59 protein-coding genes and 1 pseudogene (2 of these 60 running past the window's edge) are annotated in these 57,671 nt (G+C 35.8%); 11 read left to right on the forward strand and 49 right to left on the reverse strand.

Going from position 1 to position 57,671, the window contains the following annotated elements:
- Positions 1 to 401 carry the 5' portion of a HEAT repeat domain-containing protein gene (locus ACONDI_RS13405; RefSeq protein WP_241079052.1) on the reverse strand. The gene continues 1,204 nt to the left of window position 1, outside the view, so only the first 401 of its 1,605 coding nucleotides appear in the window; the start codon lies at positions 399 to 401; the stop codon falls past the left edge of the window.
- A gap of 188 nt (positions 402 to 589) precedes the next feature.
- Between ACONDI_RS13405 and ACONDI_RS13410 the strand changes: the two genes are divergently transcribed.
- On the forward strand, positions 590 to 1,537 hold the full coding sequence (locus ACONDI_RS13410) for a metal-dependent hydrolase (protein WP_241079053.1): 948 nt from the start codon (positions 590 to 592) through the stop codon (positions 1,535 to 1,537).
- A gap of 102 nt (positions 1,538 to 1,639) precedes the next feature.
- Here the strand turns inward: ACONDI_RS13410 and ACONDI_RS13415 are convergent, their stop codons facing one another.
- On the reverse strand, positions 1,640 to 2,707 hold the full coding sequence (locus ACONDI_RS13415; RefSeq protein WP_241079054.1) for a DUF3048 domain-containing protein: 1,068 nt from the start codon (positions 2,705 to 2,707) through the stop codon (positions 1,640 to 1,642).
- 169 nt (positions 2,708 to 2,876) lie between these two features.
- Here ACONDI_RS13415 and ACONDI_RS13420 point away from each other — a divergent pair, with 169 nt between their 5' ends.
- The gene (locus tag ACONDI_RS13420; RefSeq protein ID WP_241079055.1) at positions 2,877 to 3,101 is read left to right on the forward strand and encodes a sulfurtransferase TusA family protein; all 225 of its coding nucleotides are present in this window, start codon (positions 2,877 to 2,879) and stop codon (positions 3,099 to 3,101) included.
- A gap of 44 nt (positions 3,102 to 3,145) precedes the next feature.
- Here the strand turns inward: ACONDI_RS13420 and ACONDI_RS13425 are convergent, their stop codons facing one another.
- Positions 3,146 to 4,072, reverse strand: a complete 927-nt coding sequence (locus ACONDI_RS13425; protein WP_241079056.1) for a LysR family transcriptional regulator — start codon at positions 4,070 to 4,072, stop codon at positions 3,146 to 3,148.
- 46 nt (positions 4,073 to 4,118) lie between these two features.
- Between ACONDI_RS13425 and ACONDI_RS13430 the strand changes: the two genes are divergently transcribed.
- The 3 genes and pseudogenes from ACONDI_RS13430 to ACONDI_RS13440 form a co-directional block, all read left to right on the forward strand.
- A complete protein-coding gene (locus tag ACONDI_RS13430; protein ID WP_241079057.1) occupies positions 4,119 to 5,246 on the forward strand; it encodes a YeeE/YedE family protein in 1,128 nt (375 codons plus the stop codon).
- Positions 5,247 to 5,702: 456 nt separating this feature from the next.
- Entirely contained in the window at positions 5,703 to 5,930 is a 228-nt protein-coding gene (locus ACONDI_RS13435) for a hypothetical protein (protein WP_241079058.1), read from the forward strand.
- Between the two features lie 24 nt (positions 5,931 to 5,954).
- Positions 5,955 to 6,539 (forward strand): annotated as a pseudogene (locus tag ACONDI_RS13440) (C-GCAxxG-C-C family (seleno)protein); the annotation flags it as partial.
- A 193-nt stretch (positions 6,540 to 6,732) separates the two neighbouring features.
- Here the strand turns inward: ACONDI_RS13440 and thiI are convergent.
- Genes thiI through ACONDI_RS15720 form a run of 5 tightly spaced genes read right to left on the reverse strand, consistent with a single transcriptional unit; the run spans position 6,733 to position 12,102 of the window.
- Positions 6,733 to 7,938 (reverse strand): tRNA uracil 4-sulfurtransferase ThiI, encoded by a 1,206-nt coding sequence (gene thiI / locus ACONDI_RS13445; RefSeq protein ID WP_241079059.1) that lies wholly within the window; start codon positions 7,936 to 7,938, stop codon positions 6,733 to 6,735.
- A 5-nt stretch (positions 7,939 to 7,943) separates the two neighbouring features.
- The gene (locus ACONDI_RS13450) at positions 7,944 to 9,098 is read right to left on the reverse strand and encodes a cysteine desulfurase family protein (protein ID WP_241079060.1); all 1,155 of its coding nucleotides are present in this window, start codon (positions 9,096 to 9,098) and stop codon (positions 7,944 to 7,946) included.
- A 43-nt stretch (positions 9,099 to 9,141) separates the two neighbouring features.
- Positions 9,142 to 10,692 (reverse strand): murein biosynthesis integral membrane protein MurJ, encoded by a 1,551-nt coding sequence (murJ, locus tag ACONDI_RS13455; protein WP_241079061.1) that lies wholly within the window; start codon positions 10,690 to 10,692, stop codon positions 9,142 to 9,144.
- Positions 10,679 to 12,007, reverse strand: a complete 1,329-nt coding sequence (locus tag ACONDI_RS13460; protein WP_338086504.1) for a hypothetical protein — start codon at positions 12,005 to 12,007, stop codon at positions 10,679 to 10,681. Before ACONDI_RS13460 ends, murJ begins: the two co-directional genes overlap by 14 nt.
- On the reverse strand, positions 11,974 to 12,102 hold the full coding sequence (locus tag ACONDI_RS15720; RefSeq protein ID WP_277397780.1) for a hypothetical protein: 129 nt from the start codon (positions 12,100 to 12,102) through the stop codon (positions 11,974 to 11,976). Before ACONDI_RS15720 ends, ACONDI_RS13460 begins: the two co-directional genes overlap by 34 nt.
- A gap of 126 nt (positions 12,103 to 12,228) precedes the next feature.
- Here ACONDI_RS15720 and ACONDI_RS13465 point away from each other — a divergent pair, with 126 nt between their 5' ends.
- The 3 genes from ACONDI_RS13465 (at position 12,229) to ACONDI_RS13475 (ending at position 14,430) form a co-directional block, all read left to right on the forward strand.
- Positions 12,229 to 13,437: a hypothetical protein gene (locus ACONDI_RS13465; RefSeq protein WP_241079062.1), complete on the forward strand. Its 1,209-nt coding sequence runs from the start codon at positions 12,229 to 12,231 to the stop codon at positions 13,435 to 13,437.
- Positions 13,438 to 13,449: 12 nt separating this feature from the next.
- The gene (locus ACONDI_RS13470; RefSeq protein ID WP_241079063.1) at positions 13,450 to 13,761 is read left to right on the forward strand and encodes an EscU/YscU/HrcU family type III secretion system export apparatus switch protein; all 312 of its coding nucleotides are present in this window, start codon (positions 13,450 to 13,452) and stop codon (positions 13,759 to 13,761) included.
- Positions 13,762 to 13,827: 66 nt separating this feature from the next.
- Entirely contained in the window at positions 13,828 to 14,430 is a 603-nt protein-coding gene (locus tag ACONDI_RS13475; protein ID WP_241079064.1) for a stage II sporulation protein M, read from the forward strand.
- A 98-nt stretch (positions 14,431 to 14,528) separates the two neighbouring features.
- On the opposite strand, the gene ACONDI_RS13480 is transcribed toward ACONDI_RS13475, so the two are convergent.
- The 9 genes from ACONDI_RS13480 to ACONDI_RS13520 all read right to left on the reverse strand — a co-directional run bounded on the left by ACONDI_RS13480 (position 14,529) and on the right by ACONDI_RS13520 (position 26,514).
- On the reverse strand, positions 14,529 to 17,879 hold the full coding sequence (locus ACONDI_RS13480) for a stalk domain-containing protein (RefSeq protein ID WP_241079065.1): 3,351 nt from the start codon (positions 17,877 to 17,879) through the stop codon (positions 14,529 to 14,531).
- The gene (locus tag ACONDI_RS13485) at positions 17,876 to 18,790 is read right to left on the reverse strand and encodes a selenium metabolism-associated LysR family transcriptional regulator (RefSeq protein WP_241079066.1); all 915 of its coding nucleotides are present in this window, start codon (positions 18,788 to 18,790) and stop codon (positions 17,876 to 17,878) included. The genes ACONDI_RS13480 and ACONDI_RS13485 overlap by 4 nt, the downstream gene beginning before the upstream one ends.
- A gap of 152 nt (positions 18,791 to 18,942) precedes the next feature.
- A complete protein-coding gene (locus ACONDI_RS13490) occupies positions 18,943 to 19,893 on the reverse strand; it encodes an MraY family glycosyltransferase (RefSeq protein WP_241079067.1) in 951 nt (316 codons plus the stop codon).
- Between the two features lie 38 nt (positions 19,894 to 19,931).
- On the reverse strand, positions 19,932 to 20,867 hold the full coding sequence (locus ACONDI_RS13495; RefSeq protein ID WP_241079068.1) for an LCP family protein: 936 nt from the start codon (positions 20,865 to 20,867) through the stop codon (positions 19,932 to 19,934).
- A gap of 150 nt (positions 20,868 to 21,017) precedes the next feature.
- Positions 21,018 to 21,746, reverse strand: coding sequence for a WecB/TagA/CpsF family glycosyltransferase (locus ACONDI_RS13500; protein ID WP_241079069.1), 729 nt, complete (start codon positions 21,744 to 21,746; stop codon positions 21,018 to 21,020).
- Positions 21,739 to 22,857 (reverse strand): polysaccharide pyruvyl transferase CsaB, encoded by a 1,119-nt coding sequence (csaB, locus tag ACONDI_RS13505; RefSeq protein ID WP_241079070.1) that lies wholly within the window; start codon positions 22,855 to 22,857, stop codon positions 21,739 to 21,741. The genes ACONDI_RS13500 and csaB overlap by 8 nt, the downstream gene beginning before the upstream one ends.
- Positions 22,814 to 24,703 (reverse strand): DUF5693 family protein, encoded by a 1,890-nt coding sequence (locus ACONDI_RS13510; RefSeq protein ID WP_241079071.1) that lies wholly within the window; start codon positions 24,701 to 24,703, stop codon positions 22,814 to 22,816. Before ACONDI_RS13510 ends, csaB begins: the two co-directional genes overlap by 44 nt.
- Positions 24,704 to 24,817: 114 nt before the next feature.
- The gene (locus ACONDI_RS13515) at positions 24,818 to 25,363 is read right to left on the reverse strand and encodes a hypothetical protein (protein WP_241079072.1); all 546 of its coding nucleotides are present in this window, start codon (positions 25,361 to 25,363) and stop codon (positions 24,818 to 24,820) included.
- 86 nt (positions 25,364 to 25,449) lie between these two features.
- Entirely contained in the window at positions 25,450 to 26,514 is a 1,065-nt protein-coding gene (locus ACONDI_RS13520) for a PHP domain-containing protein (RefSeq protein WP_241079073.1), read from the reverse strand.
- Between the two features lie 259 nt (positions 26,515 to 26,773).
- Here ACONDI_RS13520 and ACONDI_RS13525 point away from each other — a divergent pair, with 259 nt between their 5' ends.
- Positions 26,774 to 28,627: an FAD-dependent oxidoreductase gene (locus tag ACONDI_RS13525; protein ID WP_241079074.1), complete on the forward strand. Its 1,854-nt coding sequence runs from the start codon at positions 26,774 to 26,776 to the stop codon at positions 28,625 to 28,627.
- A 93-nt stretch (positions 28,628 to 28,720) separates the two neighbouring features.
- Here the strand turns inward: ACONDI_RS13525 and ACONDI_RS13530 are convergent, their stop codons facing one another.
- From ACONDI_RS13530 to spoIID, 7 genes are all read right to left on the reverse strand, one after another.
- Positions 28,721 to 29,161 carry a rod-binding protein gene (locus ACONDI_RS13530; RefSeq protein ID WP_241079075.1) on the reverse strand — a complete coding sequence of 147 codons (441 nt, stop codon included), beginning with the start codon at positions 29,159 to 29,161 and terminating at the stop codon, positions 28,721 to 28,723.
- A 112-nt stretch (positions 29,162 to 29,273) separates the two neighbouring features.
- Positions 29,274 to 30,083 (reverse strand): flagellar basal-body rod protein FlgG, encoded by an 810-nt coding sequence (gene flgG / locus ACONDI_RS13535; protein WP_241079076.1) that lies wholly within the window; start codon positions 30,081 to 30,083, stop codon positions 29,274 to 29,276.
- Positions 30,084 to 30,105: 22 nt separating this feature from the next.
- Positions 30,106 to 30,909 carry a flagellar basal-body rod protein FlgF gene (gene flgF, locus ACONDI_RS13540; RefSeq protein WP_241079077.1) on the reverse strand — a complete coding sequence of 268 codons (804 nt, stop codon included), beginning with the start codon at positions 30,907 to 30,909 and terminating at the stop codon, positions 30,106 to 30,108.
- A 12-nt stretch (positions 30,910 to 30,921) separates the two neighbouring features.
- Positions 30,922 to 31,950 (reverse strand): rod shape-determining protein, encoded by a 1,029-nt coding sequence (gene mreB, locus ACONDI_RS13545; protein WP_241079078.1) that lies wholly within the window; start codon positions 31,948 to 31,950, stop codon positions 30,922 to 30,924.
- 255 nt (positions 31,951 to 32,205) lie between these two features.
- Positions 32,206 to 32,475: a sporulation transcriptional regulator SpoIIID gene (gene spoIIID, locus ACONDI_RS13550; RefSeq protein ID WP_277397781.1), complete on the reverse strand. Its 270-nt coding sequence runs from the start codon at positions 32,473 to 32,475 to the stop codon at positions 32,206 to 32,208.
- 88 nt (positions 32,476 to 32,563) lie between these two features.
- Positions 32,564 to 33,436 carry a M23 family metallopeptidase gene (locus ACONDI_RS13555; protein ID WP_241079079.1) on the reverse strand — a complete coding sequence of 291 codons (873 nt, stop codon included), beginning with the start codon at positions 33,434 to 33,436 and terminating at the stop codon, positions 32,564 to 32,566.
- A gap of 114 nt (positions 33,437 to 33,550) precedes the next feature.
- Positions 33,551 to 34,600 (reverse strand): stage II sporulation protein D, encoded by a 1,050-nt coding sequence (spoIID, locus tag ACONDI_RS13560; protein ID WP_241079080.1) that lies wholly within the window; start codon positions 34,598 to 34,600, stop codon positions 33,551 to 33,553.
- Positions 34,601 to 34,714: 114 nt separating this feature from the next.
- Here spoIID and ACONDI_RS13565 point away from each other — a divergent pair, with 114 nt between their 5' ends.
- Complete coding sequence (locus ACONDI_RS13565; RefSeq protein ID WP_241079081.1) at positions 34,715 to 34,978, forward strand: Smr/MutS family protein; 264 nt, start codon at positions 34,715 to 34,717, stop codon at positions 34,976 to 34,978.
- A gap of 89 nt (positions 34,979 to 35,067) precedes the next feature.
- On the opposite strand, the gene murA is transcribed toward ACONDI_RS13565, so the two are convergent.
- The 22 genes from murA to ACONDI_RS13670 form a co-directional block, all read right to left on the reverse strand.
- The gene (murA, locus tag ACONDI_RS13570; RefSeq protein WP_241079082.1) at positions 35,068 to 36,345 is read right to left on the reverse strand and encodes a UDP-N-acetylglucosamine 1-carboxyvinyltransferase; all 1,278 of its coding nucleotides are present in this window, start codon (positions 36,343 to 36,345) and stop codon (positions 35,068 to 35,070) included.
- A gap of 235 nt (positions 36,346 to 36,580) precedes the next feature.
- On the reverse strand, positions 36,581 to 37,288 hold the full coding sequence (locus ACONDI_RS13575) for a YwmB family TATA-box binding protein (RefSeq protein WP_241079083.1): 708 nt from the start codon (positions 37,286 to 37,288) through the stop codon (positions 36,581 to 36,583).
- A 70-nt stretch (positions 37,289 to 37,358) separates the two neighbouring features.
- The gene (locus ACONDI_RS13580) at positions 37,359 to 37,943 is read right to left on the reverse strand and encodes a YueI family protein (protein ID WP_277397858.1); all 585 of its coding nucleotides are present in this window, start codon (positions 37,941 to 37,943) and stop codon (positions 37,359 to 37,361) included.
- Between the two features lie 353 nt (positions 37,944 to 38,296).
- Positions 38,297 to 38,713 (reverse strand): F0F1 ATP synthase subunit epsilon, encoded by a 417-nt coding sequence (locus tag ACONDI_RS13585; protein ID WP_241079084.1) that lies wholly within the window; start codon positions 38,711 to 38,713, stop codon positions 38,297 to 38,299.
- A 42-nt stretch (positions 38,714 to 38,755) separates the two neighbouring features.
- Entirely contained in the window at positions 38,756 to 40,192 is a 1,437-nt protein-coding gene (gene atpD / locus ACONDI_RS13590; protein ID WP_241079085.1) for a F0F1 ATP synthase subunit beta, read from the reverse strand.
- An 18-nt stretch (positions 40,193 to 40,210) separates the two neighbouring features.
- Positions 40,211 to 41,092, reverse strand: a complete 882-nt coding sequence (gene atpG, locus ACONDI_RS13595; protein ID WP_241079086.1) for an ATP synthase F1 subunit gamma — start codon at positions 41,090 to 41,092, stop codon at positions 40,211 to 40,213.
- Positions 41,093 to 41,134: 42 nt separating this feature from the next.
- Complete coding sequence (gene atpA / locus ACONDI_RS13600) at positions 41,135 to 42,658, reverse strand: F0F1 ATP synthase subunit alpha (RefSeq protein WP_241079087.1); 1,524 nt, start codon at positions 42,656 to 42,658, stop codon at positions 41,135 to 41,137.
- A 7-nt stretch (positions 42,659 to 42,665) separates the two neighbouring features.
- Positions 42,666 to 43,211, reverse strand: coding sequence for an ATP synthase F1 subunit delta (atpH, locus tag ACONDI_RS13605; RefSeq protein ID WP_241079088.1), 546 nt, complete (start codon positions 43,209 to 43,211; stop codon positions 42,666 to 42,668).
- Positions 43,208 to 43,693, reverse strand: a complete 486-nt coding sequence (gene atpF / locus ACONDI_RS13610; RefSeq protein WP_241079089.1) for a F0F1 ATP synthase subunit B — start codon at positions 43,691 to 43,693, stop codon at positions 43,208 to 43,210. The genes atpH and atpF overlap by 4 nt, the downstream gene beginning before the upstream one ends.
- 59 nt (positions 43,694 to 43,752) lie before the next feature.
- Positions 43,753 to 44,013, reverse strand: coding sequence for an ATP synthase F0 subunit C (gene atpE / locus ACONDI_RS13615; RefSeq protein ID WP_241079090.1), 261 nt, complete (start codon positions 44,011 to 44,013; stop codon positions 43,753 to 43,755).
- Positions 44,014 to 44,125: 112 nt separating this feature from the next.
- The gene (locus tag ACONDI_RS13620) at positions 44,126 to 44,629 is read right to left on the reverse strand and encodes an ATP synthase Fo subunit C (RefSeq protein ID WP_241079091.1); all 504 of its coding nucleotides are present in this window, start codon (positions 44,627 to 44,629) and stop codon (positions 44,126 to 44,128) included.
- A 66-nt stretch (positions 44,630 to 44,695) separates the two neighbouring features.
- Positions 44,696 to 45,241 (reverse strand): ATP synthase F0 subunit C, encoded by a 546-nt coding sequence (gene atpE, locus ACONDI_RS13625; protein WP_241079092.1) that lies wholly within the window; start codon positions 45,239 to 45,241, stop codon positions 44,696 to 44,698.
- A 36-nt stretch (positions 45,242 to 45,277) separates the two neighbouring features.
- Positions 45,278 to 45,940 carry a F0F1 ATP synthase subunit A gene (gene atpB / locus ACONDI_RS13630; RefSeq protein ID WP_241079093.1) on the reverse strand — a complete coding sequence of 221 codons (663 nt, stop codon included), beginning with the start codon at positions 45,938 to 45,940 and terminating at the stop codon, positions 45,278 to 45,280.
- Positions 45,941 to 45,964: 24 nt separating this feature from the next.
- On the reverse strand, positions 45,965 to 46,360 hold the full coding sequence (locus tag ACONDI_RS13635; protein ID WP_241079094.1) for an ATP synthase subunit I: 396 nt from the start codon (positions 46,358 to 46,360) through the stop codon (positions 45,965 to 45,967).
- Between the two features lie 30 nt (positions 46,361 to 46,390).
- Positions 46,391 to 46,582 (reverse strand): AtpZ/AtpI family protein, encoded by a 192-nt coding sequence (locus ACONDI_RS15875; RefSeq protein WP_420848149.1) that lies wholly within the window; start codon positions 46,580 to 46,582, stop codon positions 46,391 to 46,393.
- Between the two features lie 327 nt (positions 46,583 to 46,909).
- Positions 46,910 to 48,133, reverse strand: coding sequence for an acetyl-CoA C-acetyltransferase (locus tag ACONDI_RS13640; RefSeq protein ID WP_420848150.1), 1,224 nt, complete (start codon positions 48,131 to 48,133; stop codon positions 46,910 to 46,912).
- A 77-nt stretch (positions 48,134 to 48,210) separates the two neighbouring features.
- Entirely contained in the window at positions 48,211 to 49,377 is a 1,167-nt protein-coding gene (wecB, locus tag ACONDI_RS13645; protein ID WP_277397782.1) for a non-hydrolyzing UDP-N-acetylglucosamine 2-epimerase, read from the reverse strand.
- A 125-nt stretch (positions 49,378 to 49,502) separates the two neighbouring features.
- The gene (locus ACONDI_RS13650) at positions 49,503 to 49,946 is read right to left on the reverse strand and encodes a deoxycytidylate deaminase (protein WP_277397783.1); all 444 of its coding nucleotides are present in this window, start codon (positions 49,944 to 49,946) and stop codon (positions 49,503 to 49,505) included.
- Between the two features lie 69 nt (positions 49,947 to 50,015).
- Positions 50,016 to 51,284 (reverse strand): serine hydroxymethyltransferase, encoded by a 1,269-nt coding sequence (locus ACONDI_RS13655; protein WP_277397859.1) that lies wholly within the window; start codon positions 51,282 to 51,284, stop codon positions 50,016 to 50,018.
- Positions 51,285 to 51,343: 59 nt separating this feature from the next.
- Complete coding sequence (gene rpiB, locus ACONDI_RS13660) at positions 51,344 to 51,808, reverse strand: ribose 5-phosphate isomerase B (RefSeq protein ID WP_241079097.1); 465 nt, start codon at positions 51,806 to 51,808, stop codon at positions 51,344 to 51,346.
- Positions 51,809 to 51,876: 68 nt separating this feature from the next.
- The gene (locus ACONDI_RS13665) at positions 51,877 to 52,356 is read right to left on the reverse strand and encodes a low molecular weight protein arginine phosphatase (protein ID WP_241079098.1); all 480 of its coding nucleotides are present in this window, start codon (positions 52,354 to 52,356) and stop codon (positions 51,877 to 51,879) included.
- Between the two features lie 68 nt (positions 52,357 to 52,424).
- Positions 52,425 to 53,507 (reverse strand): L-threonylcarbamoyladenylate synthase, encoded by a 1,083-nt coding sequence (locus ACONDI_RS13670; RefSeq protein ID WP_241079099.1) that lies wholly within the window; start codon positions 53,505 to 53,507, stop codon positions 52,425 to 52,427.
- 214 nt (positions 53,508 to 53,721) lie between these two features.
- On the opposite strand from ACONDI_RS13670, the gene larC reads away from it, so the two are divergent.
- On the forward strand, positions 53,722 to 54,948 hold the full coding sequence (gene larC, locus ACONDI_RS13675) for a nickel pincer cofactor biosynthesis protein LarC (protein ID WP_241079100.1): 1,227 nt from the start codon (positions 53,722 to 53,724) through the stop codon (positions 54,946 to 54,948).
- Positions 54,949 to 54,986: 38 nt separating this feature from the next.
- On the opposite strand, the gene ACONDI_RS13680 is transcribed toward larC, so the two are convergent.
- The 3 genes from ACONDI_RS13680 to spoIIR all read right to left on the reverse strand — a co-directional run.
- A complete protein-coding gene (locus ACONDI_RS13680) occupies positions 54,987 to 55,433 on the reverse strand; it encodes a Fur family transcriptional regulator (protein WP_241079101.1) in 447 nt (148 codons plus the stop codon).
- Between the two features lie 21 nt (positions 55,434 to 55,454).
- Positions 55,455 to 57,065 carry a Na/Pi cotransporter family protein gene (locus ACONDI_RS13685; protein WP_241079102.1) on the reverse strand — a complete coding sequence of 537 codons (1,611 nt, stop codon included), beginning with the start codon at positions 57,063 to 57,065 and terminating at the stop codon, positions 55,455 to 55,457.
- Positions 57,066 to 57,155: 90 nt separating this feature from the next.
- Positions 57,156 to 57,671, reverse strand: the 3' portion of a protein-coding gene (gene spoIIR, locus ACONDI_RS13690; protein WP_241079103.1) for a stage II sporulation protein R. Its footprint extends 207 nt past the window's final position; 516 of the gene's 723 nt are visible here — the last part of the coding sequence; the start codon falls outside the window, past its right edge — the gene reads right to left on this strand; it ends in the stop codon at positions 57,156 to 57,158.

Genomic DNA, 57,671 nt, shown 5'->3' on the forward strand with positions numbered 1-57,671 from the left:
GCATCTTTTAATGCTTTTTCCGGATCACTAAAAACTTCCTCATGGGGAAGTTCAGCTGGCTCTAACCCATAATAGTCCAGCACTTTTAGGATATAATTTTTATTTTTATCTGGAATTTTGGAATCAAAGGCAAGGCTTATGAGCTTTTCTCCTATATTTTCATCATCTACCTCTAAGAGCATGAGAAGCTGACTCAAAATTGAAGCCTCTTTTGTTTCGGCATCTTTTAGACGATCTAATATAACAGGAACTGCATGTCTTTCCATTCCAAAAATTTTTTTAATTATATTATCACGTTTCCTATAATTTTTTTTATTAGTAACAAGTTGATCCAAAAGCTTGCTCACTTCGTGCCTATATAAAAATGTATAATCAACGTTCTCCTGCACATTCTTTTCCATATAAAAGTCATCCTCCTCTAGGAAAGATACTAAGCTACAAAAAACAAATTCCCTTAGTAATTTAACTTTACTACAAGCCAGTAGACTATGTCAAATAATTTACAATATTTGGCCCCTCTATTATACTCTTGCCTGTGATAAAATTTTACTCGTAAACGTCTTACTAGCAGCCAGGAGGAATAAGTACTATGGATTTAATCACACATACAATTGTCGGTACTGCCACATACAGGGTCTTTACAGGCCAAGAACTGAGTTTTGAGGATCCCTTCTTAATTGCTACCATGGTAGGAGCCTCCCTCCCTGATATTGATATAGCAACCCATCTTTTTGGGGATGTGCCATACTTCAAATATCACCGCGGGGCAACTCATTCAATCCTTGGTACAATAATACTTTCACTGGTAGTAGGAGGCGGACTATCATTTATATTTGATGTATCTTTTTTTGCTCTTTTTTCTTTTACTCTTCTTGGATGTGCGACCCATGTGATGTTAGATACCCTTAACTCCTATGGTGCTAAACTATTTTGGCCCTTCTCTGATAAAAGGACAACTCTGAACCTTCTTGTATTCATTGAACCTTTTATGATAGCGTTACTATTAGCTGTTATTATGTTCAACAGTTTTATTGATGGTGGTAGAGCTATATTGTTATTTATATTAGTCTTACTTTATTTTCTATTTAGATATTTTTCAAAATTAATGCTAAAAAGAATGTTAACAAAAAAATTTCCAAGGCAGAGTTTTGATAAGGTGGTTATTGTCCCTGCCTTTGCAAGCATATTCCACTGGGATTATATCCTTGAAAACAATAAAGAAGTTATTCTTGGTAGAACCACATTAATGTTAAAGGATTTTGAGATCAAAAAAAGATTAAAAAAAGAAGCACCTTCTAAAATAGTCAAAAAAGCTCTTTTAACAAAAGTAGGCAAGTTTTTCGCTGATTTCACCCCTCATTATTATATCAAGCATGAAAAGATTAAGGACAAGCATTTAGTTAAATTTATTGATCTTAGGTATTTGGTCAAAGAAGGTTTTGTTAACTCTGCAGAGGTAATCATAAGTGAAAAGGGAAAGGTTATGGAAGCTTTCTTTCAGCCTTATTCTGAGAATCGAAAGATCCCAATCAATTGATAAATGATTGTTCGATAGGTAAGCAAATAGCAGAGGCAAGGTCAAAAAAAACAGGATGTTTTGGACCTTTCCTCTGCTGTATACAAAACATAACTTGTTAGGCTACTCCACTGTAACTTTGTCTTCTTCTACAACATTTATCCATGTCTGCCCCGGGTAGAGATTTATTTCATCACCATTTTCGTCGTAAAACTTGGTTTTGGCCTCTTCGCATTCTTTTTCCCAGGTTATTGGAATCATCTCACCTTTTGATATATACATGCCTTCGCCGTTTCCTACAAGATCTATGTCACGGCGTCCCTCATCATCTATTGTGCGAGAGTTAGCGTACTGGATAATTATATTAGACGCTTTTACTTCTTGATCATGTTCTCTGTCTAAGTGAGGTTCATTATCGACTTTTCTAAGATAAACCCCCTCATCCTCCTGATATTCATAATTAATAACATTAAAATTAGACCCATAATTTATTTGTACTTCACTAACTTCTTCACTGGAATTTGACATGCTTTCTTCATCTCTGAAGTCTAGTAACCCTTCTCTCTCTCCATCTTCACTATACCCCCTAGAATCTGCAGAATCAACTAACTGGGATATTTCTGTATAAACATTATATGGAGCGCCTCTATCATCACTTCTCCAAAAACCTGCATGACGAAACTCATTTAGGCTAGAAAGTCCAATTCTGTTTATTTCATTTAATGCAGCCTGATGACCGCCTACATGTACATAGTAAGAATCATTCTCTAAAGCTAATGTTATAAAATCCAATCTTGCAGAACGGACATTCCCTATATCCCCCGGAACATCTTTGTTAAATAAGGCAAGAAGCCTTGTATGAGAACCTTCTACTCTGAGCTCGTAAACAACACATGCTTCTGATATGCCTGAATGAGGTCTTTCATCTGACGAGTTTCCGTATGTAACAAGTATAGGTCGTGAAAGGACATCATATTCGTGGTCTTCTTCTGCTCCACAAAAGTGACATTCTATAGCATCTAAATTAACATCTTTATCCTCTTTTGGTTCTTCTTTTTCTACCTCTTTATCAGGCTCTTTTTCTTTATCTGTTTCTTCTTCACCCCCGCAGCCTGCTATAGACCATGTAAAAATTAATGCAAAAACAAACAAAGTAAATATTAAGTAAAGCCTATTTGAATATTTTGCCAATATTTAACACCTCCACAATTTAACCTACCTCTATTCTTATTCAACTTATTTTGTTAAAATCCTATTTAGAAAAAGATTTTTCTTTAGATTATTTTGCTAAAGGTTTTGGACCTTCTAATGAAGAATATATTAACTAATAATGGGGCAGGAGGGAGGGAGAGAGATCATCATGGATAAGTTTGTTGATGCCTTAGGTGAGATGTGCCCTATACCCATCATCAAAGCTGAAAAAGCATTAAGAAAGCTTGGGCCAAAAGACACAGTCGTATTAGAAACAGACCATAGCTGCTCAATTCAAAGTGTCACCAAGCATTTCGAAGAAAAATATAATTATTCCTGCAGTATAGAGGAAATAGATGTTGGTATATGGCACATCAAAATAACCAAAGCTTAAAAGCTATGGTTATTAAAAACTATAACATAATATAACTTAAAATGTTAACAAAAGCCTCTTTCATCTGAAATTAATAAATCAAAAAATTGTTTAGTAATTCCTTCTGATATGTCCTTAGGCTTATAAACCATTGTAAATGTATGCGGGAAATTAACATCTTGTAATTTTATAATTTTTAGGGTTTTGTGTCGAATCTCTTTCTTGATTGCCATCCTTGGCAAAAATGAAAGGCCCTTATCTGCAGATACAGCAGAAATAATAGATGAGATATTATTAATTTCAAGAACTACGTTCAAGTCTTTTAATGAAATATTTTGATCAGCTAAGTTTTTTTCTATGGTAGCCCTTATACCTGAACCCTTTTCTTTCAATATCAAGTTATATTTAGCCAGTTCTGAGACGGTGATGTGGTCCCTATCTATCCATGGTTCTTTATATGGAGCTACAAGTTCAATATAGTCATTTCCAAGGCGTTTTAAGGCCAAGCCTTCGTTCGTCAGTTTTTTTCTTAACTCGGAGCTAATTGGACCTTCTATAAGGCCCATTTGAACATTGCCATCTAGTACCTGGTTGATAACCTCAGGTGAGTTATAAACATCTAGATCAATTTCATTTTTGGGGTATTTTTCCTTAAAAATATAAATACTGCACGGCACAGCATAACCACCAATAGTATTTGATGCTGCTACTTTTAACGTCTCTTGGTTAGAGCTAGCTAGATCATTTATTTTTGATTCTATATTAGAAAGTATATTTAGAAGTCTTCCTCCTTCTAGGTATAATATTTCGCCGGCAGGAGTTAAGCTAACACCTTTTGTAGTTCGATTTAGAAGAGGAGTCTTAAAGTACTTCTCTAAATAATTAATCTGTGAACTAAGAGCAGGTTGACTGAGATGAAGCTCCCTAGAAGCTTTTGTAATGCTTCCTTCTTCAACAACGACCATAAAAGCTCTTATAGTTTCTAGGTTCATGGATGTTACCTCCTTAATAATAAAAAGTACAAAGGAGAGTTGTTTTTTGAAAACACTCAAGGAAAACAAAGCCACAAATTCTAAAAAAGCTCTAATTTATATTATAACAGCTATAATCTTTTATTTCATAGCAAAATATAATTATATTATATTTTTTGGCATTTTGCTTGGTTATACCATGCAAAAATCAAGGTTTTGTTTTACTGCTGCTTTTCGTGATTTATTTCTCATAGGAAACACCAGCTTGTTTCGTGGACTAATAATAATTCTATTCTTAAAAACTCCTCTCTTCGCATTAATATATCAATATTCTAGCAGCAGCTTCAACCTATCACCTGTTGGGCTATGGACTATAATTGGAGCAGTTTTGTTTAGCATGGGAATGGTTATTGCAGGCGCTTGTGTAACTGGTAGCATGGTTAGATTAGGAGAAGGCTACATTATGCAGCAATTTTCTTTACTTGGTATACTTCTTGGCTCGGTCTTTGGAGCATTTCATGTTTCTTTCTTTGAAAGAAAGTTTATGTTTGGTCCAGTTTTTATCCCAGAATACCTAAATTTAACTTTTGTTGTATTAATCCAACTTTTTATTTTGGCAGGGTTGTTTATAATCTCTCTTTGGCTAGAAAGAGGCAAAGAAGCTTTAAGTATTAGTGCTATCAAAAATTCACTAATATTTTCATTCCCAAAAGATCCATGTAAAAAATTCTGGCCTTATAATATGGGTGCGATATTTATTGTAGTTATCATGTCTATAATGTTCTTATTATACGGCACCCCCTGGGGCATTACTACCTCTTTAACCCATCTTGCCGGCGGTATAGCAGGACTTTTTGGAATTGACATCTCTAATTGGAGTTTTTTTGGTTATGAAAGTTTATTTGCCCATCCATTGATTCTTGTTAATTTAGGGATTATCCTAGGTTCATTTTTGAGTTCCTTTTCTTCATCTGAATTTAGAATTAGAAAGCCAAGATCGTATAAATTCATTATTTCAGGGTTAATGGGCGGAATATTAATGGGTTATGGTGCCAGGCTTGCTGAGGGCTGCAATATTGGTGCTCTAATAAGTGCTATACCTTCTTTTTCCCTTCATGGCTGGGTATTTATGTTTTCTTCATTTATTGGAGCTTATATAGGAAGTAAAATTTTACTATCCTATTTAATTGAATAATATTTACCAACACCATTTTACCAAACTTTCACACAATAATTCAAAAAAAAATGTTACAGAATTATTACAGACAATTCAATAGTGAAAACAATAACATTTTGTTATAACTCTTTCTTATTGTTATATAAGTTCTTTATTGAAGCATTTTTTTAACTGTGCTCCAGAACGCCTATACCACAGGGGTTTTGGAGCTTTTTGCATTAATTTAACCCTTTCAATACCTTCCGCGCTTGTTCTTGATACCCCTTTCACAACAATCATTTAGCGGTTATAATATAGATAAATGTTATAAAAGTTCAATTTTCTATCGAAAAATACTTTTGTTTGTAACATTTAGAAATTGGACTCCAATAAAAAGTTAGAACCAGTTAAGTTAATTGTTAATCAATAACCTTGCAGTAACCTTGTTAGAATTTTTTTTAAATACAAAAAATTAAGTTATGGGGGTGGATAGAGTTGAGTAAACTCAACAGAAAGAAGTTTCTTAAAACTGGCGGACTTTCGCTAGCAGCACTTGCTTTTGCACCAACAATTGGAGGTTGTGGTAAAGATACCCCAGCAGCTGATCCTGCTGACGAGAAGGAAATTGATGTTCCTGAGTATCCTTTTGAAGGTCTAGTTAAGATTGATGACCTTGACTATGTTAAGCAGCGTGCATGGGATGGATACAAAGAAGGTGGATGAGGCTACGGTGCTGCCGAAGGGACCTTCGGCATACTAGCAGAAGAAGTAGGATATCCGTTTGACCAGATTGCAACAAAAATGTTCTGGCCTTTTAGAGGAGGACTTAGCGGTTGGGGATCGATCTGTGGTGCAATACCACCAGCAGCAGCTTTCTTAGCAGCTATTGCTGAACCAGATGATCACATGGATCTAACCCAGGAGTTAATGGCATGGTATCAGCAGTTCCCATTCCCTGAGACTCAGCTTGGCGACACAGGGGAGCTACCACAGACACCTGTTAATTCTAGTCTATGTCACGTATCCATCACAAAGTGGATGGTTTATGCCAACAAAGAACATGGCATGGATATTGAAAGTAGAGGAGATGATAGAAGAGGAGATAGATGTGCTGGACTAACTGCTGACGTTGCTGCTTATACTATCGAAATGATGAATAAGTTTATCGATGGTGAGTTTGAAGTAGTACACACTCCTGCTGAAGTAAGAGATGACTGCATGGCTTGTCATGATGATACCGGTGGTAATCACGACTATGCTGCACATGGGCAAGAAGACTGCACTGAGTGTCACACTGATAAGTGGGAAGACTACACAGAAGATCATCCATAAAAAAAGTGCCACGAAAAAACTAAATATCGTGACACAAAACAAATAAACAAATATATAACATCTTACCCCATAACCGGAAGGTCCCCACACCTTCCGGTTATTATTTTGCCTATTCACATTATATTATAAAATAGCTTTAAGTAAAAGTGTATTAGGGAATCCCCTGTTTTTATGTCAGAAAAACCTGCCAAAATTATAACTTGAATTCAAGCTCTTCTTTTTCTTCGTAAGGCAAAAATATTTCCACATCCATCTCTTTTATAGATTCATTAATAAGCTCTTCTATGTTTAATCTTTCTTCTTCTTTTTGTAAAGCATTGATTTTGGGTCTTGTTTCTGGTTTTTTGGGTAAGAATAGAGTACAGCAGTCTTCATAAGGTCTTGTCGAAATAGAGAAAGTATCAATTTTTTTAGAAAGGTCTGTTATCTCCTGTTTGTCTAAGCAGGCAACGGGTCTAATCACAGGGATATCTACAACGTTACTTATTGCGTTGATACTTTCTAGGGTTTGGCTTGCCACCTGACCAACATTTTCTCCAGTTATTATTGCCTGGGCTTTTTCTTTTTTGGCTACTTCTTGTGCAATTCTATACATGTAACGACGCATAATCGTTACCCTCATCCTAGCATTTACTTTTTCTTGAATAGCTTTTTGGATTTGGGTGAAATAGTTTGTGTATAATTTGAATCTACCTCCATGTTTACAAATTTCCTTTGCTATATCTTTTACTTTTTCTACAGAACGTTCACTGGTAAAAGGTGGGCTTGTAAAATGAAGGCCAATAACCTCAATTCCCCTCTTCATTGCAAGATATCCTGCAACAGGGCTATCTATCCCTCCAGAAAGAAGAAGTATGCCTTTGTTTGTCACCCCTACAGGTAACCCTTTTGGGCCATCGATCGCCCTTGAATAAATAAATGCACCATTTTCCCTAATTTCCACATTTATTGTCACATCAGGATTTTTTACATCAACTTCTAAGTTATCCACATTGGTTAGAATATGTGTACCCAAAATCTGATTCATCTCCATAGAGTCTTTATGAAACTTTTTGTGGGATCTTTTACAATCAATTTTAAAGCTCATTCCTGGCTTGTAAGAATCTTTTAATACCTGCAAGGATATGTCTTTTATTTTTTCTACGTCTAGCGGTGCCAAGACCGCAGGACTTACTGACACAATCCCAAAAACCTTGCTAAGTCTATCTGACACTTCATCTGCATCTTCTTTGGTTCCTTTAAGTTCGACATATATTCGACCGTACGTTTTATTTATTTTTCTTTTATCCAACCCTTTTAAAGAGTTATTTATATTAGTGACTAACCTATCTTCGAATTCCGATCTGTTTTTTCCTTTTAGGCTAATTTCACCATATCTAACTAACATATAATCAAACATTTTATTCACTCCTTAGTAAACTTTTCAAGCTCCATGGCCACCTCAACAACTTTTTTTGAGGCCTGCTCTATCTCATCTAGACTATTAAAGTAGCTTAAACTAAATCTTATTACCCCCTCCTGGTAATCATCAGATAACCCTATTGATTCTAGTACAGGGCTTTTATCTTTTTTCCTAGAAGCACAGGCAGAACCTGTGGAAACATATACTCCTTTTTCTTCTAAGGCACGCAGCAAAACTTCCCCTTCAAAGTTTCTAAACCCAAGGCTAAGGATGTGGGAAGAACCTTCTCTAAGGCCTGGACCTATAAGTTTTGCTTCGTTATAATTCTCTAAGATGTTATTGCAAAGCTTTTCTTTTTTTTCGTACAAAGCATCTTCCTTTGATTTATAGTATTTATAGTTTAACTCCAGGGCTTTACCCAGCCCTAATATTCCAGGTACATTTTCGGTTCCACTTCTTAAGTTAAACTCCTGCCCACCACCAAACATAAGAGGTGTAAGGAAGGTACCTTTTCTTATATAAAGCCCACCAATCCCTTTTGGGGCATGAAACTTGTGCCCACTAAAGGAAAGAAGGTGTACCCCTAAGTCTTCTGGTATAACAGGTAGTTTCAGTAGACCTTGAACTGCATCTGTGTGAAAAAAAGCATGATGACCTTCCTGCTGTAATATCTCACCGATCTCTTTTAGGGGCTGTATGGTCCCTATTTCATTATTCACATACTGTATAGTTATCAGTATAGTATCATCACGAAGAGATTTTTTTAGTTCTTCTAAATTTACCCTTCCTGTTTCATCAACAGGGAGGTAAGTAATATCAAATCCTTCTTTTTCAAGCTGTCTAGCCGCATTTAATACAGATGGGTGTTCTACTTGTGAGGTTATTATATGCGTTCCCTCTTTTTGGTACCTTCTTGCCACACCAAAAATCGCTAAATTATTTGATTCTGTTCCCCCTGAGGTAAATATAATCTCACCGTCTTTAACTCCCATTAATTTTTTTAATAGGTCTCTTACTTCATCTATCTTTTTTTCTGCTCTGATACCGTAGCCATGAAGTGAACTTGGGTTGCCAAATTCTTCAGTTAAAGCTTTATAGACCACCTTGCCAATCTGTTCTTTTACAGGTGTAGTAGCACTATTGTCTAAATATATCATTATGTATCAAACTCCTTCATGCATTAGAATCCTTCATTAAGAGTTACTGTCTTTTCAGGTATCTAAAAATTAATCCTTGTAAATAGTTTAGCTCACTAGATCCTAGAAGTTTTGCCACGATACCATAGATCAAAAACCCGATTAAAGACATAAATCCAACTTTCCCTGTTATCCCAAAAAAAGTTTCAGGAAAAGCACCCTCTATTAAAAAAAGCCCAAAATATAGCCATGTCCCCATAAAGATTGCTGATGTAAGAATTTTTGAAAGGCTAATTATATACTCATAAAAACCAAAAGGACCAATGTTTCTTCTAAGTCCCCATAATAAGACAAGAGTACCTGAGAATACGGCAATACTTGTGGCAAGAGCAAGCCCTCCGTGACCTAAAGGCCCAATAAAAGTTAGATTTAGTATTATGTTGACAGCCACAGTAAATACAGTTACCAAAATAGGTGTTCTAGTATCCTGTTTTGAGTAAAAAGTTCTCTTTAATATTTCATTTAGAGAAATAGCTAGCATCCCAAAAGAATAAAAAAACAGTGCTATGGCCGTTCGATTTGTCGCATGTTCATCAAACTGACCCCGTTCAAATAAAAGAAAAATTACTTCTTCTCTAAAAAAAATTGTCAAAATCATTATAGGTAATATTATAAAAGTAATGGCCGACAGGCTTTGGCGTAGTAACCTTTTTAGATCATTATAATTATGTTGATTAGCAAATTTGCTCATGGATGGATACACCGCAGTTACTATTGCTAGTACAAAAATTCCGTGAGGAAGAATAAAAACTTTACTTGCAAAGTTTAGTGCCGAAACACTACCTTCCGCTAAGTTTGAAGCTAGCATCCTATCTATCATTTCATTAATCTGAATCACTGCATTTCCAAGCAGAATTGGAAGTACAAGGTAGAGGCTTTTTTTGATCTTTGGATGACTTATATCCATTCCTTTAAGTACAGGAACCCTTAGCTTATACAGCTTTGGTAGTAGCACCCAAAAGTTCATTGAAAATCCTATAAGCGTTCCCACTGTAACACCAACTATCCCAAAAGATGATCCTAGTGCAACAATAGAAAAGATTATAATTATATTTTGAAAGATTCCAACTGATGCAGGGGTATGAAAATCATTATTATAGTTAAGTATCCCTTTAGTAACGCCACCAGCACCTAAGAAAACTATCACAGGCATCATGATTCTAGTTAAAAGGATCGTAAGTTCTCTTATTTCACCAGTAAACCCAGGGGCCATTACACTAACAATAGCCGGTGCAAACATAACACCAATCAACGCTAAAAAAATAGAAATAAATAAAATTATCTTAAAAAATGTAGCTACAAAAGTGTCTCTTTCCCTATAATCATTATTCTCATCTAATTCTGAATACAAGGGTATAAATGTAGTAACTATAGCCGCTCCAACAGAGGCAAATAAAAGGTTTGGGATTAAAGTAGCAATAAGATAAGCATCTGTTTCAAAGCTTGCTCCAAAAACCCCGGCTAAAGCAACGTCCCTAAACAATCCAAAAACTTTACTAAATACCGAAAGTACTACTATTATAAATGCAGCTTTGAATGTATTACTCCCCTCCAATTCCTTCACACTCCTTAAGTTTACTTATGGCTTTTTGGCCGAGTTTTTTTATATCTTTTTCGCTTTTATCATTTTTGTCAGGAGGGGCTTTTGTCAGTTTAATCAAAAGATCTAAGTGTACTTCTTTTATAAACTCTTTTAACCACGGCCCCGGCTTTTTGTCTAAATATGATAGAATAAATTTACCATCTATCTCTTTTCTGATTAACTTAAGTTTTTCATTTAGATTTTCGCACATTTTCTTTCTTCTATAAAAATCTTCAGAATTAAAATATTGTTTACCTTTATAAGAGAGTTTGTCAAAAGAGAGTTTACCAAAAATTTGCCCAACAATAAAGAAAATCTCTTCTTCTTTTGTTTCTGGTGTTTTTTCTAGGTAAGATTTTGCCGTTTGATATAATAGGTCCTTATCAGATGAACCTCTTAAATAAAACTCTGTATATTTTTTATGTTTTTTTAATACCGGAAAATAACTGTTATAATCGTTTATAAACCTGCTAAATTCAGTCTTTTCTTTGTCTATATAAAGAGCATTCCACCAGATGAGCCATTTTAAAAAGGTTATATCTTCTTCTTTAATTAACTCATTTTTTAAAACATCTATCAACCCTGAAAGCTGGTTTTCAACTTTTAATAAATAATCTTCACTTATCCTTTGACCTTGATCTGATAGATTAAGATTATTAAAAGGGAAAATGATTGACCATATACCAAGCTTTGTCATTTTATTTAAAATAAGAAATTTATAAATATCTCCACTATTAGTTTCACTTTTAGCTTCATTATCTGCTATGCCATTTTCTAATATCACAAAAAGCTCTTGATAAATTCTTTCTGGCGAAACATTTTTTAGTTTATCTTTATGTTTTTCCATCAACCCATACAAACTATCAACAGGAGAAAACCCTCTGCTGATAAACCTAAAACCCCTTATTATCCTGACGGGATCATCCTCAAAGATTGATTTGTTACAAACAGGTCTTAATATTCTATCTTTAATATCACTTATTCCTTTATAGGGATCAATAAAATCTTCGTCTTTAACTTTATTTTTTAAAAAAAATTTTGTAGGCAAAGCCACAGCATTTATAGTAAAATCTCTATTAGATAGATCATTAATTAAACTATTACTTTCTATTTTGGACAAATCAAACTGAAATTTATTACTTTTGTCTAAAAAGTATATCCCCCGATAATAATCTCTTTCTTTATCAAGGCAAATAATTGTAGCTCCTTTTCTTTTGAAGCTACTTAATACCTCAAAAAAATCATCGGGGTGGATTAAAAAATCGTAATCTTTAACTTTTTTTTTAATATAATATCTCTATTAGCTCCACCGACAATATAACTTTTTTCGATAATAGGTATATCCTTAATCAATTCAGTTACTTTTTGATCTATCTTATACACCAACCTCACCCCATAAGTTAACAATATAAGAGTTCCTAAACTAAGAATTCCTTATAATATTTAACTATTTAATGTCTTTTAAGTCAACAGCTATTAAAAGAAAGCTATTAAAAGAGAGGTGTAAAAATGGAGATTAATCCAAATACCAACACCATACAGTTAAAAAACACCTCGTCTCTGATAAAAAACCTGTTTAGGCCAGGAAGTACTGTTAAAGCTTTTGTCAAAAAAACTTCTGGTGAAAATGTGATTATTAGTGTATCAAATAATACTTTTAGAGTAAAATCGATGGTTAATCTTGATGAAGGATCCTGGATTAAAGGAAAAGTTTTTTTGGATAAGAATGGTACTGTAAACCTTAAGCTTCTCGAAACATTAAGTCCTGAAGACCAGGTAAGATTACAGGCTGAAGATTTTGTAGCAAGAAACTCTCTAAATCAACTTCCTGGAGCAAAGAAGTTGGTAGAAGCTTTTTTGGGGCAAAATTTGAACCCAAGTGCGGATATGATAAAAAACCTTGCACCTCTAACAAAAAATCTATCAGAAAATCAGATAAAAGCTATCCTTTGGCTTTTGTCCAATAACTTGACCGCTAACGGACAAAATTTGGATGGCGCCCTCAATTATCTACAACTACAAGAAAATTTTGCTGGAAACTTGCAGGGCACACAGGGAACATGGTTGCAATATGACAGCGAACTTGCTAATATGTTGACTTTAAACCTTTTTGGCAGCGGCAGTGAAAAGAATTCCTTAAATTTTAATCAAATTAAAGATATCTTTAATATATTTGTTAGTGGAGATGGTGCCAATAAATTTCTTGAGGAGTATATTTCACTTTTAAGTAAAGGAAAGAGCAGCGAATTAGAACTACTTAGCCTAACCACTTTATTGCAAAAACTAAATATAAAAAGTTCCCATGAAAATTTACCATTCTTTTGGGGTGTTTTTTTCTTAAATTTCGCCGGAGGACAAAGGCCTGTAGAATTTTTGTTGTCTAGAAGATTTATTAAACACGATAAAAAATCTAAAGGAAAAGAATACAGTTCAGCATATAACCTGGGGCTATATCTACACCCTCCAAACCTTGGACAGATGGTTATCAGGTTCTTTTATACCCCGCCAGTTCTATCTCTAAAATTTAATTTAGATAATACTGATACATTAAATTTTTTAAAAAGTAATATAAACTTCCTAAAGAAAAGTGAAGGCTTTAAAAAAATTCAGTTAGCTAAAATAGAATTTGAAGAAACTGATATAGACACCGTGAAAAAGGCAAGAAAAATTTTAAACACTGCATATAACCCTTTTGGCGTTTTGGATATTAAAGCATAGGCAGGTGATATAATGACAGATAATAATAAACATAAAGATAATCATTCTAAAATAGAATACAATGGCCTTAAAAAAGCTATCGCCCTTGGTTATCATGATGAAGATGCTGCTCCAAAAGTACTCGCCTCAGGTAAAGGAAAGACTGCCGAAAAAATTTTAGAAATAGCAAAAGAAGAAGGAATTCATATTTATAAAGATGAGGACTTAGCAGAAAGCTTAAAGGACCTTGATATAGGTGAAAATATACCATTTGAGCTTTATCAGGCTGTAGCAGAAGTGCTTGCTTTTGTCTATAGGATGGATGAAGATAAATCTTATCCATAAGTTATCCCCAGGTTATCCCCTGGGGTATGTGGATAATCTTTGAAAAACTAACCGGGAGGGAAAGTATTGAAATATTTCTCACTAATCTTAGAAAATAAAAACTGGTTAATATTAGCTACAGTTGTTTTTTTTGGAGCTCTAATATTAGCTTCCATAGGTGCAGTAATATTACCTGATTTTACTTTAAATTTATTTTCACAGTTTTTCAGTGATATACAGGATATTGGGGATAAAATCTTTGATGCAAATCCTATATGGGGCACATGGCAGCTTTTCATAAATAACTTAAGAGCATCACTAGTATTTATTGTTGGCGGCTTTATCCTTGCAATACCAACATTTATTGGCCTAGCGCTAAATGGTGGGGCAATTGGCGCCCTTGGGGTGATATCCACATTAGATGGAATTAATCCACTTCTTTTTCTTTTGGCAATAATACCCCACGGCATTATCGAAATACCGGCAATATTAATTAGTGGTGGGCTGGGCTTGAGGTTAGGAAGTGAAATTATAAATCCCCGAGAAAATATGTCAAGGCTATATAATCTTAAGATTAATTTGCTGTTAGTTATTAAAACTCTTCCTATAATAGTTGTTTTACTTTTTATAGCAGCAATTATCGAAATCTTTATTACGCCAAATTTGTTAAATTTATTTGTTGATTTTTAAAATTGTTCTGGTGCAAAAAGTCTATTCACATAAATATAGTGTTCATAGGCTTTTTGCACCAGAATCAAAATTAAATTTGCATCTATTAGTGCCGAACGTTATTTTTGTATAATGAATATTTCTTTTGTGTCTTCATCGTAATTAACTTCAGCACCTAAAGATTCATTAATAAATCTAAGCGGTACCATTGTCCTGTCATTTTTTATTTCTGGTTCAACATCAAGTTCAAATTGTTCACCATTTAATTCAACTGTTTTGTCTCCTAAGTATAACTTAATTTGTTTATCATCATATAAAATCTCTACCTCTTCTGTATCTTCATCATATTTCACCTGAGAATCCAGTGATTCTGCTATAAACCTTACAGGAACCATGGTTCGATCGTTCTTTAGGTAGGGTGGGGAGTCTAGCTCCAAAAGTTCATCTTCTAAATAAAACTGATCTCTGTCTATCACAAAATATATAAGTTTTTCACCTTCAGATAAAAAGTCTTCTGGAGGCTCTAAGTCCTTAAATTTTTCTATATCAAAATCGTGTTCTTGATATTCAAAAGGTTCTTCTATATCCCATCCTTTATCACTTAAATCTATTTCTTCAATCTTAAATTCTTCTTCAAAATCTAAGACATCGCTGTACTCCTGTCTTACAACATCCCAGGACATAAATACATGTCTAGGCTCTAATTTGCCAAAGTACTCAAATTCTTCGTCACCTTCAAAAGTCGCTTCTACAGGAATCCAACCGTATCCTTCAAGGTAAAATTCCGCCCAGGCATGAAATTGTCCTTCGCTCTCGCCGGTTAAATAGTATCCCGATAGTCTTCTTGCAGGGATGTCACTAGCCCTAGCTAATGCAACAAATAGATCTGAGTAATCAGCACATACCCCCTCGCCATCTTCTAAGGCACGAGTAGCACCAACATTTCCTGGTGGAACATACTCCATATGATCCTGGACCCACCTAAATATTAGTTTAGCTTTTTCTAGAGGATTGTCTTCATCACCAACTATTTCCCGTGCCTGTTCTTCAATTCGTGATTCCTGAGGATCACTCATCAGGCTTGAAGAAGTGAAAGTTTGATAGAGCTCTGACTCTTCATCATAAGGTTCAGGCGAGATTTTATCTATATCAAACTCTATCCCAAAGCTAACAACAGTATTTTCAGCTCTTATCTCCCACTGTTCTCCAGGGGGTAACTGTTCGTTTTCAAATTTTATTTTTTCATTTCCAGGTAAGGTTTCCTGGCTATCTTGGAATTCGTTAGGCCATGGGTCTATATGACTATCATATAAGAATTGATATCTACCGTGCTCAACTACCGCCGGTGTCTTAAACATTAAATTAGATACTTTTTCATCAGCATTATTTTTTAAATTAAAGATTTCTTCTAATCTATAAACATTTGGGTCTTTTAATTCATAGTAGTCTTCTTTTTCCCATCCTAGATAGGGTATTTCATAAGAATCAAATTTGATCACGCCTTCTTTGGTTCCAAGGTAAAGGCTAGTTGGCTCTTTAAAGCTAACAGCCAAATCAGTAGAAGCTGATTGGAGCTGTTCCACTTCATTCCAGGTTTCCCCTTTTGTATTGGTGAAATAAACCCCGCTCTCCAAACCAACAAACAAATTACCTGGCATATCAGGCTTTTGCTTTAAAGTATGAACCGTAGGGAAAAATTTATCCTCTCCTCCAATTTGATAAGATATTCCTTCATTTTTTCTTGTTAAGGTTTGGCCTCCATCATCTGAATAAAATATTCCCTGGCTATAAGTACCTATCCAAAACTCGTCTTTGTCTAATGGATTTACCGAAATTTCTGTAGGGGCTATATCCTCATCTGTCCCATCTAATTGTTCAAAATTACCTCCGTTATCTTCGCTTTTATATAATTCATTATGGCTAGTAGCATATATCACCAGTTCATCTTTCGCGTAAGAGTACACAATATCTAGGTTAGAGGTATAAAGATCATAATCTCCAGCCTTTTCCCAGGTTTTGTCTTCTGAGAATACATAAATCCCGTTTTTTGTACCAGCCCAAATTTCTTTAGGGTTTAGTGGATTAACTGTCAAATCGATAATGCCACTATCTAAATCTTGTGTTGAGATTTCTTTCCAATCTTCTCCCCAATCAAAAGTATATTTAATTTTATCTTCTTCGATCACATGTAATACTTCGCCTTTATCTGGTATGTCATCAAAGATGTCATCAAAGTTAATATCTTTGTCTAAGAAATCTATATCATACCCATAACTTGTTAAAAACAGCTCTTCTGGCGAACCATCAAAAACTCTATCCCAATTGTCTCCTTTGTTCTCACTCATATAAAGACCATTTTCTGTTATTGCCATTAAGTGGTCTCTTTTTTTATTTGATGCTTTAATATCTGTTATATGTGCACTTATCCCATCATTAAGATAATCGTAATCACTTAACTCATCGTTTAACTTTATCACTCCATTGTTTGCTGTTGCAAGATAAATCTCCCCGCTTTGTGAGGGGTGATGGATTATCTGCAGTACTTCTAACTCTGGCAGATTATCAATAGGTGAAAGCCAGCTTTCACCAAGGTTATGCGATCGTAAAATACCCTGATCAGAAGTCCCTGCAAAGATTTGGCTTGGATTAGTTAAGTCTATCCATATATCTTCAACTTTTGAGCCCAAAGCTCCAGTTGAAGTCCACCTTGGACTTATATCTCCTGCATTACCTGTACGATATATCCCATAAGAAGTGCCCACAAAAATCAAATTATTGTCAAATGGATTTGCCTCTATGGCAAGGATACTTCCGGGTAAATCCTCTCCGATATTTCTCCAGTTCTCTCCTCTATTGGTAGTAATAAACAAGCCGTCATCTTCTGTTCCAACATAAATCTGACTAGAATCTTGCCTATATATTTTTACTTCTAAAGCCGGGCTAGGAGTCTGTTTTAGCTTATCAAATGACTCTCCACCATCTTCTGAAATATATATGCCATCATCTGTCCCTACAACTAGCATATCTCTATCAAAAGGCGAAAAATCCATGGCATACACTTCTTCTGTACCGAGTTCATCTATTAGATGCTCCCAGTTATCTCCTTGATCATACGACTTGTAGATTCCGTCTTCTCCACCAACAAAAACTACACCTCGCCTGTGTGGATGAAATTTTACTACGTTAAGTGAATCTTGAGAGAAACCATATCCGAACCAATTATTACCCTGGTTACTGCTTTTAAATAATCCCCATGGGGTTGTAGCAAACATTCTTTCAGAATTGTAAGGATCCACTTCTACTGAAGTAATTTTACCTCCGGCAGGCCCCGAGGTTTCTACCCATTGATTAATCTTCCAACCTTCTTCTTCACCTTTAACTTCACTAATATACAGACCAAAAAATAAAAAGGCAATCAATATGTAGGGTAATAAATTCTTTTTTTCAAAATAATAATTTTCATGTTTCACCTATAGCCCTCCAGCTTATCTTCATTTTCAATATAATCTAATAGTTTTTCACAAGTTGGAGACAAAACTCTTCCTTTGTGATAAATACTATAAAATTCACGCTTAAAATCAATACCTTTTATTTTGTATTTTAATAAACTGTCCTCTTCACTAAGACAATGCCTAGAAAGAATTGACACTCCAAATCCTTCCTTGACAAAGCTTTTTACACTTTCTATGCTGTCAACTTCTAAAATTATATTTAAGGAGTTTATGTCTTTTTTAAATTCTTTTTGTAGATAATCTTCAAAGGTTTTGAGGGTTGCAGAGCCTCCACGCCTTATTATAAAAGGCATGTCCACAATCTTTTCAAGTTGTATTTCGCTATTATTATCTGCAATATTTTTTAATTTTGAATTGTTAGGTGAAATCAAAATAAGTTCATCATCCTGGAAATAAATATTTTCTATCTTATCAGATGTATACTTTTTACCAACAAAGCCCAGGTCAGCTTCATAATTTAATATTTTGTCGTATACGTCATCCGAGTTGGAAATGGAAATTTCAAATTTAACTTCGGGGTATCTTACGTTGAATTTCTTTAATAAGGAGGGAAGTAAGTAGTTTCCAGGAGTTTGACTGGCAATAATTTTAACAGTTCCTTTAATTTGATCTTTGTATTCTTGAAAACTTTCCCTTGCTCTCTTCATTAAATCTAGTACATCTAAAGCATAAGGATAGAAATTTTCACCTGCAGGTGTCAAAACAACTTTCCTACCTCTCCTCTCAAATAAAGATAGACCTAAATCTTTCTCTAACTGAAAAATATGGGAGCTTACAGTTGGTTGAGTTAAAAAAAGTTCCTGTGCAGCCTTTGAAAAATTCCCCGTTCTACAAATGCTGACAAAAACTTCTAGCTGGCGAAAATCCAAAAGAACTCCTCCATTGAAATTACTTAAGATTTAAAAACAAAACTTTGTTCATATGACTTTTTGGCACCAGAATCATATACTATGTCTTATTATATAACAAATCGACAAAGATTTCCATATCTTTTGCTTTTTATTTGTAATAATACTTAAATTTAATAATAACCATTTGTAACAAACAGTATGGCACCTAACCCCAGTCCCGCACTTATGGCATAAATAAACAAAACCGTCTGTTTGTGGCTCAACCCTAATCTTAGCAACCTGTGATGCAAGTGATCACCATCTGCCTGAAAAATAGGTTTATGACATTTGAACCTGCGCACTATAGCAAAACATGTATCAAAAATTGGAACTCCTAAAATTAAAACTGGTATCATGAAAGTAATCAAAGTAACACTCTTTAAAAGACCCATTACCGATATACCTGCAACAACGAACCCTAAAAATAATGCACCACAATCCCCTAAAAAAATCTTCGCCGGGTGAAAATTATGAGGGAAAAATCCGATTACACCACCCAAAAGGGCAAGGCTTACCAAAGCAATTAAAGGCTGTCCAGTTTTTAGTGCTACAAGGGCAAAAATAAACAAAGCTATCCCCGTAACCCCTGAGGCAAGTCCATCAAGACCATCTATAAGGTTGACCGCATTACTAACTCCCACCAGCCAAAAGATAGTAACTGGTATGCTCAAAACACCTAAATATATTAACCCTTCAAAAGGTGCTGAAAGATAAATGACCTGGCTTCCAAAGGCTACAAAAATTAAAGCAGCTATAATCTGTCCTAACAGCTTATATATTGGTCTTATGTTATAAATATCATCTATTATACCTACAAACAAAATAACAAGTCCACCCATTATCAAACCCATTAATGATATAAGTTCATCAAATGGTAGGTAAATCAAAAGGCTAATAATAAACGCAAGAAATATTGCAACTCCACCTAACCGGGGCATTATTTTTTTATGTACTTTTCTTTCACTCGGTTCATCAACTGCACCTACTTTGAAAGATAAATATTTTACTAAAGGTGTTAAACAAAAACTAATAAGAACCCCCGTTAAAAAAACCTTTATTATTAGCAAGGTTGAGATCTCCATTTTTGATTACCTCCGTTACTAAAGAAATTAACGTTATATTATATCAATTCATCAATAGTTTCTCTAGCTTCATTTTTGTCAACTTCATAATACCACAAACCATTGATCACTTTACTCTCACCGTCTAAAACCTCTGTTGACATGTCATCCCAATTCACCTGAAAAAAGGATGTACTTAAAGATAATATTTCAGATATTTTGAAGTCCATCACCACATTATCTGCAACTTCATCAGCTAGTCTTCTTACTTTGAATACATTACCGGGTCTCATCACTTCATTAGCCATTTCTTTTAGAAATTTTTGCTGTCTCTGAACTCTTCCAATGTCCGCATCAGCACCTCCGCGCCACCTTACATAACCGAGTGCGTCTTTACCATCTAAAACTTGTTTCCCTTCATCTAAGTCCACTATAACTTCATCAAGCGCATCATCGTAGTAATACATATCCTGTTCAACATGCATCTGGACTCCACCAACAATATCAACCACATTTTGAAACCCATCAAAGTTTACTCTTACATAATTATGAATGTTTATATCCAAAAAGTCCTGCAAGGTTTCTTTAAGGTAGCTAGCTCCTCCATAAGCATAAGCGTGATTAATCCTCTCATAACCTCTTCCTGGTAGTTTTACCCTGGTATCCCTTGGTATAGATACAAGACCGACTTCTTTAGTACTGCTATCATATCTTGCAAGCATAATAGTATCTGACCTAGCATTTCCTTCGTCACTATCTACACCAATTAGAAGTACATTTAATACAGAATCATCAATAATGTCATCAACATCTTCTTCACCATTTAGGGAACCATTCTCCTTCTTGTCTTCAGCACTTGAACCATTTTTTTCATCTAATGGCTCATATATAATGCCATGCAAATCAAATACAGAATATGCTAAATAAAACAATAATAATACACCAATAACTGCTCCAAAAGCAGCTATATATTTATAGTTAAGAAATTTTTTCATATTTCACACTCCATCTTGTTTTTTAGACGAAAAATTTTATAATAAGTTACGGATAATACGGCAAAAAATTGCTGTTTCAGAATATATAATTCTAAATTTAGGGCTTGTTATCCTTTTTAAAAAATTTCCCTATAGTAGCACAACATTACATTATCCGTTTAATTTTTCTTTAATTACTTTCATAATAAATATTGGCAAAGCTCTTATTCGCCATATTCTTTTAGGCTCTTGAATCAGCCGATAAAGCCATTCTAAATAGAGTTTTTGCATTATAACTGGAGCTCTTTTCTTTTCTCCAACAAGAACATCAAAGCTGCCACCGACCCCTATCCCAAGCGAAAAGTTCAATTTATCTTGATTTTTGGCCAACCATCTCTCCTGTCTAGGCGAACCCATACCAACTAATAGGACGTCATATTCTTGTTCTTTCAACTCATCTATAATCTTTTTTTCTTCTTTTTCATCAAAATAACCGTGATGAGTTTTGATACTAATTCCTGGATAATCATTGATTAATTTTACTTCTACTTTTTTGGCAACTTCTTTAGAGCCGCCAAGGAAGTAAAACCTATATTCCCTTTGATTTCCTAATTCTAACAAGGATTTTACAAGATCTACGCCTGCAACCCTTTCTTTTAGACTATTATTCAGTATTTTTGAGGCTAGAATTACTCCTGCTCCATCAGGCACCACCAGGTCAGCATCTTTGATAATTTCTTTGAATTCAGGGTCTTTGTCAGCATAAAGAATTATTTCTGAGTTAGGGGTAACTACGGTTTTATTCATGCCGTTCTCTATAAAGTTTTTGCTTATATTTATGGCCTCTTTGTAATCAACATTATCTATCGGTACACCTAAGATTTGAACTTTATCAGTCATTTTCATCACCTATTAAGTTTATTGCCAGATCGATATTCTCTGCGGCTCTTTCTCTAATTAACTCTTTTTGATATTTTATTTCTTTTTTGATATAAGTTTTTTCTTGCAGATATCTTTCTATGTTTTCAAAGCTTGAATTATAATCTAAGCTATCAATATCGCTTATAGAATCAAGCTCTAGCTGCTCCAAAAAAGCATCTACTTTTGGGTCATAAGAAATACCTAACGGCAAAGTGTTTCCAATAGCAGAAAAAATAAGCGAGTGAAGCCTTACTCCAATCAAAATATCCATCTCAGAGATAATCCCTAAAACCTCTTCAGGAGTGTAATTATTTTTTATCATCTTAGCTTCTAAGTTATTTTCCTCTGCTTTTTTCATTGCATACTGGCTTATTTCCAAATCATCTAGGTGTTTAAAGGGAATAAATATGATATTATATTCTGGATAATTTTCTTTTATTTCTTTTAACAGCTTAATAAGTGAGTCTATATACTTATTATCTTTCCATGGCCTAATAGAAACTCCAAGACAAAAACCATTTTCAGTAAAAGAAGTTAAGGATTCATTTGATAAAATTTCTTCGATTTTAGACTTGTCATTGGGATATAACAGATAGGCAAGGTCTGCTGTATAATGGATATCTTTTTTTACTCCAAGACTTTCTAAAAATAACTTTGACTTTTCATCTCTTACAGAAATAGCATCAACTCTATTTAATGTATATTTTATTGCCTTTTTAAAAAACACACTATTAACAGGCCCAACGCCCTGTGCACAAAAGAATACAGGAACTCTAAGGATTTTTGCAAGGGCTATTATACCCAAATAATACGGGATTGTCTTTTTGCCTGTCACATCTTGTAGAAGGCTACCCCCACCACTGATTAATAGGTCTGCAGATTTTAGTTCCTTTATAATATTTTTTATATCAGTCTTAGACATAGCATCTATTTCATAAGCTGAAGAAGTTTTTGCTGGATTATTAGAGATTACGACAGGCTTAAAGTCCTTTATTCTTTTATTAAGCTCTTTTAGTAATACAGCAATCAGTGCCTCGTCACCTATGTTATCCGAGCCGTAATAACCTGAAAAGACGACTTTTGTAGTCATATTCCATCCACCTTCTATAAGCATATACAAGGCCTGTTCCAAGGATAAGGCCTAAAGCTGCTCCAAATATTTCTCTTGCAAAAGATACCATTATTGGTGTGTGAACATGGGCAAAACTGTTTATTGTATTTATTGGACCCATTAGTCCAATTAGAACCAACCAGATATATTTTTTGTCTTTTAGTGTCAGGTAAATCCCTATAAATAACAGAGGATAACCAAACAAAAATGATTTAAACCTGGGGCGGATTTGAAATATACTTTCAAGGTAGTTTCTTACTTCTATCTCAAAATCACTAACTGCGATCAGAGGGTCATTGCCCGCCCTGGTCAAAAACACTCCTACAACAGATATTACTAACAATCCAAGTATTATATGCTTTAATAAAATCGGGCTGTTAAACAATTTATAAAAACTTTTCATGAGTTTATCAATATTTTTATATTGGAGGTAAAATAAATATATAAATCCAATAACAAAAGGTAAAATAAGTGCTAGTCTCACACCTCTAAACATATTCACCTGTAATAAATAACTGCTATCTAAAAGTACTCCCTGTAAAGTCACGCCACCCAAAAGGGCTATAAGCATTGAAAAACCAAATAGTAAAAGGGTGTTTTTATAACTTTGGTCTCTAGAGTTAGAATTATATATATAATTTAACAGCCACACCGGCGTCAGTACAGCAATTGCAAAGGCAGCAAGGGCATATATTAAATTTATTTTTAATGTATAAGTTGTTAACAGTAATAGCATCCCTGCCACAAAAAGAGGTATAGGTAATTTTTTGTTGAAATTTCCTGAATAAAAGCTTATATAAGCGGTCAATGAAACCATAATTAAATATCTAAGCAGTGTCATCCCCCCTATAAACTCAAAAGGGGAGGAGCTGCCTAGATAATATCCACTGTCCTGCAGGTTAGCAGTTAAGTCATTTAAAAAGTGCAGGGTTTCTTCTCCTTCCTCAAAAGGCTTTAGGTACAATACCCTGACATTTCTCTCTTCTACAGCTCTTGTAAACTGTCTTAGGGCACCATCGATCTCAAGAGAGTCAAGGGTTGCATCCCTGGTGCTGTGAACTCTGACCATATTATTATAATTCATATTTTGTGCAAGCATATCACTGCCATCTTGAGTTGCCACAAAAGGTTCTATATACCCAAACTTAATCTGATTTTCCATAAGAAAACTAGCCAGAGCTTCAATTTCATCAGGATAGCCTACTATTTCTTCTCCAGAAAAAATTATCGTATCAAACTCAGGAAGTTCACTTTTTAACCGATTAAACTTGTCCAAAGAACTATCATCAGGTATCCTTGGTACAAAGCCAAGCCCACTTTCTTGTATATTATCTATTGCTTCTTTTGAGTATAGTATAGGTTCATCTATTAATTCTTCTCCTTCTTCGGAAATCATTATCACATTATCATAAAATTCTACTTCATCATTAAACTCAGGATCTTCACTAATTACATTGTATATCTGTGTCCTTAGTCCTTCGTTTTCTATTAATAAGTAAACATTATCTCTATTTATAGGAAAATCAACATTTTCAAATCCTGCCCCTGCAACTTCCTTGTAAAATGTCAGTTCATCACCCTGTATAGAAATTATCTCCCCATCGCTTTCTAGATCACTTAAACTTGACATATCCAAAGCTACAGAAGTAAGGCCAGAGTCTTTTAAACTGGGAAGCTTGTCAATTTGTTCTTCTGATTTTAAAGAATCATAATCCATTACCAAATCAACAGCTTTATTTTGACTTTCTATGCTGTGTTTAGTAAAACCAAGATAAAGCGCTATTATTAAACCTAGAAAAATCAGTATTTTAAAACCAGTTTTCATATAATGAGTACTCCTTTAGTAAGCTTTTCTAAGCAGCTGAAATTAGGCCTGTCTATATAATTTTAACCTACACCTTATCGTTATAGCAAGTAAAATAAAAGTAAATTAAAATCTCTAATCCCTCTCCTTTTCGTACTCTCCTCTAACCATTAAAATCATGTAGGTGTCTGCTTCTACCCCTCTTCCATCAGCCCTTGGCACTAGCAGATGATGATTGAGGGGTACATCATCACCCTCTCTAAGGTCAACCCCTTTAGTCAAATCAGATATCCCACCTGAGTCTGAGTCCATTATCACACCTTCACCTGTTCTAGAAATTATCTCTGCACTCTCCCCAGCGATCAATCTTTCGTCTTCTTCTAGTTCTACTATTTCAAACACATCAAAGCTCTTTCCTTCTTCTACTTCTTCGCCTTCTTCTCCATCTATATCAGGTTCTTCAGCTTCTTCTTTATCTAACTCTTCTCTATCAATATACTCACCTATCATCTCTTCAAAATTCTCTTCCAACTCTGGGATTAAAACTTCATCAATATAGCTTTTAGTTAGTAAAGGGTCATCCTCTGAACCAGGCTCACCGTATGTACCTCCTAGCACAACCTGCCAGGCAAATATAACCAGAATCACTGTTAGGCCTAAAACTGTGATCACTCTTTTCAAAATAGCTCCCTCCCGAACTTTGTTTAGGTTAATTTTACGTCAAAAAAAGCAAAAACTCAAGGAAACAGCCAATATTTAGCCGCCCATTATTTGACATAAAAGGGGTTGATTATAATCCAGTTTTTATGTTTTTTGTGAGATAAGTGCAAATTATAAGTTCCCTTTTTTAAGTATAATTTTTCCTCTACAGGTAATTTGAAAATTTGGATCCCTTCATAAGACTCAATTAATAGACTCGCTGACTTATCTTTCCTCCCACCATCAAACCCTACAAATAAATCATACCTTCCCTGGGGAACAAAATCTCCTGGAAGATAAATATTATCTTTGTTATCTTTGAGGTATACTAAAAGTCCATCACCTTTTTCTATTCTATCATAGCAAATGTATAAGTTTCCTTTTTTTATTGCTTTTAATAAAGCTTCTCTTGCATTTTTTACATCGTTATTTTTTTTAAACTCATGCAGGGGAGTATCTAAATAAATATAATTATTACCGCTGCTAAATAAATATTTATAGCTTAATATTTTAAACTTAAAAGGTCCCACCTTAAATATTGGAGCATGTGCGTCTGAGCCGATAATTCCTGTTACTTTTTTCTTTTTGGTAAGTTCCTTCCATTTTGCATAAGATTTTGGATTTGGAGATCTGATATAAGCCAGGTCATTGATAAAATTAGCATACACAGCATGTAATAAGGTTTTAGCACCGTCCCTCCATTCCGAAGAGTAATTCGATACTTCCATCCCATCGAACCCCTCAAGGTCAAAATCCGTCCAGGGAAAAGTACGTCCGTTATTAACAAGGGGCGAACCATTTTCGTAAGGATGTGCAATTATTCCAATGCCACCTTTTTCTTTTACTTCACTGATAATTTCTTTTGGGTTTTCTTCGTTATTTTGGATAACTTCATCTAACCCGAGTACCAAATAATGATTTTTGACTCGATTGACTTCTTGTCCTACCAAAACCAAAGTATCACCATAAAAGCCTTCAAGGCCCATTTCTTTTCCTCTTAAATGTTCATGATCATTTATCACTATAAAGTCTAGCCCGGCTTTATTCGCATCCTCTGCTATCTCCTCTATCGATGACGTACCATCGGAAAGGTTTGAGTGTATGTGTATGTTACCTCTAGCAATATATTTCAAAGTGTCACCTCTCCCACAAATAAGTTTTTTATCTTCGACGATTACATAGGTCAGCGTATAAATCTCTTCATGTTATCAGTATACCTTATAAGGACCAATCCGGCCATAGGCAAGCTCCTACTTGTAGTCTAGTTATGATAAACTATTTACAGCTTTTAAGGTTTACAAAAATAATTCAATTTATAAGAAGGAAATTAGCTAACTTTAACGTAATAAAATAATGCCATTAATTTTAGTAACATTACTGGAGGGAAAATGTTTGAGTAAAAAACACTATATACTAGTTGGAGCAATTTTTTTGTTGGCAATAATAATTCTAATAGCAGTATTTACCTTAAGAGGCCCAAATATAAGCTATAAAAATCCACCATCTCCTGACGGAATTAAAGAATTTGACGTTATTGTTTATGGCAGCGAACCTGAAGGAATCTCTGCTGCTGTGTCAGCAGCAAGAAGTGATCTAGATGTTTTACTGATTACCGAAGACGAAGAAGTCGGAGGATTGATGACCCTTGGACGCCTTAATTTTATCGACATGAATTATGATGATGATGGAACTTTGTTAACAAGGGGTTTGTTTAAGGAATTTTATGATGAAGTTGGCGGGAATGCTTTTGAAATAGATAACGCCATCAAAGTTTTTCGTAAAATGTTAAAAGAAGAAGATGTTTATCTAAAATCAAACATAAAGTTAGATGATGTAATCAAAGAAAACAGCGAGCTAATCGGTCTAACGGTTAATACAACTAATGATGATACTAAAGATTTTACCGCAAAAAGGATTATTGATGCCTCTGCGGATGCTGACCTTGCAGCTAAAGCAGGAGTACCTTACATTATAGCAGGAGAAGATATAAATCACGATGATCGCCCAATGGGCGTAACCCTGATTTTTGAATTAGAAAACGTGAATTGGCCAAAAATGTTTTTTTATCTTAATTCTAACAGGGTGCTTGGTCAGATTAACGAAGATTACAGAAGAGAATGGGGCTCAAGGTTTAATACCGCCTGGGGTTATACCAAAAAGGGGCATGCTTACGAACCTAACCATGAGGATATCATTATAAGAGGCCTAAATGTTGCAAGACAGCAAGATAACCGCAGCTTAATAAACTGCCTATTAATTGTTGATATCGACCCATTGTCCGAAGAAAGTAGAACCAAAGCAAAAAAAGCAGCCAAAGAAGAGCTTAAGGATTTAGTGCCTTATTTTAGAGAAAACCTACCAGGGTTTGAAAATGCAGAGCTAGCAGAAGTTGCTGATGAACTTTATGTTCGAGAAAGCAGGTATATAAAAGGAGAATATACTTTAACTATTAATGATGTACTTGGAAACAGAGATCACCACGACCGTGTTGCCATAGGTGGTTATCCTGTAGATATTCAACCAACCAGGCGCAGACGTACGGGGGTTGTCGTTGGAGCTCCTGATCGTTATAGTATTCCCTTTAGAAGCTTAGTACCAAAGGAAATTGATAATTTATTAGTAGTTGGCAGAAGTGCTTCCTTTTCTTCTTTGGCGGGAGGTAGTACCAGGGTTATACCTGTGGGGATGAGTACTGCTGAAGCTGCAGGGGTTGCATCTTATTATTCTATCGACAATGAAACTCCATTCAGAGACATAGCATATAACGAGGATATAATGAATAAAATCCAAGATGAACTTACAGCTAGAGGCGCTTATCTCGAATCTTTTGAAAGAGAAGATCCTCTGCAAGATCATCCTGCTTTTGAGAGTATAAAGACGCTTCGAAAGTTAGGGGTGCTTTATGGTGGCTATGAAAACAATTACAGACTAGATGAACCTATAACAAGAGGAAGATTCTCTAGTATTCTTAATACAATTATTAAAAACACTGATCTATATGAAGAGATTGGCAGTGTGAATATCTCTGAAGATGATAAGGTTTACTCCGAACTGGTTTTGGAAAAAGTATTAATGCCTTTGGGTAAGGAATATGAAAATATTGAGATCGCAATAGATATTTTAAATGAGAAAGATATTTTACCGTCAGATCTTAATGACAGGTTTGAAAAAGAAAGAGTCCCAAAATCTGAAGAAGTCTTCATCATACTGGCTAATTTATATGATTATTTAGAGGAGAAAAAATAAGCTAACAATATTTGTTACTACAAAGAAACCACCTCCCCTTTCTAGTAATTCTTCTAGAAGGGAAGATGGTTTCTTATTGAATTAAATATTTTATTATCCTTCATACTCAAATTTGTGTTCCTCATAAATCATATCTGCCAGTCCAACTCCACCTGTTTCTGCCGCCTTCTCTGTCAAGGCTTCATCTAACATATCTTCATATATGTCCATTTCAAAACTATCACCAAACAAGTCCGATCTCTCAACTGTATCTCGCATACCTTTCATCACCTGATTAAGGAAAAAAGCTTCAAACTTTATACTTGCTTCTTTTAATTCTTTGTTTTTTTGATCTATTGCTTCCTGATTTGCTTTTTCCTTTTCTTTGTCTGTTTTTTCACTGGTCGTTTTATCTTCTGATTTATCCTTTCCTATCGCCTTATTTAGCTCATCTGAGAACTTCTCGGCTTTATCAGCTTCTTTTTGCATGTTTGCCCCTTGTAAAGCACCTCTCGAAACAGAAGAAAAATCTGAGCCACTGATACTAAAGCCCATATTTAACACCAACCTTTTATTCAGAATATCTATTTCAAATTAATCTACACTCGAATTTTCCAGCAAAATTGTATATAACTACTACATTCTAAAATATTACCTATATATATTATTAGGTTCTTAAATTATTAGCGATCCCCATCATCTCATCAGAAGTTTGTATGGATTGGGAATTCACTTCATAAGCTCTTTGTGCTTTAATCATGTTTACCATTTCTTCTGCTACGTTAACATTAGAACTTTCTAAAAATCCCTGTCTCAAACTTCCCATTCCGTTCTCACCAGGAACACCCTCTTGTGCTTCACCTGAAGCTGTAGTTTCTCTAAAATTATTCTCTCCTCTAGCTTCTAGCCCTGATGGGTTAATAAAGCTTGCTAATTCTATCTGGGTAACTTCTTCTATATCGTCTGCTTCAGTCTCTACCATCACAGTACCATTTGATTCTATCATGATCTCTGAAATAGCATCTTCATCCTCTGCAATCTGGATCTCATCCCCTTCTGGGCCATCTAAAAGTCGTCTACCATCTGGAGTTACAAGATAGCCTTCCGCATCCAATTTGAAATCACCTGATCTTGTATACATCTCACCATCTTCTCCGTCCTGTATTACAAAAAATCCATTTCCTTCAATTGCTACATCTAAATCATTATTAGTTTCTTCTAGAGATCCCTGTTCAAAGTCTTTGAGTATTGAAGATACCCTTGAACCATGACCAACTTGAATACCTGTCGGAGTTGACCTGCCTTCTTCCATTGCCTGTCTTGGCCTTTCAAGGTTAGCATACAACAAGTCTTCAAACTCAGCCCTGCTCTTATTAAAACCTGAGTTATTTACGTTAGCGAGGTTATTTGACACAACGTCCATATTAGTCTGTTGACTGTTCATTCCAGAAGCACCGCTCCAAAGTGATCTAAACAACTTTTACACCTCCCGTATTAAGTTAACCAGTAGTTCTTCCAACTCTATTAACAGCCTGCTCTAAAGCTTCATCTTGTGTAGATAACGCCCTTTGATTTGCTTCATAAGCTCTTAAAGCATTAATCATACCTGCCATCTCTTCGGCTGAGCTAACATTTGATTCTTCCAAGTATCCTTGCAAGACTTCCAAGTCTTCATCTCCAATTATATCTTCAGCTTCTCCAGACACATCTGTTTCCATAAATAAATTTTCTCCTACCTTAAGCAGCCCCTGGGGATTCTCAAAATTATACAGCTCTAGCTGATATGAAGGCTCTTCTTCATCATCTACAAAAATCCTTCCTTCTTCATCTATATAAAACTCTTCATTGTCTTCAAAAACAATCTCGCCTTCTTCACTTAGCACAGGATAGCCCTGCTGCGTTACCAGTCTACCTTCATTGTCAACCGAGAAGCTGCCGTTTCGCGTATAATGAACTTCATCGCCCGGGCCTTCTACTGCAAAAAAGCCTTCTCCTTGTAGCGCCAAATCAAACGGATTATTGGTCTCTTTATAACTACCAGTCTCAAAATTTGTGACACTTTCTTCTAAAATTGTCCCTGTCCCTAAATGACCAATTATACTGCTAATCCCACTAGACAGGTCGGAAATGTCTTTTCCTTCTCTTTCTAGCCTGCTTATCAATATCTCTCTAAAATCACCTTTAACAGACATATCTTTTTTAAACCCAGTAGTATTTATATTGGCCAAATTATTAGACCTGATATCCTGTTCCTTTTGATTTACAAGCATACCTGAAGCAGAAGAATATATCCCTCTTAGCAACCTTAATCACCTCTATCTCTTAGTTAAAATTTTGTTGCTAATTAAGCTGTGCTCAAGCTGATCTAAGTACTCCAACGCCTTCCCTGTACCCTCGGCCACACTTCCTATTGGATCTTCAGGCAAATGAACCGGAGTTTTTACATTGTCCGCAAGTAGCCTATCAAAACCATAAAGCATAGAGCCTCCTCCTGTAATCACAATACCCTTGTCCATTATATCCGCAGACAACTCCGGTGGTGTAGTTTCCATTACTCTTCTTATACATGATATTATACTCTCTACAGGTGATTTAAGTGCCTCGTATATCTGCTCAGAACTTACTGTCACAGTTCTTGGAAGTCCTGACAATTGATCTCTGCCTCTAACTTCCATTTCTTCTGAGCGAAGGTCAAGATGAGCCGTACCGACTTCTTTCTTGATCATCTCCGCAGTCCTCTCACCGATATAGAGGTTAAGTTCATTTTTCATATGCTGTACTATTGCATCATCAAACTTATCTCCCCCTACTCTGAGGGATTCACTTGTTACTATGTCTCCTAAACTAAGTACTGCTACATCTGTTGTTCCTCCACCAATATCAACCACCATACTTCCGCTTGGTTCAAATATATCTAAATTTGCCCCTAAAGCTGCAGCCCTTGGCTCTTCAATTAAGAAGGTTTGCTTTGCCCCTGCTCTTGTGGCAGCTTCTAGGACAGCTCTCTGTTCAACAGATGTTATCCCTGCAGGAACACACACCATCACACGCGGTTTCATGAATTTTCTTTTTTTGAGGGCTCTTTGTATAAAATGCTTTAACATAGTTTCGGTTATGTTAAAGTCTGCTATAACTCCCTCTCTCATAGGTCTTATAGCAACAATATTTCCAGGTGTTCTTCCTATCATGTTGTAAGCATCCTTACCCACTGCAAGAACTTTTCCTGAGTCCTGTTCAACTGCAACAACTGAAGGTTCGTTTAATATTACCCCATTTCCTTTTTGAAAAATAAGTACAGTCGCCGTTCCAAGGTCTACTCCAATATCAGTATTAAAACCTAACATCCAAAAGCCTCCCCAAAAATTATCGTCTTAATAGCTATATCTAAATAGTTGTCCATCTAAAAGGCAGAAAAAAGAACAAAACACCACTATCCGAATTGATAAATGTTATCACGGACAATACTATCATATTACGTTCCATTATAACACATATTATAGCAAAATTTATCCTAGAAATTTTTGCTTTTAATACTTCTACATTAAACGGATAAAATCCTTTTAGTAACACAAATTAAAATAGTCATAATTTTTTGAATGTTAGTCTTGTGAAGAATCAGAAGTCTCCTTTGAGTACTTCTGTCTTGTTGCTTCTCCACCTCTAATATGTCTTTCTGCTTTGTTCTGGTTTAATATTTTTTTAATTTCGTTAGCTCTTTCTGGATTAATCTGGGGAAGCCTTTCTGTAATATCTTTATGGACGGTACTTTTGCTTACTCCAAAGTTTTTAGCAACCTCACGGACAGTGGATTTAGTATCCAGAATATATTGGCAAATTTCTAATACCCTTTCCTGAATGTAATCTTGCAATCCTTACGCCCCCTTTGGCTTTTCTGATAAATATTTATATGTTGTAAGTTTTTATATAATGACTTTTGCGAAGTAAAAGTTACAAGCATTATTCAAGTATTGCTTCAGGATCAAAGTTTTTCTCATCTGAATAAACTTCAAAATGCAGAAAACTTCCTCGGGCAGCATCTAACTTCGCATCTTCACCAACATACCCTATTACCTCTCCTTCACTTACATAGTCATCCTCATCTACAATCCCTTCCTCAAGATTGGAATAACTGCTAAAGAAAGTCTCGTGAGAGATGATTACCATAACCCCAAATTCCTCTTGTTTTTTTATTTGTTTTACCTCACCATCTGAAAAAGATAATACCTCTGTACCTCTTGGGGCACGTATATCGATACCCTTGTGAACCTTATACTGATTATTGATTTGATATATTTCATTATGCTCTGTAATTATCTCTCCTTCTACTGGCCATATCCCTGTTGGAATCTGCTCGATAGATTTGGCAACAACTTCCTGTTCCTCTTCTTCCTTTACATCAGCTTCTTTTTGGTCATGTGAATCATACTCTTCCTTTGTTTCTTGTAACTCATCATCTTCTTTTGTTTCTTTATCCAATTTTTCTCCTGAATCTTCTTCCCTTACTTCTTCTCTATCTTCTTTCTTGTTAGGTTCTTTTTTATCTACTTCCAAATCCAATTTATCCTCTTCAGGTTCAAAGATCGATATTTCTCTTTTGTCATCTTCAATCTCTTCCTCATCAAAGGTAATTTCATCATTAGTAAATTGACCTGGTCTGTATCCAAAATTAATAATTCCAATTGAAATTGCTAAAACAATTATGTAGGTTGTAATAATAAGTCTTCTTTTAGAAGTATTCTTGATTTTTGTCTTTAATGAATAAAACTTTCTTTTAAGCTGGCTTAGGAAATTTAGAATTTTTTCTTTTGCAGCTAAAATTAACTTTTTCATCAAATCACCTCCTAAATAAATTTTTCCCCCTGCTCGTCCATAATATGCTTATTTTCCAAGAGAAATTAAAAATGCCCTTATTTGTTTTATCTTTACAAATAAGGGCTAAGACTTCTAATTTATTCCTTTTATATTTATGTCTTGAAAATAGTAATCCAATATCTCTCGATAATTTGCACCTTCTTTTGCTTTCCCATCAGCACCGTACTGGCAAAGCCCCACACCATGCCCGAAGCCTCTAGTTTCTAATGCCCAGGTATTATAATCTTCTTTTGTCAATTCAAAGTTAGCAGAATTCAAATTTAGCATGTGCCTTATGTCCCGACCGGAAACTTTTTGATCGCCAATTCTTGCTTCCATAACCCTGCCTGTGCTAGATCTGCTAAGAACTTCGATAGGTACTTCATTACCTGCAATTACAGTGTCTACGTTATCAACTTGGCTTGAAAATAGCTTTGCAATTTCGTCTTCTGAAAATTTTTCTGTTTCATTGTACCGATCAGAATGTTCACAGTAGCCACAGTCCACCGACTCGATATAAGGCTTATCATTATCCCAAACTTTACTTGACGATTCTGTATGCCCACCACAAGTTGAATGATACGGTGCCTCTTTTACAGGGTTACCATTGTACGTTAGGATTTTACCTCTGGTTCCCTCCACGCTATCAACAACTTTATCCCAGAGTCTTTCTCCATCTTCTCCCCAAGAAGTAACAGCTTCTTCTCTCTCTACCCAATCCTGACAGTGATCCGGGTCAGTACAAACATCTGCGCTACTATTGTTACATCCACTTCCTCCAAACTCTTCAAGCCTTGAAATAGTATAGCTTCTAGCCGTTACTGCCTGTGCTTTAAGAGCTTCGATGTCAAAGCTTGGCGGCATCTCAGCCGCAACTACTCCGACTAAATAATCTTCCAACTCTTTTTCTACATTTTTTTCTTTATTGTGGTTGTATACTATTATAGTGTCTATTTCTTTTGTTTCGGCTTTTTCAACTAAAGGAGGTATTTCCTTCTTTTCTTCTAGCTCCACCTTTGGCTTTTCATGTTCTTTTTCATCTGTAATCAAAACTTCTGAAGCAACTACAAAAGTTAAGAGTATAACTCCCGTTGGAATGAGAATTTTCTTCAACAGAGCTTTGTAATAAAAATTTTTTCTCAAATCCTCCACCCTTTACGATTCTTTTTGTTAGACATTATAATCTATGTAGAATTTTATTTATTATGTCATTTGAATGGAGTTTTTTAGCTCTAACTTAGAAAGGGGAGAATCAATATGTCAAAGCGTAAAATCACTTTAGATCTACATCCTATTTTCAATAAAGGGGATAAAATAGATGAAGCTTTATATAATGCTTTTGATGAAGCTATAAAAACCAAGGCTAAAGAATTAGAAATTATATGTGGAAAAGGAAGTGGCCAATTAAAAAAGAGGATACTTCGTTTTCTTGATCAAAAAGAGATTAAGTCTCAGTATCACAGGCTAAAAAAGGATCCTAAAAATTATGGTCGTGTGTTTGTATACTTTAAATGGAAGTAAAAATCCGGATAATGGACCAATATGATATGATCCACTATCCGGATTAAATTTAATTCTGTAAAGTTTTGATTTTACCATCACTTCTTATCTTAGAGTACTTTTTTTATATTTTCATGGTCTTTCCATATTTCTGCTCCAAGCTTTGATAGCTTATCCATAAAACCGTAATATCCACGTTCTAAATGATACATATCGTGTACCTGGGTGGTTCCTTCAGCTACTAGACCTGCAAGGACCAAGCTTGCTCCTGCTCGCAAATCAGTAGCTTTAATGGGTGCACCAAGTAACGAGGATGCACCGTTAATAATTGCGCTGTTGCCCTGAACAATTATATTTGCATTCATTCTTTTCAATTCTTCTACATGCCTGAATCTATTCTCGAATACTGTTTCTGTTACGATACTCTCTCCAGGCACTGTTGACAGTAAAGATACCATTTGAGGCTGCATATCTGTAGGATAGCCAGGATAAGGAAGAGTCTTTAGTTTCACAGGTTTTAATTGCCTTCCTTTGGATTTAATTCTTACATTTCCATCTGATTCTGTAACCGACACTCCCATTTCTTCCATTTTTCTCATAACTGGCTTTACATGCTCTGATATTACATTTTCTATTAATACATCCCCACGTGATATAGCTGCTGCAGCCATGAAGGTTCCCGCTTCTATTCTATCAGGAATCACAGTATGTTCAGTACCACTTAATTCTTTAACTCCCTCTATTTTTATGGTATCAGTACCTGCCCCTACAACTTTAGCCCCTAATTTATTTAAAAAGTTTGCCAGGTCAACAACTTCAGGCTCTTCGGCAGCATTTTCTATGACTGTTTCTCCTTTTGCCCTTGTTGCAGCCATCATTAAGTTTTCTGTAGCCCCTACACTTGGAAAGTCTAAGTAAACTCTATCACCAATTAGATCATCACAAGTTGCTTCCACAAAGCCGTGGTTAAATTTTATATCTGCACCAAGTGCAGCAAATCCTTTCAAATGTAAATCTATTGGACGACTCCCTATCGCGCAGCCACCGGGAAGTGGGATGCGAGCTTTTTTCATTCTAGCTAAAAGCGGTCCTATTACCAAAAATGATGCTCTCATTTGTCTTACAAGTTCATCTGATGCTTCAACTTCTGTTAATTCTGAACTATCAACATCTATTTCTCCATTTTCACCAAACTCCACTGAACATCCCAGTTGCTTTAAGACCTCGCAGATGGTTAATACATCTTTTAACGGTGGAACTTCTTTGATAGTATTTTTTGATTCAGCTAATAGAGTAGCTGCTAAAATTGGAAGTGAGGCGTTTTTGGCACCACCTATTCTAACTTTTCCTTCCAAAGTTTTGGCACCAGCTATATTAATTTTTCCCAATGTTTCATTCCTCCCATTCCTAGATCATTTACAAACCATGTTATTTTTCTAAATAATAAATGTATTTTCAGACAAGCATATAAAATGCCGAATAATAGGGATTTGCCTCTACCTACGTCCTATTTTGAACTTTCGACTTCTATAATAAATTATCCTTCTTATTTACAAAAAATAATAGGTGTCAATTTTTACATAGGCCTTTTGAATTATAAAAGCTAAATCAAATTACCTAATATTAAAAAGTTTTATCCATCACAGGAAAGGCAATTATCAGCTTATATCTATTATTTTCATTGTCATAATCTGAATTGTCTTTCATGACAATAATCTGTAAGTTTATTTTTCTATCTTCTAATTTTATATATTCATTAATATTTTGTTTATATCCAGTAACACTTGTATAGTCTTCTTTTTCAATCAAGTTAGTATTACTTAACCCGAAATGTTCGGTGAGATTTTTTGCTACACATTTTGTTTTGCACTCATTATCCTTAACGTTAATATAACCTTTCACATTATAAGAATATATGCTATTTATTTTATATCGTGACAAAGTTAGTTCGATATTTTTTAGGTCTTTATGAAGGTTTTTTCTTTTAGAAAGTAATTTATCATTAAGAGATATCTCAATCCTATCTCTATTTTGTACATCAAAGTTAAATCTATCTCTATCTAGCTCACTGTTTTCAATAATAATTTTATACAAATTATTGTTGATGAAAGAATTGTTATCAGCCGAAATATAAATATAAGACTTTTCAAATGTAAAATCATTAGTACTCACTAATTTATATAATGCATCATTCAATGTTTTTATGTCAGCGATTTTATTTTCTACTTTATCCATCCTTGCAATATTAACATTAAAAGTTTGTGTTGAAAACAAAAAAATAAAAATAAGCAAAAATAACTTGTTATTTAAATTCATTGTGAAATTTTTCAATTTTATCCCCTCCCATATAACTCTTCATAGTACATTGTTGACATTTCTGGAGGGGATGTATTCAATGTTTTTATTTTTCGCAAGACTCACATTTTTTACCCATTAATTTGTCTATTAAACCCAGCCTTTTATAGTTTAAGGCCTCTTCTGGAGCTTTTTCTTCAATAAGCTGAAAACAGTCATCACAAATAGTTTCACCCACTGCATCAATTAAACTCTGAGAGAGCCCCTGTTTTTTCAACCTTTTTTCCCTTGTTTCGACCATTATCTCATTAACTTCTACAGCTTCATCACTGGCAACAATTAAACCAATCGGCCCCTTATATGAGTTTGAGTGCACAGTATTAAAGGAGATTCCATTTTCCCTTGCAGCATTAATATAGTCTCTTGCATACTCTAAATCTACTTTTCTACTAACTTTCAATATTTTTGCTTTTGGGTGATTCATGGCATCTATAATCTCATCGTATGTCCCTTCTTCATGAATTTGCTCAAAAGTTAGTGCTTTAATCACTCTCTCTCTAAACTCACCCAGATAACGATTTTTTTCATCTCTCTTTAACTCGGGCGTGCCATGTATACCTACTGTTAATACCTGCTTTAACTTTGACTTTTTGCTGAATGTTTTTTTTGAAGAGGAATCTGAAGATGAAATGGTTTTTTACCCCCTAAAATAAACATCTTAATCTTGATTCCGGTGCAAAAAGTCTATTCACAAAAGTAAAGTGTTTTTAATTGATACATCTAAAACTCGTCAGCGGTCGAAATAAGGCTTCCAAATCTATGAACTCATCCTAAGTTCGATTAGCTAATGACATCGGCGTCATTAGACCTTATTTCTCCCGCCTCCTCGTCAAGATGTATTATAATTAAAAACAAAACTTTGCTCATATGACTTTTTGCACCAGAATCAATCTTTTAAACTGCATTCAGTCTAGTTTTAGAAAACAAAACTGGCCTTTTCCACATAATAACAAAGTTCCTAGGAAAAGGCCAGTTTTTTTGAGTTTATTTTCCTGAAAATTTCTCAGCTGTCCGTATTCTGGTAAGAGCACGGTTTAAAGCAGCTGTAGCTCTTGCTTCATCTATTTTTTCATTCTTGCTATTTAAGCGGTCTTCTGCTCGTTTTTTTGCTTCTTCTGCTCTTTCTTTGTCTATTTCTTCAGCTAATTCAGCTCTTTCGCATAGTATGGTCACTTTTTTAGGTGCCACTTCTAAATATCCAGACCCGCTTATAGCCACGGCTTGAGTTTGTTTTTCTTTTTTAAAAGTCAATGGAGAAATTTGTAGCTTCGTCACCAATGGCCTGTGATCAAAGAAGACATTAAAGCGACCTTCAACAGAGTTCGCCGAAATAACTTCTACATCATCTGAAAAAACCACTCTTTCAGGCGTGACTATTTCTAACTTGAATTCTTGTGCCATTTCAACACTCCCCTACACTTAAACTTCCGGGCTTATTAAAAGTTATTTGGCAATTTGTTTGCCTTTTTCGACAGCTTCTTCAATTGTTCCTACCATATAAAATGCATCTTCTGGCAAATCATCATGCTTTCCTTCTAATATCTCTTGAAAGCCTCGCACAGTTTCTTTAACAGGTACATATTTACCTTCCATACCTGTAAACTCAGCAGCAACAAAGAAAGGCTGACTTAAAAATCTTTGCATCTTCCTTGCTCTAGCAACTGTCAACTTATCCTCATCTGAAAGTTCATCCATACCAAGTATTGCAATAATGTCCTGTAGTTCTTTGTATCTCTGTAATACCTGCTGAACATTCCTTGCAACGTCATAGTGATCCTGGCCAAGCACCTGTGGATCTAGAATCCTTGATGCAGATACAAGTGGATCAACCGCAGGGTATATTCCCTGTTCTGCAATTGAACGCTCAAGATACGTACTAGCGTCTAAGTGGGCAAAAGTTGTTGCCGGCGCAGGGTCAGTAGGGTCGTCAGCCGGTACATAAATAGCTTGTATTGAAGTGATTGAACCTTTCTTTGTTGAGGTAATTCTCTCCTGCAGCTCTCCCATATCAGACTGAAGTGTTGGCTGATAACCAACAGCTGACGGCATCCTACCAAGAAGGGCAGAAACTTCCTGACCTGCCTGGGTAAATCTAAAGATGTTATCAATAAACAATAGAACATCCTGACCCTGGGTATCTCTAAAGTACTCGGCCATAGTAAGACCTGTAAGGCCAACCCTTTGCCTAGCACCAGGAGGTTCATTCATCTGTCCAAATACAAGGGCAGTCTTATCAATAACACCTGATTCTTTCATCTCAAGCCATAGGTCGTTACCTTCCCTAGTTCTTTCTCCGACTCCAGCGAATACAGAGTAACCACCGTGCTCATAGGCAATATTTCTGATAAGTTCCATAATCAAAACAGTTTTACCAACACCGGCACCACCAAAGAGACCGATTTTTCCACCCCTAGAATAAGGGTTTAGTAGATCCAAAACCTTGATACCTGTCTCTAATATCTCGGTAGAGGTATCCTGCTCGTCAAATTTTGGCGGCTCTCTGTGAATTGGGTATTCTTCGTCACCTTCTACTTCTTCGCCACCATCAATTGTATTTCCAAGTACATTAAACAATCTTCCAAGAGTCGGTTCTCCAACAGGTATACTTATTGGTTTACCAATATCACGTGCCTCCATCCCTCTTACCATACCATCAGTAGAACTCATAGCAACGCATCTTACTATATCATCACCTAAATGCTGTACAGCTTCTAGAGTTATATCAATTACCTGTGTTGCTTTATCCTGTTCAACAATCTCGCCTTTTTCATTTAATCCAGATTCTATTTTTACGGAGTTATAAATATTTGGAAGTTCCCCCTGAGGGAATTCGATATCAACAACCGGACCAATAATTTGCTGGACTTTGCCAACACTCATCCATTAATACCTCCCTTTCTATTCTAGGGCTTCAGCCCCATTAACTATTTCTAATATTTCCTGAGTAATGCTAGCCTGCCTAGCTCTATTATAAGTTTTTGTTAAGTCTTCAATCATTTCATCAGCATTATTCGTTGCATTACCCATTGCAGTCATTCTTGCTCCATGTTCAGATGTTTTAGATTCTAATAGCGCTAGCAAAACAATATTTTCCACATATCTCTCAAGAAATTCCCCTAGAATAGCCTCTATTGAAGGTTCAAATGCATAAAGTTGCTCTTCAATATCTAGCTCTTCTTCCGTGTCCTTTTCAGTGATTATAACATCTTTCTCCATGGGCAAAAGCTTTCGTGCTACAGGAACTTGAGTCAAGGCGTTCTGAAACTCATTATAAACGATGATTAACTCGTTTATCTCGCCATTAAAAAACAATTCCATAGCTGGCTCTGCAATCTTTTTTGCTTCTTCTATCGTTGGATTATCAGGCATATCTAGATACTCGGATACCACTTCATAATTACGTTTTTTATAAAAGTCTCGGACTCTTTTTCCTACCGAAATTATCCGCGGCGAACTAACCCCTTCTTTTTCCATATGCTCATTAGCTTCTCTTACAACATTTACGTTGTAACCGCCACAAAGGCCCCTATCTGCAGCTACTATTAAGTAGCATGGTTCCCCCGTATCATTTTTTTCCATTAGTGGATGACTTTCCCCGTGAAGCTGGTTTATAACTCTTAAAATTGACTTTCTCATCGCATCTTCATAGGGCCTTGCTCTCTCTAATCTATCCTGTGCTCTTCTAAGTTTTGCAGCTGCAACCATTTCCATAGCGCGTGTAATTTTCTGGGTATTTTCAACACTTGATATTCTCCGCTTTATCTCTCTTGTACTCTGCAAACCCGAATCACCACCCTCCTACAAAGGACTCCTTAACTTTATCTACATCATTTCCGGATCTTTTTTGAAGGCTTCTTTAGCTTCTTCTACTACTTTGGCTAGTTTATCTAAAAACTCATCAGATAGCTTTTCGCCTTTTCTGATCTCTTCTTTGATATCCCTATTGTTGTTAGAAATATATTCTAGCATGTATTTTTCAAAGGTTAAAATCTTCTCTACTTCTAAGTCATCTAGATAACCATAAGTTGCAGTAAAGATCATAATAATTTGATCTTCCACTGCCATTGGTTGATATTGATCCTGCTTAAGAATTTCAACAGTTCTTTTACCTCTTTCAAGTCGTTCTTGTGTCGCTTTGTCAAGGTCAGTCCCAAACTGCGCAAATGCTTCTAGTTCCCGGTACTGCGCAAGGTCCAGGCGAAGACTACCGGACACCTGCTTCATAGCTCCAAGCTGTGCTGAGCCACCAACTCTCGAAACAGAAAGTCCAGCGTTAATGGCTGGTCTCTGTCCAGCATAAAATAGGTCACTCTCTAGATAAATTTGGCCATCAGTAATTGAAATAACGTTAGTTGGAATATAAGCAGAGATGTCCCCTGCCTGAGTCTCAATGATTGGCAGCGCAGTAAGGGAACCCCCGCCAAACTCATCAGAAAACTTAGCCGCTCTTTCTAGTAACCTGGAGTGTAGGTAGAAAACATCACCAGGATAAGCCTCTCTTCCTGGAGGGCGTCTCAAAAGAAGCGAAAGCTCTCTGTAACTTGCTGCGTGTTTTGTTAAGTCGTCATACGCACACATTGCGTGCTTACCATTATCTCTAAAATATTCGCCAATACTACACCCAGCATAAGGAGCAAGGTATAATAACGGAGCTGGCTCACTGGCTGTTGCCGCTACAATGATGGTGTGGTCCAATGCACCATGTTTTTCTAAGGTATCTGCAACTTGTGCAACAGTCGAGTTTTTCTGTCCGATAGCAACATATACACAAATAACATCTGAGTCTTTCTGGTTAATTATCGTATCTATTACGATGGCACTCTTTCCTGTACCTCTGTCCCCGATTATAAGCTCCCTCTGGCCTCTTCCAATAGGTATCATTGAGTCTACAGGCTTTATTCCAGTTTGGAGAGGCTCTTCAACAGGTTGACGTTCGATAACCCCAGGTGCTTTAACCTCAACTGGTCTTGATTCTTTTGCCTCAATCGGTCCTTTACCATCAAGAGGTTCACCTAGAGGATTAACAACCCTTCCTAATAGTTCTTCTCCTACAGGCACCTCAACGATCCTTCCGGTCCTCTTAACTTCATCACCTTCGTTAATCTTTAGATAATCACCAAGGATAACACAACCAACGTTATCTGTCTCCAGGTTCAATACCATGCCATATATTCCACCAGGAAATTCAACAAGCTCACCAAACATAGCATTGTCTAGGCCATGAATCCTGGCAATACCGTCACCAACGTAAAGCACCGTGCCTACATCAAAAACATCTACCTGCTTTTCATATTGTTCAATTTTCTCTTTTAACACATCACTTATCTCATCAGGACGTATGCTCATAAAACTATCACCCCGTTTTCCCTAGACTAGTCTTTTCAAGATTACCTCTAAGCTGATTAAGCTGGCCAGAAATGCTGTAGTCATAAACCCTATCGCCAACTTTTATAATTATACCACCGATAATTCTATTATCCACTACATTTTCTAGCTCAACTTCTTTATTTGTCAAGTTTGACAATTGTTCTTTTAATCTTTCTTTTTCATCTTCAGTTAATTCGTAAGCAGTCTTTACTTTACAAAGGACTTTGTTCCTTTCCTGCCTTACTTTGTCCATAAAGTCAAAATAAATGAAAAGCAGTTCATTCTCTCTATTCTTATCCACCAAAAGTTTTAGAAAGTTTTTAAGCTCTATTGGCTGCTGTTTCATTATACTTTGAATAAAATCTTTTTTCTCCGTATTTGTTACAATAGGATTTTCAAAAAACTTTTTGAAGTTTTTATCTTCGCTGTAAAAACTCATTAAATCAGTAAAACCTTCTTCTAAAGTATCCAGAATTTTCTTTTCCTTACCGACTTTAAACAACGCTGTAGCATATCTGTCTCCTACACTCATGATACTTCGCCTACCTCAGAAACATATTTTTCTACTAGCTCTCGATGCTTCTTATCATCTAATTTTTCTTCAATGATTCTCTCTGCTACCTGGATAGTCATATCAGCCACTTCATCCTTAATTGTTGAAATTGCTTTATTTCTTTCCATCTGAATTTCTTCTTTTGCTTTTTCAATCATCATATCAGCTTCTTTTCTTGCATCTTGTTTTGCCTCAGAAATTAACTCATCTCCTCTTGATCTTGCTTCTTTTATTATCTGCTGGGCTTCACTTGTAGCATTCTCAAGTTTTTCTTCATATTCTGCCCTTAGCTTTTCAGCCTCTTCTTTTTTCTGTTCTGCTTCTTCCAAGTTATTTTTAATTTCCTGTCTTCTGTTTTCTAAAAAATCCCCCATTGGTTTAAATAAATAACGTTTTAACAGGTAAAATAAAATCAATATGTTTACAAGCATTAGGAAAAACTCGTAACCTATGTCAACCAAGGTGCGTAGGCCCCCTTTCTATCTAATTATTCTGTCCGAACATTTTTTTGACCGCAGTCTTATAGCATCCCAAGAAGTGGGTTTGCAAATAACAAAATGAGCGCTATAACTAGACCGTAGATACCTGTAGTCTCTGCTACCGCTGCACCTAAAAGCATAGTCCTTATTATATCTCCTTGAGCTTCAGGCTGCCTACCAACGGCTTCCGCACCTTTACCTGCCGCAAATCCCTGTCCTATTCCTGCACCTATACCTGCAATCATTGAAAGTCCAGCGCCAATAGCGCTTGCTGCTAATACTAAAGATTGACCATCAACCATAATAAAAGCTCCTCCTTTTTAGCATAATTTTTTTCGTATAAATTAATAACTTAATGTAAATAATTAAACTTTTTATTAAAATTAATCCCACCCAATCACTTATTTAAACAAACTAATTAAGTAAAGGGTTAGCAAATAATAATACCAAGGCAATTACCAGGGCATAAATCCCTGTCGTCTGTCCAACTGCCTGACCAAGAAGCATAACTCTAACAATGCCGTTCTGGTGCTTTGGTCGTGCACCTGTAGCTTCTGTGCCTTTCCCAGCTGCAAATCCTTGTCCTATACCAGGGCCTACCCCCGCAATCATAGAAAAACCTGCACCAAGGGTAGAGGCAATTATTACTAGGCCAATACCTTCTGCTCCAAGTAGTGGGTTTGCAAATAATAATATCAATGCCACTACAAGGGAAAATATTCCTGATGTTTCTGCTACAGCAGCGCCTAACAGCATAACAAGGGTTATATGCCTACCTTTATTTTTATTTTTACCAACTGCTTCGGCACCTTTGCCAGCAGCAAAACCCTGGCCTACGCCAACTCCAATACCTGCAATCATTGCTAGTCCTGCTCCTATCGCACTAGCTGCCAGGACCACTTCATGTACTTCTAACAATTCGGATACGCCTCCTTTCCGGCCAAACTAACCGGCTTTTACTTCATTAAATCCTAACTTTAGGTCTTATAGTATAGCTACAAGTGGGTTAGCGAAAAGAAGTACCAATGCTATAACAAGTGCATATATTCCTGTGGTCTGACCAACTGCCTGACCAAGTAACATAGTTCTTACAATAGTGCCCTGTCTTTCTGGATGATCACCAGTAGTCTCAGCTCCTTTGCCCGCTGCAAAACCCTGTCCTATGCCCGGGCCTATCCCAGTTATCATCGAAATTCCTGCACCAAGGGTAGAGGCAGCTAACACCAGCCCTGCTCCTTCCATAGTAAGGAGAGGATTTGCAAACAGCAATACCAGTGCAACTACCAAAGAAAATATCCCTGATGTCTCTGCTACAGCAGAGCCCAACAACATTACTACTGTGACCTGGCGACCACGCTCTCTATGACGCCCTACAGCTTCCGCCCCTTTACCTGCTGCAAAACCCTGTCCTATACCAGGACCTAAACCGGCAATCATGGCAAATCCAGCACCTAAAGCACTAGCTGCTAGTATAAGCTCTCGGGGGTCAAATTGGCCTAGCCATTCAAAGAACGCATTAATTAATTCCAACTACAACCCTCCTTTATCAAAACAAGTAGTAACACTCTACTCCATAGCAATTGAAATATACGTCATCGTTAACATAACAAAAATAAAGGTCTGAATCACTCCTGCAAAAATATCAAAATACATATGAGGCACAACGGGGATAATTATTGGAGCAAAGCTATATAACAAATACATAATAATTATAGCTCCAAGCATGTTCCCAAACAAACGGAATGCAAGAGAAAAGGGTTGTGCCAATTCACTTATAATATTTAAAGGCAACAAAAATGGCAAAGGCTCAAGAAATCCCCTCATATATCCCCCAACACCTTTTGATTTGATTCCTGAAGCGTGGATTAGGATAAAGGTTATAAATGCTAGCGAGAAAGTCGTGTTTAAATCAGCAGTAGGCTGACGCACTCCAATCAAGCCTGTTAAGTTAGCAATTAAAATATAAAGTGTTATTGTGCCAACATATGGTAGGTAGCTTCTATTTTCCTTCCCCATGGTACTATCGACTAGCCATTCAACACCTTCATATACAAGTTCCATTATGTTTTGAAAATTTGTTTCTGGTACTTTCTGCAATTGCCTGGTGGTCAAAATAGCCAAAACCACAAGTATAACCATTATCACCCAGGTAGTTGTTACTGTTTCTGTAATTTGATAACCAGCTACCTCAAACATCACGGCTGGATCAAAATCTGTGCCATTCTCCAATATTTTAACCTCCTTTCCATGAAATTATTTTTGGGGCGGTAATAAATTTTTCCTTCTAAGGTAATCAATTGCCAGGTCATTCCACAGGATAACTACCTTAGGGATCATCAAACCTAAAACAGCAGTTAAAATATGCATATCATCTCGCTGCATAGCAACATATAGGGCAATAAATATCACCGCATATCTTAGCATATAATTAAAGATTGCATAAATACGGGCTTTGTTAGGTGAAAATCTCACGGCTTTTTCCAGAGTTTTAGATAACAATAACCAGCTTAACATCCCAAGTATTGAGCCATACACCCATCCCAACAAAAGCGGCCCAAAGTCAACAAGGGTAAATATTATTGTTCCTATGAAGAACACAAACAATGAATGTCGTATAACTTTAATTTTAAGATTTACTAGCTTATCCACTTTTAAAACCCCTAACCCTTGAAAAATTAATTATTTCATCAAGAGGCGAAAAGCATTATAAAAACCAACAATCACCCCCAGCACTGCTAATACTACTGGAATGGGTTGCCAAAAGTCAAGTTGTGTAACTAGATACCTCCCAAGCAGTATACCCCCTAGAATAGGAGTGATCATAACAATGCCTACTTGCCCCAGAAGGGCTAAATACTTAAGGTTTCTCAATCTATAATTTCACCTACTTTAAAACCACCAAATAAAATATGTAACATACAGCATTAATTTTAACTAAACTTTTAGTAGTTTTCAAATAAATCGAAAAATCTTTTAAAAGTTTCAAGCTACCAACTTTAAATTTCATAAGGGGTTTGTTCGACATGATATATTTTATTCCTTTTTTCATGAAGAATATCATAAGAATAAAAAGGTTTGGCGTTTTTCGAATATTCTAAATTTGCTAAATTATCAAAATATTTAACTCTGGACAGGGTTAACAATATTTATAGCGTGCATTTATCTTCGTAAAACTTTATAAATGCACGCTATTATAGTTTACAAAGTTTTTACAATAGTCGCTTCTCCCTGGCCTCCACCAATACAGAGAGATGCCAGACCATAACCTCCACCGTTATCCTGTAATGCATGTAAAAGCGTTACAAAAATCCTCGCTCCACTTGCCCCGATAGGATGGCCTATGGCTATCGCTCCACCACGTAAGTTAACTTTTTCAGGGTCAGGGTTTAGTTCTTTCATCACTGCTAAAGCCTGGGCTGCAAAAGCCTCGTTTAACTCCAGCACGTTAATATCAGAAAGCTCTAAGTCTGCGGCTTTTAAAGCTTTACCAACAGAAGGAACTGGTCCAAGGCCCATATGTTTTGGCTCTACTCCTCCAGAACCAAAAGAAACAATTTTTGCAATTGGTTCAAGGCCTAGCTCATCAACTTTTTCTTTAGATGCTAAAATGACAACTGCAGCTCCGTCATTAATTCCTGAAGCGTTCCCAGCTGTAACAGTTCCTTCTTTCTTAAATGCAGGCGGAAGTTTTCCTAGTTTGTCTTTTGTTACATCTTTTCTGGGAAACTCATCAGTATCAAAATAACTAACATTTCCTTTTTTGTCTTTTAATTCAACCGGAAAAGTCTCTTTCTCAAACAGTCCTTTTTCAATTGCTTCGGTAGCTTTTTGTTGACTTTTAGCAGAAAACTCATCCTGTTCTTCTCTTGAGATGTTATACTTCTCAGCCAAATTCTCTGCTGTAACGCCCATATGATAATCTTCCATAGCGCACCATAAACCTTCATTTATCATAGAGTCTTTTGCTTTACCATGTCCCATTCTTTGACCCCAGCGCATACCATCCAAAACGTAAGGTGCTCTAGACATATTTTCCATACCACCAGCTACAACCAAATCCTTATGCCCTATCATTATTGATTGAGCAGCAAGGTTTATAGTATGTAACCCGGAGCCACAAACTTTGTTTAAGGTTGTCGCCGGTGATTCTACTGGAATATCAGCATCTATAGCGGCTTTTCTAGCAGGATTTTGTCCAAGCCCAGCCTGCAGTACACAGCCAAGTACAGTTTCTTCAACTTCACTAGAGGATACACCAGCATCTTTCAAAGCTTCTCTGATAGCAAGTTCTCCTAATCTAGTTGCTGGAACTGAAGACAAACTCTGACCGTAAGCTCCTACTGGTGTTCTTTTCGCTCCTACTATATAAACTTCCTGAGGCACAATTATTCCCTCCTTTAAGATCCCTCTTAGTACTCTCATTAGAAACTCTCAAGAAAATGTATTCTTTTTTTAATTAAATATTCCTTCCTAAAACACAAAAATGTTTAGAAAATTCTTTACAACCATTCAGGCGGCTCTTTATTAGTAATCTCAAAATAAAATTTTATTGCCTCTATAATTCGCTTAGACGCCTTCCCGTCCCCATATGGGTTTTCAACTTTACTTATCCTTTCATAATACTCTCTATCGTTAATCAGTTTTTCAGTAGTTGATAGTATTTTTTCTTTATCTGTGCCAGCAAGAATTACTGTCCCAGCTTTCAGGGCTTCTGGACGTTCAGTTTTTTCACGTAAAACAACTACAGGAACACCAAGAGAAGGTGCTTCCTCTTGAATACCTCCTGAGTCTGTTAATATTAAATAGCTTTTGTTTAAAAGGTTGTGAAAATCTCTCATGTCTAGAGGGCTTATGAGAAAAACCCTTGGTAGATTTTTCAAAACTCTATCTACAGTTTCTTTCACAGCAGGGTTTGGATGTACAGGAAAAACAACTACAAAATCTTCATACTTGTTAACAAGTTCTTTAACGGCCAAGCATATCTCTTCCATAGGCTTACCCCAGTTTTCCCGCCTATGAGCTTCTATAACTATCACTTTCTTATTTTTTACAATTGGATCCTCTAAAATACAGTTTATTTCATTATTTTTAAACAAATACTCATCCGCTACAGAAGTTTTAATAGCATCTATAACCGTATTGCCCGTCACAAAAATATTATCCCTTTTTATGCCTTCGTTTAGCAAATTTTCTAAAGTCCCCCGAGTGGGAGCAAAGTTCAACTCACTAATTTCACTTACAAGGCGTCTGTTCATCTCTTCAGGAAAAGGAGTATATCTATCTCCTGTTCTAAGCCCTGCCTCTACATGCCCAACACTTGTTTTATTATAAAAGGCAGAAAGAGCCCCAACAAAAGTGGTTGTTGTATCTCCATGAACAAGAGCTAAGTCTGGGTTTTCTTTTTTTATAACTGTATCCAACCCATTTAAAACAGATGTCGTTATATCCGAAAGGGTCTGCCTGTCTTTCATAATATCCAAATTATAATCAGGGGTAATATCAAACAGGCCTAGAACCTGAGAGAGCATCTCCCTATGTTGGGCGCTAACAGCTACTACACTCTCCAAAACAGGCTCCTTCTCTAATTCTTTAACTAATGGCGCCATTTTAATTGCTTCAGGTCGTGTTCCAAATATTGAAAGGACCTTCAAGGGCTTATTGGCCAAATTTTATTCCTCCTATAATAACGTATCTAAGCATGATTCCGGTGCAAAAAGTCTATTCACATAAGCTAAGTGTTTTTAATTGATACATCTGTTCATACGACTTTTTGCACCAGAATCAAACATATCTATTTAGAATAAAGTATTAGCTCAACATCTGCTTCATTTAGTATTTCAGCAGATAGTTCATCTGGATAATACCCATCAAATACAACTCTCTTTATGTCGGCATTAATAATCATCTTAGCACAAAGAGAACAGGGCTGACTGGTAGTATACAGTACAGAGCCCTGTGTTGAAACACCGTGGAGAGCAGCCTGGATAATTGCATTTTGTTCTGCATGAAGTCCCCTACAAATTTCATGGCGTTCTCCCGAAGGTATATTTAACTCTTCTCTTTTACAACCCTTTTTATCGCAGTGGCAAATTCCCTGCGGCGCCCCGTTATAACCGGTAGCAAGTATCCTTTTATCTCTCACTAAAACCGAACCCACTTGTCTTCTAAGACAAGTGGATCTTGTTTTTACTGTTTTAGCTATCTCCATAAAGTAGTCCTGCCAACTAGGTCTCAAAATTTTCTACTCCCCTATCTCAATTTGCTTTTTACAATTATTTTATATTTGTTTAATATAGCTTACAGCTTATTGATACAAAGGAAATCTCTTAACTAAATCTTTCACCTGTCCTCTAACCTTATCTTGAACTTCTTTATCTCCCCTACCCTTGACAATTTCGTCAATCATTACAGCTACTTCTTCCATTTCTTTTTCTTTAAATCCTCTAGAAGTAACAGCAGGAGCACCTAATCTAAGGCCACTTGTTACAATTGGTCCTTCGGGATCGTTTGGGATAGCATTTTTATTAACAGTAATCTCTACTTCATCAAGCAGCTCTTCTGCTTCTTTTCCTGTCAGGCCTTTTTTCCTTAAGTCCACAAGCACCATATGGTTATCCGTTCCTCCAGATAGAAGGTCATAACCAAGTTCATTAAGCTTTTTGGCAAGCGCTCTTGAGTTTTTAACAACCTGTTCCTGGTATTTTGAAAAATCATCTGTCAAAGCTTCTTTAAGAGCTATCGCTTTTGCAGCTATAACATGCATCAAAGGTCCTCCTTGAAGACCTGGAAATATAGCCTTGTCTATTATTTGTTTATACTCTTCTTTACAAAAGATCATTCCACCACGTGGTCCGCGTAAAGTTTTATGTGTAGTTGTAGTTACAAAATCAGCATGTGGAATTGGATTTGGATGAAGCCCTGTTGCAACAAGACCAGCAATATGAGCCATATCTACTAATAGATAAGCACCCACATCTTTTGCTATTTTTGACAAACGTTCAAAGTCAATTTTTCTAGGATAAGCACTCGCACCTGCAACCACCATTTTAGGCTTTACTTCTTTGGCAGTTTTTTCTATTTCGTCATAATCTAGTAACCCATTTTCTTTAACACCATAATGATGAAATTCAAACATCTTACCTGACATGTTAACAGCACTTCCGTGGGTTAAATGTCCTCCATGAGCAAGCTTCATACCAAGAACTGTATCTCCTGGCTCTAATACACTTAAATAAACTGCCATATTAGCAGAAGCACCTGAATGGGGTTGTACATTAACATGCTCTGCATCAAACAGTTCTTTACCCCTGTTAATTGCTAGCTCTTCAATTTTGTCTACATACTCACAGCCACCATAGTACCTGTTCCCCGGATAACCTTCTGCATACTTATTAGTTAAAACAGATCCTTGTGCTTCCATTATCGCTCTAGTAACTAAGTTCTCAGATGCAATTAACTCAAGTCCTTCATTTTGCCTGTTTAGCTCGTCATTGATTATAGACGCTATATCCGGGTCAACTTCCTTTAAACCTTTATTAAAATTACTTTTAAGATTTTCAGTTTCAGCCTTAATACCTTATCACCTCTTTAGAAGTATTGTAATTAGTTTTTGTAACATCCTATTATGTTATTTTAACTTTTTTTGTATTTTTGTTCAATCTCGCTTATCTTCTCTACGCGCTTCTTATGACGCCCTTCGCCAAATTTTGTAGACATAAATATGTCTACGATTCTTAATGATGTATTTTTCCCCGTTATTCTCCCTCCTAAGGCAAGTACATTAGCATCATTATGTTCTCTTGCCATCTGGGCAGTGTATATATCATGACATTGTGCAGCCCTTATACCAGGAATTTTGTTGGCAGCAATTGAAATGCCTATCCCTGTGCCACATACCAAAATCCCACGGTCAATTTCTCCTTCTTTTAAGCTTTCGCCTAATTTGAGTGCATAGTCAGGATAATCAACTGAACTTTCATCAAAACAGCCAAGATTAACAACTTGATAACCTTGGTCTAATAAGTACTGATATATTTCTTCTTTTAGTTCATAGCCACCATGATCACTAGCAACACCTACGACTGATTCTTTATCCATATTCCTTATCAATCCCTTCCAGAATTTTTCTTAGCTCGCTATCATACTTTTTGCACTAAAATCAATTATTAGTTTTTTATAATAAGTTCCAATAATTTCTCGATTGCACTTTCAATTTCTTTATAAGTTTTTTCATAAATCTCTATAGCTTTGCCGAATGGGTCAACAATGTCTAAATCAGCTGACTCTTCCTCTACAAATTCTTTTAATGTATATATTTTGTCTGAGGCTTCAGGCATCATTTGGATAACACCTTCTTTGTGTGAAAGAGTCATGGTGAAAACATAGTCTGCTTTCTCTATCATATCAGGTTTTAACTGCCTTGAAGCATGCGAAGATAAATCCCCTCCGTTTTTTTCTACAACTTCTTTTGCCTGCTCTGAAGCACTACTTCCCTCAAAAGCAAATATACCCGCTGAAAAAACCTTAAAATTTTCTTTTATTCCTAACTCGTCTATTTTTCTTCTAAAAATATCTTCTGCTATACAGCTTCGACAAGTGTTGCCAGTACAAACAAATAATATATTCAACTTATCATTTGGTTTCATTGGGTGGTTCCCCTTTCTTAAGAACTTCTTTAAACTTCAAATTATTTCAAATCCTTATCTTTTAGGTTTTAAATTTTAATAATATTATTTCCTGCAGCTTTACTAAGTCTGTTTGCTATGGCTATCCCCATACCTTTTTCCTCAAACCCCCGGGCTATTATAATATCTACTTCTGACTCATCCATTTCCCTTAATTTACTATATAAATTCCTTGCAACTATATCCAAATCATTTTCAGGGCCAAGAGTCAAAATCTTATAAAAATTACTATACCCATTATTCTCACAGGATTTGTTTATTAAATAATCTAGCATCTCATCAGTTATCAGTATCCCAACTTTTAATCCTCTACTTTGATAATCTTCCCCTAAGGTTTTAATTTTTAGTACAATCTCTTCTTTGTTTTCCCCTTCGACCAACAGTAATTGAGCATTAGGAGCGTAGTGTTTATATTTCAAACCAGGCGAGGACGGTTTGTTGTTATTTGATACATATAACTTCACTTTCCCACCAAGCACTCTTTCCAAATCTTTTGGAGTTATTCCACCGGGGCGAAGCACTCTATAAGGATGAGAAGACATATCCAAAACAGTTGACTCCACCCCTACACCAGTAGGGCCCGCATCAATAATTACATTAACCCTTCCCCACAGGTCATGGATAACATGCTTGGCCCTTGTAGGGCTCGGTTTACCTGAAAGGTTAGCACTAGGCGCAGCAACTGGAACTTCTGCTTCTTTGATCAATTGAAGCGCCACAGGGTGCGAAGGCATTCTGACCGCCACCGTATCAAGCCCAGCAGACACCGAAGTTGGCACCGTTTTTTTCTTTTTTAATATTATGGTTAAAGGCCCGGGCCAAAAATGCCCTGCCAACTTATATATATCCTTGTTAATTTCGCACAGCCTGTCTAGATCTTGAAGGTCTGATATATGTAAAATCAAAGGATTATCCTGGGGCCTTTTTTTTGCTTTAAAGATTTTGTCTATTGCTGTATCACTTAGACCATTGGCACCAAGTCCATACACCGTCTCCGTGGGGAATACCACTGTGTTATTGTCAGCTAATTCTTTGGCCGCTTGTTTAATTAGTTTTTTGTCTGGGTTTTGTGGATCTACTTCATATAATTTGGTTGAAATTATTTTATTCATTTTTTAGCCTCCAAGTTTAAACAATTGGCATTTTCCTTTATAATATATAATATGTGTGAGGATAGCTTTCTATATAATTAAATTAATTCCTTCTAAAGCTTAGACCAAAAAACCTTGATACTACTTCAAAAAGTCTATTCACATAAATATAGTGTTTTTTAAATTATTTGTTTATGGTAATTATAGCACAAATTACAAGGAGGCAATGTTTAAATTGCAGATATTATATTTTGACTGTTTCTCAGGAATTTCCGGAGATATGATTCTTGGAAGCCTCATAGATTTAGGTGTTAACTTAGATGATATGCAAAATGAACTATCAAAACTAAATTTGTCAGGTTATGAGATTAAAAGTGAAAAAGTAGTCAAGAAAGGTATAAGCGGAACTAAAGTGGATATTGAAATAAGCAAAGATAGCACAAATAACAATAAAAAAAGGCATTTAAAAGATATAAAAAAGCTAATTAATGAAAGTACCTTGAGTAATGAAATTAAGAATACTGCTTGTGAAGTATTTGAAAAGTTAGCAGCAGCTGAAGCAAAGATACATAATACTACAAAAGAAAATATTCATTTTCACGAGGTGGGCGCCTTAGATTCAATAATTGATATTGTAGGTGCTGTAATAGGTATTGAACTTATAGGTGTTGACAAAATTTACTCCTCCCCCGTTCATCTTGGTAGGGGATTTGTCAACTGCGAGCACGGAAAAATCCCTGTCCCTGCACCTGCCACAATAGAGCTTGCAAAAGACATACCCGTATATTCTGAGGGAATAAACAAAGAACTTACCACCCCTACCGGGATAGCTATTCTTTCTACCCTTTGTTCGTCCTTTGATTATCTTCCGGATATGGTCATAAATGAGATAGGTTATGGCGCTGGAAATAGTGAACTAGAGCATCCAAATTTACTAAGATTAATAAAGGGGGAATTAAATATAGGGAATAAAAAAAACGTTAAAGAGGTGGATAAAGATTCGAATGAGGAATATATCTCAATTATTGAGGCAAATATTGATGATATGATTCCAGAACACTATAGCCATCTGATGGACTTGTCTTTTAAAAAAGGTGCTCTAGATGTATATTTTACACCTGTACAAATGAAAAAAAATAGACCGGCAACGAAGATTTCTATCATATCTTTCCCTGACAAAATAAACTTATTGAAAGAAATTATTTTAAAAAACACTACCACTTTAGGTGTAAGAAGTTATACTGCTAAAAGAGAAAGGTTAAATAGAATAAATATTGATTTTGACACGTCTATAGGCAAAGCATCCATAAAAGTCGGTTACAAAGGAAAAGAAGTATACAATTGGACTGTCGAATATGAGTCAGCTCTTAAGCTAGCCAAAAAAGAAAACATCCCATTAAAGGAAGTTTATAACATAATAAATAAAGAATTTTTAAGTCAAAAAAATAATCTTTTGGATTAGTATTGATTCTGATGCAAAAAGTCTAGTTGTATATAACTTTAGTCATTGCATTCAGGGCAGTAACCGTAAAATTTGACCCTATGATCTAATATTTCAAAGCTGTGTTCATCTTCTATTGTAGCTTCTAGTTTTTGCAGAAGGTCGTCTTTTACTTCGATTATTTTATGACATTTAACACATATCAGATGATGATGGTGGTGGCTTTTTTCGGATTTGTTAAGCTCAAAGCGACTTCTGCCATCTCCAAAGTTTAACTTGTGAAGCACTCCCAATTCATCTAATAGATCTAGTGTCCTATAAACTGTCGCAAGGCCGATATCTTCTTTTTTATCTTGGATTAACTTAAAAACCTCTTCAGCGCTTAGATGAGCGTCTTCATTTTCTAAAAAAATACCAAGTATTCGCTTACGTTGGGGGGTAAGCTTATAATCTTTAAACTTATCCTTATAAGCATTAATTTTTTCACTTTGGTCTTTCTTGTTCATTATAATCACCCCGACTAGTATTTAGTCTTCTCCTAAAACTACATGACATAAATTTGTTGAATGATCCCCGATACGTTCAAAGTTGCTTAATATATCAAGGTAAATTACTCCTGATGATGGATGGCAGCGCTTTTCATTTAACCTTGTGATATGATGCTTTCTCATTATTTTTTCCATTTCATCAATTACATCATCATACTCGATCATTTCTCTTGCTTTGTCCGCATCATTATTTTCAAGCGCTTCTACTGTCTCTATATACATTTTGTGCACTTTTTCGAAAAACTCTTGAAGCTCTTCTATGGCAGTATCTGTAAAGGGCAGGTTGTCTTCTATTCTGTTCTGGGCAAGACCAATTAAGTTTTCACTGTGATCCCCTACCCTTTCTATATCATTAACAGCATTCATAAGGCTTGTAAGCTGTCTTGATTGACTAACAGTCAAGGCATTATGGGAAATCTCAGAAAGGTATACGGTGATTTCTTTTTCTAATTGGTCCACTATAGTTTCTTTTTGCTGAACAGACTGCATTTTTTTGCCATCAGAAGTCACGAAAGCATCAAAAGCCTCCTCTACCATTTCTCCTGCAATCTTTGCCATTCTCACAACTTCATTTCTAGCATTTGCAATAGCTACAGTAGGTGTTCCAAGGACCCTTTTATCAAGATATTTACTGCCATGTTCTATATTTAGCTCTTCACCTGGAACAAGTTTTTTCATCAGCCTGGCAAATTGACTTGTAAAAGGTAAAAATATCAATGCCGCTCCAAGGTTAAAAATGGTATGTGCGTTAGCCACCTGTCTGGGCACAGTATCTGCAGTCATCTGAACCAAATCTGAAAACACTGGCAAAATCAACAAGAAAAAAAGCGTTCCAATTAAATTAAATGTTATATGAGCTGTGGCTGTTCTTTTGGCGCTTAAGTTAGCACCAATTCCAGCAATCAAAGTTGTTGCACAAGTCCCTATGTTGGTACCCATAATAAGCGCAAGGCCCGACTCAAAATCCAAAAGCCCTTGAAGGGTAAGAGCAATTATTACACCTGAAGCAGCACTACTTGACTGGACCATGACAGTAAAAACCGCCCCGGCCAAAACTCCTAATATTGGAATTTCACCAAAACGTTCTAATAAGTTTAAAAAAAGTGGTTCTTCACTTAAAGGTGCCATTGAATCGCTAAGAAGGGTCATACCCAAAAATAGTATACCAAAGCCCAAGGTTGCCTTCCCTATGTTTTTCTTAACCCTTCTTTTTGAAAACATAAAGAAAGCCATGCCTACTGCAATTGCAGGCAAAGCAAATTTGCCAAGATCAAAGGAAACCACCTGTGCTGTAATAGTCGTACCTATATTAGCACCAAAAATCGTTCCCACTGCCTGGCCGAGTCCAATAAGCCCGGCATTAACAAAACTAACCACCATTACAGTACTTGTACTACTACTTTGCACCAAAACTGTCAAACCTATGCCGGTTAGCATTGCTACAAAGGGGTTTATCGTCAAAACTTCTAAAATGTTCCTAAGCTTGTCCCCAGCAGCCTTTTGCATGCCTTCTGCCATTATGTGTATACCATAAATGAAAAGGCCCAGGCCTCCAAGTACACCAGTTATTATCTGGGTGAATAAATCCAAGATAAGACCTCCCGCAAAATCCAACAATATTTGCTACATTTTGATTATAATTTAAACTTAGGACATTAGCAACATGAGTAATTATCCAATTTACAATAAATTATTCAGCCATTCGAAGATAAAGAACTTTATTTGTTTATCTGCTTCAGTTTTAACTTCTTTCTCTTCAACTTCATCATCTTGCGATTTTCCTTCTTCTAATTCTTTTTTGCTTTCATCATGAAAATCATCTCTTACAGCCAAGTCAACGTAACATAAAGGAGGAAATAAAACACACCACCAATTTTCCCCTTGACCTTCACCAATTACTACATTAAACGAAATGTATTTGTCCCCTTCTAAAACTCCATTATAGTAACGCCTTGTAGGGAAATATTCTTCTTTAACTTTTGTTTCTACTTCATAATTGTAACCTTTTTTGTCTAAAAAATCTTCTATTTCACTGGATATTTCAAACTTTTTAGTATGAAGTTTCTTTTCAGCTTTTTCTACATCATCAATATTATCTAACTCACCATCTAATTTTTCTGTAATTAAATCTCTTATATCGAGTTTTAATTTTTGATCTTCGCTGCTATCACTGTTTGCAAGAACGTGAAGCCGGAT

This window comes from Natranaerofaba carboxydovora, assembly GCF_022539405.1.
Taxonomy (GTDB): Bacteria; Bacillota; Natranaerobiia; order Natranaerobiales; family Natranaerofabaceae; genus Natranaerofaba; species Natranaerofaba carboxydovora.

Excerpts from the sequence above, each read along its gene's own strand:
- ACONDI_RS13410 (WP_241079053.1), top strand. The coding sequence starts at position 590 with ATGGATTTAATCACACATACAATTGTCGGTACTGCCACATACAGGGTC.
- ACONDI_RS13420 (WP_241079055.1), top strand. The coding sequence starts at position 2,877 with ATGGATAAGTTTGTTGATGCCTTAGGTGAGATGTGCCCTATACCCATC.
- ACONDI_RS13425 (WP_241079056.1), bottom strand. The coding sequence starts at position 4,072 with ATGAACCTAGAAACTATAAGAGCTTTTATGGTCGTTGTTGAAGAAGGA.
- thiI (WP_241079059.1), bottom strand. The coding sequence starts at position 7,938 with ATGTTTGATTATATGTTAGTTAGATATGGTGAAATTAGCCTAAAAGGA.
- ACONDI_RS13450 (WP_241079060.1), bottom strand. The coding sequence starts at position 9,098 with ATGATATATTTAGACAATAGTGCTACTACACCTGTAAAAGAACAGATT.
- ACONDI_RS13465 (WP_241079062.1), top strand. The coding sequence starts at position 12,229 with ATGGAGATTAATCCAAATACCAACACCATACAGTTAAAAAACACCTCG.
- ACONDI_RS13470 (WP_241079063.1), top strand. The coding sequence starts at position 13,450 with ATGACAGATAATAATAAACATAAAGATAATCATTCTAAAATAGAATAC.
- ACONDI_RS13490 (WP_241079067.1), bottom strand. The coding sequence starts at position 19,893 with ATGGAGATCTCAACCTTGCTAATAATAAAGGTTTTTTTAACGGGGGTT.
- ACONDI_RS13495 (WP_241079068.1), bottom strand. The coding sequence starts at position 20,867 with ATGAAAAAATTTCTTAACTATAAATATATAGCTGCTTTTGGAGCAGTT.
- ACONDI_RS13500 (WP_241079069.1), bottom strand. The coding sequence starts at position 21,746 with ATGACTGATAAAGTTCAAATCTTAGGTGTACCGATAGATAATGTTGAT.
- csaB (WP_241079070.1), bottom strand. The coding sequence starts at position 22,857 with ATGACTACAAAAGTCGTCTTTTCAGGTTATTACGGCTCGGATAACATA.
- ACONDI_RS13510 (WP_241079071.1), bottom strand. The coding sequence starts at position 24,703 with ATGAAAACTGGTTTTAAAATACTGATTTTTCTAGGTTTAATAATAGCG.
- ACONDI_RS13530 (WP_241079075.1), bottom strand. The coding sequence starts at position 29,161 with ATGGGCTTTAGTATCAGTGGCTCAGATTTTTCTTCTGTTTCGAGAGGT.
- mreB (WP_241079078.1), bottom strand. The coding sequence starts at position 31,950 with ATGTTAGGTTTTAATACTGATATTGGAGTAGACCTTGGAACGGCGACT.
- ACONDI_RS13555 (WP_241079079.1), bottom strand. The coding sequence starts at position 33,436 with ATGAAAAAGTTAATTTTAGCTGCAAAAGAAAAAATTCTAAATTTCCTA.
- ACONDI_RS13565 (WP_241079081.1), top strand. The coding sequence starts at position 34,715 with ATGTCAAAGCGTAAAATCACTTTAGATCTACATCCTATTTTCAATAAA.
- ACONDI_RS13585 (WP_241079084.1), bottom strand. The coding sequence starts at position 38,713 with ATGGCACAAGAATTCAAGTTAGAAATAGTCACGCCTGAAAGAGTGGTT.
- atpD (WP_241079085.1), bottom strand. The coding sequence starts at position 40,192 with ATGAGTGTTGGCAAAGTCCAGCAAATTATTGGTCCGGTTGTTGATATC.
- atpA (WP_241079087.1), bottom strand. The coding sequence starts at position 42,658 with ATGAGCATACGTCCTGATGAGATAAGTGATGTGTTAAAAGAGAAAATT.
- atpH (WP_241079088.1), bottom strand. The coding sequence starts at position 43,211 with ATGAGTGTAGGAGACAGATATGCTACAGCGTTGTTTAAAGTCGGTAAG.
- atpE (WP_241079090.1), bottom strand. The coding sequence starts at position 44,013 with ATGGTTGATGGTCAATCTTTAGTATTAGCAGCAAGCGCTATTGGCGCT.
- ACONDI_RS13640 (WP_420848150.1), bottom strand. The coding sequence starts at position 48,133 with ATGAGAGTACTAAGAGGGATCTTAAAGGAGGGAATAATTGTGCCTCAG.
- rpiB (WP_241079097.1), bottom strand. The coding sequence starts at position 51,808 with ATGGATAAAGAATCAGTCGTAGGTGTTGCTAGTGATCATGGTGGCTAT.
- ACONDI_RS13665 (WP_241079098.1), bottom strand. The coding sequence starts at position 52,356 with ATGAAACCAAATGATAAGTTGAATATATTATTTGTTTGTACTGGCAAC.
- ACONDI_RS13670 (WP_241079099.1), bottom strand. The coding sequence starts at position 53,507 with ATGAATAAAATAATTTCAACCAAATTATATGAAGTAGATCCACAAAAC.
- ACONDI_RS13680 (WP_241079101.1), bottom strand. The coding sequence starts at position 55,433 with ATGAACAAGAAAGACCAAAGTGAAAAAATTAATGCTTATAAGGATAAG.